This is a genomic window from Rhizobium sp. KNZ2-6A, assembly GCF_056755475.1.
The window spans coordinates 1-55,707 of record NZ_JBNDIC010000027.1; the positions used below are offsets into that span (position 1 = coordinate 1).

51 protein-coding genes and 1 tRNA gene (1 of these 52 only partly in view) are annotated in these 55,707 nt (G+C 61.2%); 31 read left to right on the forward strand and 21 right to left on the reverse strand.

Annotated features, from left to right (window positions below):
- Window positions 1-77 precede the first annotated feature (77 nt).
- Both ACPYOP_RS18795 and ACPYOP_RS18800 read right to left on the reverse strand, forming a co-directional pair.
- The gene (locus ACPYOP_RS18795) at window positions 78-3,224 is read right to left on the reverse strand and encodes an efflux RND transporter permease subunit (protein ID WP_481411862.1); all 3,147 of its coding nucleotides are present in this window, start codon (window positions 3,222-3,224) and stop codon (window positions 78-80) included.
- A gap of 9 nt (window positions 3,225-3,233) precedes the next feature.
- Window positions 3,234-4,457: an efflux RND transporter periplasmic adaptor subunit gene (locus tag ACPYOP_RS18800; RefSeq protein WP_481411863.1), complete on the reverse strand. Its 1,224-nt coding sequence runs from the start codon at window positions 4,455-4,457 to the stop codon at window positions 3,234-3,236.
- Window positions 4,458-4,498: 41 nt separating this feature from the next.
- Here ACPYOP_RS18800 and ACPYOP_RS18805 point away from each other — a divergent pair, with 41 nt between their 5' ends.
- Window positions 4,499-5,314 (forward strand): TetR/AcrR family transcriptional regulator, encoded by an 816-nt coding sequence (locus ACPYOP_RS18805; protein ID WP_481411864.1) that lies wholly within the window; start codon window positions 4,499-4,501, stop codon window positions 5,312-5,314.
- A 206-nt stretch (window positions 5,315-5,520) separates the two neighbouring features.
- Here ACPYOP_RS18805 and ACPYOP_RS18810 read toward each other — a convergent pair whose 3' ends face one another.
- The 3 genes from ACPYOP_RS18810 to ACPYOP_RS18820 form a co-directional block, all read right to left on the reverse strand.
- Window positions 5,521-5,760, reverse strand: coding sequence for a hypothetical protein (locus ACPYOP_RS18810; protein WP_481411933.1), 240 nt, complete (start codon window positions 5,758-5,760; stop codon window positions 5,521-5,523).
- A gap of 454 nt (window positions 5,761-6,214) precedes the next feature.
- Window positions 6,215-6,673, reverse strand: coding sequence for a helix-turn-helix domain-containing protein (locus ACPYOP_RS18815; RefSeq protein ID WP_481411865.1), 459 nt, complete (start codon window positions 6,671-6,673; stop codon window positions 6,215-6,217).
- 208 nt (window positions 6,674-6,881) lie between these two features.
- A complete protein-coding gene (locus ACPYOP_RS18820) occupies window positions 6,882-7,247 on the reverse strand; it encodes a hypothetical protein (RefSeq protein WP_481411866.1) in 366 nt (121 codons plus the stop codon).
- 302 nt (window positions 7,248-7,549) lie between these two features.
- On the opposite strand from ACPYOP_RS18820, the gene ACPYOP_RS18825 reads away from it, so the two are divergent.
- From ACPYOP_RS18825 to ACPYOP_RS18835, 3 genes are all read left to right on the forward strand, one after another.
- A complete protein-coding gene (locus ACPYOP_RS18825) occupies window positions 7,550-8,563 on the forward strand; it encodes an ABC transporter substrate-binding protein (protein WP_149636032.1) in 1,014 nt (337 codons plus the stop codon).
- Between the two features lie 120 nt (window positions 8,564-8,683).
- Window positions 8,684-9,502 carry an ABC transporter ATP-binding protein gene (locus ACPYOP_RS18830; protein ID WP_481411867.1) on the forward strand — a complete coding sequence of 273 codons (819 nt, stop codon included), beginning with the start codon at window positions 8,684-8,686 and terminating at the stop codon, window positions 9,500-9,502.
- Window positions 9,503-9,515: 13 nt separating this feature from the next.
- Window positions 9,516-10,397, forward strand: a complete 882-nt coding sequence (locus ACPYOP_RS18835; RefSeq protein ID WP_481411868.1) for an ABC transporter permease — start codon at window positions 9,516-9,518, stop codon at window positions 10,395-10,397.
- Between the two features lie 349 nt (window positions 10,398-10,746).
- Here ACPYOP_RS18835 and ACPYOP_RS18840 read toward each other — a convergent pair whose 3' ends face one another.
- The 4 genes from ACPYOP_RS18840 to ACPYOP_RS18855 all read right to left on the reverse strand — a co-directional run bounded on the left by ACPYOP_RS18840 (window position 10,747) and on the right by ACPYOP_RS18855 (window position 16,202).
- A complete protein-coding gene (locus tag ACPYOP_RS18840) occupies window positions 10,747-12,162 on the reverse strand; it encodes a sensor histidine kinase (RefSeq protein ID WP_481411869.1) in 1,416 nt (471 codons plus the stop codon).
- Window positions 12,152-12,820, reverse strand: coding sequence for a response regulator (locus ACPYOP_RS18845; RefSeq protein WP_112341471.1), 669 nt, complete (start codon window positions 12,818-12,820; stop codon window positions 12,152-12,154). Before ACPYOP_RS18845 ends, ACPYOP_RS18840 begins: the two co-directional genes overlap by 11 nt.
- Window positions 12,821-12,883: 63 nt before the next feature.
- Window positions 12,884-14,677 (reverse strand): alpha/beta fold hydrolase, encoded by a 1,794-nt coding sequence (locus tag ACPYOP_RS18850; RefSeq protein WP_481411870.1) that lies wholly within the window; start codon window positions 14,675-14,677, stop codon window positions 12,884-12,886.
- A gap of 10 nt (window positions 14,678-14,687) precedes the next feature.
- A complete protein-coding gene (locus ACPYOP_RS18855) occupies window positions 14,688-16,202 on the reverse strand; it encodes a lipopolysaccharide biosynthesis protein (protein WP_481411871.1) in 1,515 nt (504 codons plus the stop codon).
- A gap of 237 nt (window positions 16,203-16,439) precedes the next feature.
- Here ACPYOP_RS18855 and ACPYOP_RS18860 point away from each other — a divergent pair, with 237 nt between their 5' ends.
- Window positions 16,440-17,243: a glycosyltransferase family 2 protein gene (locus ACPYOP_RS18860; protein WP_481411934.1), complete on the forward strand. Its 804-nt coding sequence runs from the start codon at window positions 16,440-16,442 to the stop codon at window positions 17,241-17,243.
- Here the strand turns inward: ACPYOP_RS18860 and ACPYOP_RS18865 are convergent.
- Both ACPYOP_RS18865 and ACPYOP_RS18870 read right to left on the reverse strand, forming a co-directional pair.
- Window positions 17,210-18,412, reverse strand: coding sequence for a glycosyltransferase family 4 protein (locus tag ACPYOP_RS18865; protein WP_481411872.1), 1,203 nt, complete (start codon window positions 18,410-18,412; stop codon window positions 17,210-17,212). The two genes, ACPYOP_RS18860 and ACPYOP_RS18865, sit on opposite strands and share 34 nt — an antisense overlap.
- 438 nt (window positions 18,413-18,850) lie before the next feature.
- Window positions 18,851-19,087 (reverse strand): Lrp/AsnC ligand binding domain-containing protein, encoded by a 237-nt coding sequence (locus ACPYOP_RS18870; RefSeq protein ID WP_069614817.1) that lies wholly within the window; start codon window positions 19,085-19,087, stop codon window positions 18,851-18,853.
- 208 nt (window positions 19,088-19,295) lie between these two features.
- Between ACPYOP_RS18870 and ACPYOP_RS18875 the strand changes: the two genes are divergently transcribed.
- A complete protein-coding gene (locus ACPYOP_RS18875; protein WP_481411873.1) occupies window positions 19,296-20,579 on the forward strand; it encodes an NAD(P)/FAD-dependent oxidoreductase in 1,284 nt (427 codons plus the stop codon).
- A gap of 36 nt (window positions 20,580-20,615) precedes the next feature.
- The gene (amaB, locus tag ACPYOP_RS18880) at window positions 20,616-22,151 is read left to right on the forward strand and encodes an L-piperidine-6-carboxylate dehydrogenase (RefSeq protein WP_481411874.1); all 1,536 of its coding nucleotides are present in this window, start codon (window positions 20,616-20,618) and stop codon (window positions 22,149-22,151) included.
- Between the two features lie 265 nt (window positions 22,152-22,416).
- On the opposite strand, the gene ACPYOP_RS18885 is transcribed toward amaB, so the two are convergent.
- The 4 genes from ACPYOP_RS18885 to ACPYOP_RS18900 form a co-directional block, all read right to left on the reverse strand.
- Window positions 22,417-23,739, reverse strand: coding sequence for a glucoamylase family protein (locus ACPYOP_RS18885; protein WP_481411875.1), 1,323 nt, complete (start codon window positions 23,737-23,739; stop codon window positions 22,417-22,419).
- 254 nt (window positions 23,740-23,993) lie between these two features.
- Entirely contained in the window at window positions 23,994-24,557 is a 564-nt protein-coding gene (locus ACPYOP_RS18890) for a TetR/AcrR family transcriptional regulator (protein ID WP_481411935.1), read from the reverse strand.
- 5 nt (window positions 24,558-24,562) lie between these two features.
- Entirely contained in the window at window positions 24,563-25,027 is a 465-nt protein-coding gene (locus tag ACPYOP_RS18895; RefSeq protein ID WP_481411876.1) for a nuclear transport factor 2 family protein, read from the reverse strand.
- A 190-nt stretch (window positions 25,028-25,217) separates the two neighbouring features.
- The gene (locus tag ACPYOP_RS18900) at window positions 25,218-26,081 is read right to left on the reverse strand and encodes a DMT family transporter (protein WP_481411877.1); all 864 of its coding nucleotides are present in this window, start codon (window positions 26,079-26,081) and stop codon (window positions 25,218-25,220) included.
- A 108-nt stretch (window positions 26,082-26,189) separates the two neighbouring features.
- Here ACPYOP_RS18900 and ACPYOP_RS18905 point away from each other — a divergent pair, with 108 nt between their 5' ends.
- Window positions 26,190-27,641, forward strand: coding sequence for an aminotransferase-like domain-containing protein (locus tag ACPYOP_RS18905; protein ID WP_481411878.1), 1,452 nt, complete (start codon window positions 26,190-26,192; stop codon window positions 27,639-27,641).
- A 116-nt stretch (window positions 27,642-27,757) separates the two neighbouring features.
- Here the strand turns inward: ACPYOP_RS18905 and ACPYOP_RS18910 are convergent, their stop codons facing one another.
- On the reverse strand, window positions 27,758-28,186 hold the full coding sequence (locus ACPYOP_RS18910) for a VOC family protein (RefSeq protein ID WP_481411879.1): 429 nt from the start codon (window positions 28,184-28,186) through the stop codon (window positions 27,758-27,760).
- 106 nt (window positions 28,187-28,292) lie between these two features.
- Here ACPYOP_RS18910 and ACPYOP_RS18915 point away from each other — a divergent pair, with 106 nt between their 5' ends.
- From ACPYOP_RS18915 to ACPYOP_RS18970, 12 genes are all read left to right on the forward strand, one after another.
- Window positions 28,293-29,150: a LysR family transcriptional regulator gene (locus ACPYOP_RS18915; RefSeq protein ID WP_481411880.1), complete on the forward strand. Its 858-nt coding sequence runs from the start codon at window positions 28,293-28,295 to the stop codon at window positions 29,148-29,150.
- 172 nt (window positions 29,151-29,322) lie between these two features.
- On the forward strand, window positions 29,323-29,979 hold the full coding sequence (locus ACPYOP_RS18920; protein ID WP_112341725.1) for a response regulator transcription factor: 657 nt from the start codon (window positions 29,323-29,325) through the stop codon (window positions 29,977-29,979).
- Window positions 29,976-31,352, forward strand: a complete 1,377-nt coding sequence (locus ACPYOP_RS18925; RefSeq protein WP_481411881.1) for a sensor histidine kinase — start codon at window positions 29,976-29,978, stop codon at window positions 31,350-31,352. Before ACPYOP_RS18920 ends, ACPYOP_RS18925 begins: the two co-directional genes overlap by 4 nt.
- 103 nt (window positions 31,353-31,455) lie before the next feature.
- The gene (locus ACPYOP_RS18930) at window positions 31,456-32,139 is read left to right on the forward strand and encodes an MtnX-like HAD-IB family phosphatase (protein ID WP_481411882.1); all 684 of its coding nucleotides are present in this window, start codon (window positions 31,456-31,458) and stop codon (window positions 32,137-32,139) included.
- Window positions 32,140-32,159: 20 nt separating this feature from the next.
- Window positions 32,160-33,578 (forward strand): aspartate aminotransferase family protein, encoded by a 1,419-nt coding sequence (locus ACPYOP_RS18935; protein WP_481411883.1) that lies wholly within the window; start codon window positions 32,160-32,162, stop codon window positions 33,576-33,578.
- A gap of 4 nt (window positions 33,579-33,582) precedes the next feature.
- Window positions 33,583-34,536, forward strand: a complete 954-nt coding sequence (locus tag ACPYOP_RS18940) for an arginase family protein (protein WP_481411884.1) — start codon at window positions 33,583-33,585, stop codon at window positions 34,534-34,536.
- Window positions 34,533-34,886 carry a DMT family transporter gene (locus ACPYOP_RS18945; RefSeq protein ID WP_481411885.1) on the forward strand — a complete coding sequence of 118 codons (354 nt, stop codon included), beginning with the start codon at window positions 34,533-34,535 and terminating at the stop codon, window positions 34,884-34,886. The genes ACPYOP_RS18940 and ACPYOP_RS18945 overlap by 4 nt, the downstream gene beginning before the upstream one ends.
- Window positions 34,883-35,755, forward strand: coding sequence for a fatty acid desaturase family protein (locus ACPYOP_RS18950; protein ID WP_481411886.1), 873 nt, complete (start codon window positions 34,883-34,885; stop codon window positions 35,753-35,755). Before ACPYOP_RS18945 ends, ACPYOP_RS18950 begins: the two co-directional genes overlap by 4 nt.
- Entirely contained in the window at window positions 35,745-36,557 is an 813-nt protein-coding gene (locus ACPYOP_RS18955) for an alpha/beta hydrolase (protein WP_481411887.1), read from the forward strand. The genes ACPYOP_RS18950 and ACPYOP_RS18955 overlap by 11 nt, the downstream gene beginning before the upstream one ends.
- On the forward strand, window positions 36,538-37,686 hold the full coding sequence (locus tag ACPYOP_RS18960) for a GNAT family N-acetyltransferase (RefSeq protein ID WP_481411888.1): 1,149 nt from the start codon (window positions 36,538-36,540) through the stop codon (window positions 37,684-37,686). The genes ACPYOP_RS18955 and ACPYOP_RS18960 overlap by 20 nt, the downstream gene beginning before the upstream one ends.
- On the forward strand, window positions 37,686-38,111 hold the full coding sequence (locus ACPYOP_RS18965) for an EamA family transporter (protein ID WP_481411889.1): 426 nt from the start codon (window positions 37,686-37,688) through the stop codon (window positions 38,109-38,111). Before ACPYOP_RS18960 ends, ACPYOP_RS18965 begins: the two co-directional genes overlap by 1 nt.
- Window positions 38,111-39,445: a class I SAM-dependent methyltransferase gene (locus ACPYOP_RS18970; RefSeq protein WP_481411890.1), complete on the forward strand. Its 1,335-nt coding sequence runs from the start codon at window positions 38,111-38,113 to the stop codon at window positions 39,443-39,445. Before ACPYOP_RS18965 ends, ACPYOP_RS18970 begins: the two co-directional genes overlap by 1 nt.
- Here the strand turns inward: ACPYOP_RS18970 and ACPYOP_RS18975 are convergent.
- The gene (locus tag ACPYOP_RS18975) at window positions 39,386-40,234 is read right to left on the reverse strand and encodes a MipA/OmpV family protein (RefSeq protein ID WP_481411891.1); all 849 of its coding nucleotides are present in this window, start codon (window positions 40,232-40,234) and stop codon (window positions 39,386-39,388) included. The two genes, ACPYOP_RS18970 and ACPYOP_RS18975, sit on opposite strands and share 60 nt — an antisense overlap.
- Before the next feature lie 347 nt (window positions 40,235-40,581).
- Between ACPYOP_RS18975 and ACPYOP_RS18980 the strand changes: the two genes are divergently transcribed.
- A complete protein-coding gene (locus ACPYOP_RS18980; protein ID WP_481411892.1) occupies window positions 40,582-41,325 on the forward strand; it encodes a phosphatase PAP2 family protein in 744 nt (247 codons plus the stop codon).
- 137 nt (window positions 41,326-41,462) lie between these two features.
- On the opposite strand, the gene ACPYOP_RS18985 is transcribed toward ACPYOP_RS18980, so the two are convergent.
- Both ACPYOP_RS18985 and ACPYOP_RS18990 read right to left on the reverse strand, forming a co-directional pair.
- Window positions 41,463-42,104 carry a DUF1007 family protein gene (locus ACPYOP_RS18985; protein WP_481411936.1) on the reverse strand — a complete coding sequence of 214 codons (642 nt, stop codon included), beginning with the start codon at window positions 42,102-42,104 and terminating at the stop codon, window positions 41,463-41,465.
- Between the two features lie 196 nt (window positions 42,105-42,300).
- Window positions 42,301-42,375, reverse strand: a tRNA-Gly gene (locus ACPYOP_RS18990).
- A gap of 244 nt (window positions 42,376-42,619) precedes the next feature.
- Between ACPYOP_RS18990 and ACPYOP_RS18995 the strand changes: the two genes are divergently transcribed.
- The 4 genes from ACPYOP_RS18995 (at window position 42,620) to ACPYOP_RS19010 (ending at window position 45,482) form a co-directional block, all read left to right on the forward strand.
- On the forward strand, window positions 42,620-43,129 hold the full coding sequence (locus tag ACPYOP_RS18995; RefSeq protein ID WP_481411893.1) for a prolyl-tRNA synthetase associated domain-containing protein: 510 nt from the start codon (window positions 42,620-42,622) through the stop codon (window positions 43,127-43,129).
- 259 nt (window positions 43,130-43,388) lie between these two features.
- Complete coding sequence (gene trxA / locus ACPYOP_RS19000) at window positions 43,389-44,363, forward strand: thioredoxin (RefSeq protein ID WP_481411894.1); 975 nt, start codon at window positions 43,389-43,391, stop codon at window positions 44,361-44,363.
- Window positions 44,364-44,623: 260 nt separating this feature from the next.
- Window positions 44,624-45,283 carry an LON peptidase substrate-binding domain-containing protein gene (locus ACPYOP_RS19005; RefSeq protein WP_120665861.1) on the forward strand — a complete coding sequence of 220 codons (660 nt, stop codon included), beginning with the start codon at window positions 44,624-44,626 and terminating at the stop codon, window positions 45,281-45,283.
- 10 nt (window positions 45,284-45,293) lie between these two features.
- Window positions 45,294-45,482 (forward strand): Trm112 family protein, encoded by a 189-nt coding sequence (locus ACPYOP_RS19010; RefSeq protein WP_069614795.1) that lies wholly within the window; start codon window positions 45,294-45,296, stop codon window positions 45,480-45,482.
- A 50-nt stretch (window positions 45,483-45,532) separates the two neighbouring features.
- Here the strand turns inward: ACPYOP_RS19010 and ACPYOP_RS19015 are convergent, their stop codons facing one another.
- Entirely contained in the window at window positions 45,533-46,810 is a 1,278-nt protein-coding gene (locus tag ACPYOP_RS19015; RefSeq protein WP_481411895.1) for an MFS transporter, read from the reverse strand.
- Between the two features lie 235 nt (window positions 46,811-47,045).
- Here ACPYOP_RS19015 and ACPYOP_RS19020 point away from each other — a divergent pair, with 235 nt between their 5' ends.
- Complete coding sequence (locus tag ACPYOP_RS19020) at window positions 47,046-47,921, forward strand: LysR family transcriptional regulator (protein WP_481411896.1); 876 nt, start codon at window positions 47,046-47,048, stop codon at window positions 47,919-47,921.
- 19 nt (window positions 47,922-47,940) lie between these two features.
- On the opposite strand, the gene ACPYOP_RS19025 is transcribed toward ACPYOP_RS19020, so the two are convergent.
- A complete protein-coding gene (locus tag ACPYOP_RS19025; RefSeq protein WP_481411897.1) occupies window positions 47,941-49,155 on the reverse strand; it encodes a ubiquinone biosynthesis hydroxylase in 1,215 nt (404 codons plus the stop codon).
- Between the two features lie 84 nt (window positions 49,156-49,239).
- Between ACPYOP_RS19025 and tesB the strand changes: the two genes are divergently transcribed.
- The 5 genes from tesB to ACPYOP_RS19050 form a co-directional block, all read left to right on the forward strand.
- Window positions 49,240-50,124, forward strand: coding sequence for an acyl-CoA thioesterase II (gene tesB, locus ACPYOP_RS19030; RefSeq protein WP_481411898.1), 885 nt, complete (start codon window positions 49,240-49,242; stop codon window positions 50,122-50,124).
- Window positions 50,125-50,338: 214 nt separating this feature from the next.
- Complete coding sequence (locus ACPYOP_RS19035; protein WP_034509110.1) at window positions 50,339-50,689, forward strand: P-II family nitrogen regulator; 351 nt, start codon at window positions 50,339-50,341, stop codon at window positions 50,687-50,689.
- Window positions 50,690-50,717: 28 nt separating this feature from the next.
- A complete protein-coding gene (locus ACPYOP_RS19040; RefSeq protein ID WP_481411899.1) occupies window positions 50,718-52,085 on the forward strand; it encodes an ammonium transporter in 1,368 nt (455 codons plus the stop codon).
- Window positions 52,086-52,357: 272 nt separating this feature from the next.
- A complete protein-coding gene (locus ACPYOP_RS19045; RefSeq protein ID WP_481411900.1) occupies window positions 52,358-55,027 on the forward strand; it encodes an FtsK/SpoIIIE family DNA translocase in 2,670 nt (889 codons plus the stop codon).
- Between the two features lie 136 nt (window positions 55,028-55,163).
- A protein-coding gene (locus tag ACPYOP_RS19050) for an outer-membrane lipoprotein carrier protein LolA (protein ID WP_481411901.1) crosses the window boundary here: on the forward strand, window positions 55,164-55,707 show its 5' portion. 125 nt of this gene lie beyond the right edge of the window; 544 of the gene's 669 nt are visible here — the first part of the coding sequence; it begins with the start codon at window positions 55,164-55,166; the stop codon falls past the right edge of the window.

Sequence of the window (55,707 nt, forward strand, 5' to 3'; positions counted from 1 at the left end):
AGATGTGTATAAGAGACAGGGGCTCCCGCATTATCGCGGAAGCCCTTTGATCCAATCGAAAGCAGGTTAGTCGTTAATCAGTGCGTGGTCCCGGTATCGGTCGCCGGAGTGTCGGATGTCGTCGATGCGACCTTACCCTTGAAGATGCGGCGCACCGACACGAAGAGCAGCGGGATGAAGAAGATACCGAGCACGGTTGCCGAGATCATGCCGCCCATGACGCCGATGCCGATCGAGTTTTGGCTGCCTGAGCCGGCACCGTTGGCGATTGCCAGCGGCATGACGCCGAGGATGAAGGCGAGCGAGGTCATCAGGATCGGTCGCAGGCGCTGGCGGGATGCCACCAGCGTCGCGTCGATCAGGTTCTTGCCCTGATTCTGCTGCTCGATGGCGAATTCGACGATCAGGATGGCGTTCTTGGCGGCCAGACCGATTGTTGTCAGCAGACCGACCTTGAAATAGACGTCGTTCGACTGGCCGAACAGGGTTGCGGCCAACAGGGCACCGAAGATGCCGATCGGAACCGAGAGCATGACGGCAAGCGGGATCGACCAGCTCTCGTAGAGGGCGGCGAGCGCCAGGAAGACCACCAGGATGGAGATGGCATAGAGCTGGCTTGCCTGGTTGCCGGAGAGCTTTTCTTGAGCGGACAGGCTGGTCCATTCGTGGCTGAAGCCCGGCGGCAGGCTTGCCATGATCTTGTCGATCTCGTTCATGGCGTCGCCCGAGGAGACGCCCGGTGCAGCCGAGCCCTGGATTTCGACGGCGGACGAGCCGTTATAGCGTTCCAGGCGCGGCGAACCGTAGCTCCATTGGCCGTTCGAGAAGGCCGAGAATGGCACCATGTCGCCACCGGAGTTGCGCACGTACCAGCGGCCGAAATCCTCCGGCTGCATGCGGAAATTCCTATCCGCCTGTACGTAAACCTTCTTCACGCGACCACGATCGATGAAGTCGTTGACGTAGGTGCCGCCCCAGGCCGTCGACAAGGTCGTGTCGATGTCGGAAAGGCTGATATTCAGCGCACTCGCCTTTTCCTGATCGATGTTCAGGGAATATTGCGGCGTATCCTCCTGGCCGTTCGGACGGGTGCCGAACAGCTTCTGGTTCTTTGCCGCGGCGCCGAGCAACTGGTTGCGGGCCTGGATCAATGCGGCATGGCCGGCGCCGTTGATATCCTTGATGAAGAAGTCGAAGCCGCTCGAACTGCCGAAACCGGGGATTGCTGGAGGCGCCAGCGCGAAGACGCTGCCATCCTTGATCTTCGAGAAGGCACCCATGGCACGGCCGGCGATTGCCTGCGCCTTCGACTGCGGCGCCTTGCGCTGGTCGAAGTCCTTCAGCCTGACGAAGACGATACCGACATTCTGGCCCTGGCCGCTGAAGCCGAAACCGGCGACCGCGAACGCGCCTTCCACATAATCCTTCTCATCGTTGAGATAATAGTCCTTCACCCGGTTGAGTACGGTCCAGGTACGGGAGCTCGTGGCGCCCGGCGGAAGCTGGATCGCGGTCAACAGGATGCCCTGGTCCTCTTCCGGCAGGAAGGAGCTGGGAAGGCGGTTGAAGAGATAACCAACACCGACGCCGATCAGGACGAACACCAGCAGGAAGACCATGGTGAGGCGGATCATGCCGTGGACGCCGCGCTGGTAGCGATGCGTCGCACGTTCGAAGTTGCGGTTGAACCAGCCGAAGACACCTTTTTCCTTCGATCCGTGTTCGGGTCTTTTCAGAATGGTGGCGCAAAGGGCCGGCGTCAGGATCAAGGCGACGATGACCGAGAGGACCATCGCCGAGACGATCGTCACCGAGAACTGCCGGTAGATGACGCCGACCGAACCGGAGAAGAAGGCCATCGGGATGAACACGGCCGAAAGCACGGTGGCGATGCCGATCAGGGCGCCGGTGATTTCCTGCATCGACTTGATCGTCGCCTCGCGCGGCGACAATCCCTCTTCCTCCATCACGCGCTCGACGTTTTCGACGACGACGATGGCGTCGTCGACCAGAAGGCCGATGGCGAGCACCATGCCGAACATCGTCAATGTGTTGATGGAGTAGCCGAAGAGCGAGAGCACGCCGAAGGTACCGAGCAGGACGACTGGAACGGCGAGCGTCGGGATCAGCGTGGCGCGGATGTTCTGCAGGAAGACGAACATGACGATGAAGACGAGCACGATGGCTTCGAACAGCGTCTTGACCACGTCCTCGATCGACAGCTTCACGAACGGCGTCGTGTCGTAGGGATAGACCACTTCGACGTTCGGCGGCAGGGTCTGGCTCAGATTGTTGATGGTGGTCCGCACCGCCTCCGCCGTGTTGATGGCATTGGCGCCCGAGGCGAGGTTGACGGCGAGACCGGCCGAAGGATGGCCGTTGTAGGTGCTCGATGTCGTGTAGCTCTCTGCCCCGAGCTCGACGGTGGCGACATCGTTCAATCGGACCAGCGAGCCGTTGGACTGGCTCTTCAGGATGATGTTTTCGAATTGCTCGGGCGTCTGCAGGCGGCTCTTGGCCGTCACGGTCGCGTTGAGCTGCTGGCCCTTGCGCTGGGGCAGGGCGCCGAGCTGACCTGCGGAAACCTGCGAATTCTGCGACTGGATCGCGCTGGTGACATCGCTCACCATCAGTTGGTATTTGGCAAGCTTGTCCGGATCCACCCAGATGCGCATGGCATAGCCGGAGCCGAAGATCTGCGTATTACCGACGCCTTCGATACGCTTCAGCGTATCGTTGAGGGTGCTCGAAACATAGTCGGCAAGGTCGTTCGAGTTGAGCTTGCCATCCGTCGATACGAAGCCGACGACCATCAGGAAGTTCGACGTCGACTTGGAAACGACGATACCGCTGGTCTGGACGGTTGTCGGCAATTGCGCCGTGACGAGCTGCAGCTTGTTCTGCACCTGCATCTGCGCGACGTCGGGATCGGCCTTGTTGGTAAAGGTCAGCGAGATCGAAGCCTGACCGGTCGACGTCGAGGTCGAGGTCATGTAGTCGAGATTGTCGATACCCGTCATGCCCTGCTCGATGACCTTGGTCACCGAGTTTTCGACGGTTGCGGCATCAGCGCCCGAATAAGTGGCGGAAATGCTGACCGTGGTGGGGGCTATCTGCGGATATTGCGAGATCGATAGAGTGAAGATCGACAGCGCACCCGCCAGCATGATGACGATGGCGATAACCCAGGCAAAGATCGGCCGGTCAATAAAGAAACGAGACATTGAACCACCTCACTTCTGAGCGCCGGAGGCGGCTTTGGTATCTGTCTTTTCCAATTCGGCCTGCTCCGTGGACTTGCCATCGGCGGCAGCCTGCTTCACCTCGCCGGTGGCATCGTCGATCGTCACAGGAGAAACCGTGACTTCCTGCCCATCGCGGACGCGCTGGATGCCTTCGACGATGACGCGATCGCCATCCTTGACGCCTTCGGCGATGAGCCAGCTGTTGCCGATGCTGCGCTGAACTTTCAGCACCCGCTGCTGCACCTTGCCGTCGGCGGTCACGAACATGGCAACCGGTTCGCCCTTCGTGTTGCGCGCCACGGCGCGCTGCGGCACCAGGAAGCTGTTTTCGGCAATGCCTTCCTGAATAGTTGCGCGCACATACATGCCAGGCAGCAGAACACGATCGGGATTGGGGAAGACGGCGCGCACAGTGATGGTGCCGACGGTTTCGGCGACGGAGGATTCCGCAAATTCCAGCTTGCCGGTTTGCTTGTACTGGCTGCCGTCTTCGAGCATCAGATGCACGGAGACATTGTCGCCGCTGGTCTTCAGCCGGCCATCGGCAATGGCACGACGGAATTCGAGCAGGTTGGTGCTCGACTGCGTGACGTCGACATTGATCGGATCGAGCTGGCGAATGGTGGTCAGTGCCGTCGTTTGCTCGGCGGTGACGAGGGCGCCGACGGTGACTGCCGAAGCATCGACGCGGCCGCCGATCGGCGCGCGCATTTTGGTGTAGTCGAGATTGATGCGCGCTGTTTCAAGGGCCGCTCTTGCGGAGGCCACGTCTGCGTTCGCCTGAGCCAGGGTGGACAGTGCGTCGTCCAGATTTTGCTTGCTGACCGCGTCCTGGGCCGTGAGGCTCTTATAGCGATCTACTTTCGACTGTGCGCTTGGAACGGCCCCTTCCGCCTTCTGTAGGGCGGCGGTGGCGCTGTCATAGGATGCCTGGTAAGAGGCAGGATCGATTTCATAGAGCACATCGCCCGCTTTGACCTCACTGCCTTCCTTGAAGTTGCGGCTGCGAATGATGCCGCCGACTTGCGGCCGCACTTCGGCAACGAGGTAGGCGCTGGTGCGGCCGGGCAGCTCGGCGGTGATTGCGACGGATTGCGGATGCAACGACATCGCGCTGACTTCGGTCTTGACGGCCGGCGCATTGTTCTGGGCTGTATTCTGCTGGTTGCAGCCGGCCAGCAACATCGCCAGGGCAATCCCCGCGACGGTCATCGAGGCGCGGCCGGCCGAAAGGCGGTTGGATACTATCGTATATGTGGGCGCAGAAGTGGGGTTGGCGGGCTTTCGCACGTTGCTATTTCCTGTTGCCTTATTTACAGTACCAAGTCGTACGGAAAATATGTATAATGCTTCAAATGTCAATCGCATTCGGCTGTTGGGGTCAAGCGGAAGTGCTGACAAAAGAACGAGCAGGCAAGGCCGATCAGGCCGCCAAGCGACGGCCGCGCGGCCGCCCGAAAACCGCGAATGACGACACGCGCCGCGCGGAGATCGTCAGAGTGGCGCGCACTACTTTCTATGAGCTTGGTTACGGCCGTACGACGATCGACCTCATTGCCGCCAGATGCAGGATTTCGAAACAAACCCTCTACAAGTTGTTTCCGAGCAAGGCTGACTTGTTCACGGCGATCATTGCCGAACACCGGGCATCCATGCTGGCACTCCCGCGCGATCCCGACGAGAATCTACCCCTTGTAGAAGCGCTTGAGCAGATCTTCATGATCGATATGGCTGAAGCTCAGGAGCGGGAACGCGAGGTTTTCATCCATCTTGCCATCAGCGAAGCGCAGCAATCCCCGGAGATTGCGATGCTGTTGCACACTTATGGCGCCAAGCAATCGCAGCAGATGCTTGCCGATTGGCTCAGCCAGCAGCAAAGACGTGGCCTGATCGAGATTGCCGATGTGGCCAGTGGCGCGCGCATGCTGATGAACATGATCTTCGGTGCCATGATTTCCAAACCGGGCCATCCGAGCGACTGGCCGGACCGGGAAACGCGGCTGCACCATCTGCGCCAATGCATTTCGATTTTTGTCGCAGGCGTGCAGCCGCGCAAGGGCGACGGGTAGCCTGTCATTCGGCAATCTTCCTGCACAAAATAACAATGCCGATATGGCCCGTTGAACCATATCGGCATCGTTCGAGATCCCGGCGGAAGCCGGAATGGATTAGAGCGGTTCAGCTTTTCACCGAATCTCCGAACCGCTCTATCTCTTTGTTTCCTCGCAATTCCGGACGGAAAACCGCTGCGCACTTTTCCTGGAATTGCTCTAGCTCAGTGTGCCACCACGTTTGCTATGTCCGTACCCTCGTCGAAGGAGGGATTCGGCAAGCCATTTGCATACATTTCCTGCAACACGGCCCCCAGCGCCAGATCCAGGCACCAGACCGGGAATTCCGCATTCAGGTTCTTGGCGCTCTGCCGCGCATAGGTGATAAGCCGAGCGATTGATGCCAGTTCCTTGAGCGAGTCTGGATCCTGGTGTGCTGCTCCGATTGGAAGTACTGCTGTCATTTCATGCCCTCTAATTGCCCCCGTTCCCGGCAGACGAATCGTGTCTGGCCCGGGAACATGAGCAAACCGTAACGGATGTTTTGCAGCTTGGCGCGTGACATGCAGCGTGACACGAGGCCTGATTGCGGCAAAATCTTGTCTTTGCAATTTCAGGGCGTGAAACGGTTTAAAATGCGATCGGCGGACGGAAGGGCAAGCAATATCACGGCGCCGGATGCCTAGAGCTTTTTCGCTTTTCTTCGAATCGCGAAAACGCCCTATCTTCTTATTTCTCAACGCATTCCGGACGGAAAACGCACTCTTCCTGGAAATGCTCTAGCCCGACATGGCCTCGGCCCCGTGCCGCCGCCCACAGGACGGTTCGGCACCGGGCCAGGATGTCAGGCCTCATGGCGTGTTTCGGACTGGCGCAGGCACGATGCCTGCAGCCCGTTTGCCGGAGGGAGGCCAGAGGTCAGTTGCGAAGGCTTGCCGACATGGTCGCCGTTTGCGGTACATGGTCCGTCAGGGAATCGGACGCATTCGCCAGCGACTTGATCAACGTCAGCACGGACTGGCGAACGCTGGGATCGTTGATCTTCATAAACGCCTTGTTGAGGTTCAGGCCCTCTTTCGAGGTCAGGAAATCCGACAGATCCTCGAGACCGTTGATTGCGCCGAGGCCGTCCGTGTTCAGCGGTTGCGTATTGTCCTGCTGGAAGAAGAAGGCAACCGGTACGGCCAGCACGCCGGCTATCGCCTGCAGCCGGCTGGCACCGATGCGATTGGTGCCTTTTTCGTATTTCTGTACCTGTTGAAAGGTGACGCCAATCTGTTCAGCGAGCCGCTCCTGACTCATGCCGAGCATAAGTCGACGCGTGCGCACGCGAGAGCCAACATAGGCATCGATCGGGTTAGGTACTTTTGCACTCACTGCGCAATCTCCTTATCAAATAGGGGACGTAGCGGATATGACCTCGCTCCAGAGACTCGGGAGTAAGATTCGGGTGCTCTATCTGCCCGCAGAATGTGCGTTAAATATGGGTAGAATTCAACCAAGAGTCATTTTCTGTAATATTTTGTAATCCCACCTCACATAACCACAGAAAAATCCGGTTCGCGTCGATGCGTATCGACGCGCGCTAATGCGGATTGAAAATGGAAGACGATTTGCAGTTACGGACCGGGCAGAGCGGATTGTCTTTCGTCGGGATGTAGGCGCGCGCGGCATAATCGCCCAAGCCACATTGGCCGTCATCGGCGACGTACCGGTCATACAGCACGATACGGCCGTCTCGCGAAGGATAGCGAAATATTGCGGCGCGCTCGCTGACGATCAGCTGCTGCACGGACGCGCAAGTTTTGCTCGACGACTCGTAGCGCGAGATGGCTGATGCCGGCCCGGCTGTCGCGATGGTCGTCAGAATCAGGATTGCGGCTGCGGCTTTCATGGATCGCACCTCCATGCGATAATCAATCATAAGTAGTTGCTCGAAGAGAATCGCCAAGATCAGGCGAATATTTTCGGCGGATATCGGCAACGGTGTGTTTCAGCAAGGCACGCCAGGTTGCCGGTGACATTCAAAGCAGGCCTGTTTCCCCTTCACATCCATCCTGGCTGCATAAGCGGGCAACGGCCACCCGATTTGCCTTGCCGGCGGCCCTGAAACAAAATTCGAGCCTCGTATCGGAAGATTCCGGACTGAAAGCTGGCTGAAAGGTTGCCCACGCTAGATTTGCTGAGCTTCGTGGAGGAAGCGCCTTTCTAAAGCGTCATGTGGCGCAGGAATTAAAACAGGAGGAGACATTGATGCGTCCATCGCGCGCGTTTTTTCATACCGTAGCCCTTTCCCTCGTCATGACAGCTGCTTCCCTTGCAGCCACGGCAGCCAATGCCGCTGACAAGATTTCCATCATGGTGGGCGGCTACGAAAAGCAGATCTATCTGCCGGCCAAGCTCGCCGAATCCCTCGGCTACTTCAAGGACGAAGGCCTCGACGTCGAGCTTCTCAACGAATCCGCTGGCGTGGACGCCGAAAACCAGCTGCTGGCGGGTGCCGTTCAAGGTGTCGTCGGCTTCTATGACCACTGCGTCGACCTGCAGGCCAAGGGCAAGTTCATCAAATCCGTCGTGCAGTTCAGCCAGGCGCCCGGTGAAGTCGAGCTGGTTTCGGCCAAGTATCCGGACATCAAGTCCTTCGCCGACCTCAAAGGCAAGCGCGCCGGCGTCACCGGCCTCGGCTCGTCCACCAACTTCCTGACGCTCTACATGGCGTCGAAGGCCGGCCTGTCGCCGGCTGATGTCACACCGGTTCCGGTCGGCGCGGGCCAGACCTTCATCGCCGCCATGCAGCAGGACGCCATCCAGGTGGGCATGACCACCGAACCGACGATCTCGCGCCTGCTGAAGACGGGCGAAGCGAAGATCCTCGTCGATCTGCGTACGCTGAAGGGCACCGAGGAAGCGCTCGGCGGTACCTATCCGGCCGCTTCGCTCTACATGGATGCCGCATGGGTCGACGCCCATAAGGAAGAAGTGCAGAAGCTTGCTAACGCCTTCGTCAAGACGCTGCGCTTCATCAATACCCATTCCGGCGCCGAGATCGCCGATAAGATGCCGAAGGATTTCTACGTCGGCGACAAGGACGGCTACATCAAGGCTCTCGATGCCGGCAAGGAAATGTTCACGGCCGATGGCGTGATGCCGGAAGATGGCCCGAAGACGGTTCTCGCCGTGCTCTCGCAGTTCTCCAAGAACGTCAAGGGCAAGACGATCGACCTGTCGAAGACCTACACGACCGAGTTCGTCAAGAACGTCAAGTAAGCAGTCTAACGCCGCTTCCGGCCAGTTTTCAGACAGGTTCCGGAAGCGGCAGTTCAAGGGACTTTACAGTTCACTGGGTTTTGCGTGCACGCCCCGAAGGCACGCGTCAGGATCAGCACCATGCAACAGGATGAACGCCGCACCCCGGCGATCGAGCTCATCAATGTCAGCCGCCGTTTCGTATCGCCGACGGGCAAGTCGCTGACCGCACTTCGCGATTTCAACATGACGGTCGAGCGCGGCGAATTCGTCGCCGTTGTGGGACCAACGGGCTGTGGCAAGTCCACGACGCTCAATCTCGTCACCGGCCTTGCCAAGCCCAGCGCCGGCGAAGTCCGCCTGATGGGCGGCCCGGTCAACGGTATCGATCCGCGCGTCGGCTTCGCCTTCCAGACGGATGCGCTCTTCCCCTGGAAGAACGTCATCGAAAACGTGATGTCCGGCCCGCTGTTCCGCGGCAAGTCGAAGGCCGAGGCGGAAAAGATGGCCAAGGACTGGCTTGCCCGCGTCGGCCTTTCGAAATTCCTGCATCACTATCCGCATCAGCTCTCGGGCGGCATGCGCAAGCGCGTTTCGCTGGCGCAGACCTTCATCAACGAGCCGGAAATCCTGCTGATGGACGAGCCTTTCTCGGCGCTCGACGTGCAGACCCGCACGGTCATGCATGAGGAGCTCCTGAAGCTCTGGGCCGAGCGCCAGGCGTCCGTCGTCTTCGTGACGCACGATCTCGAAGAGGCCGTGGCGCTGGCCGACAAGGTCTATGTGCTGACGGCCGGCCCGGCGACGGTCAAATCGGTCTACACGATCGACCTGCCGCGCCCGCGAGTCGTCTCGGAAATCCGCTACGAGCAGAACTTCATCGATTATTGCAAGACGATCTGGGACGATCTTCGCGAAGAGGTCGAAACCAGCTATCGCCGTGCCGCGGAAGCGGCATAAGGGAGGATTGATCATGGCAAACACAGCTCTCGAAGCAGGCAATGCACCGATCTTCCGCGCCGGCACCTCGGACGCGGAAATCGAAGCCGCAGCGCTGAAGGCGCTCAGCCGCCGCAAGTACCTCGTCGTGGCCTGGCAGGTCGGCATTCTGCTCGGCATCCTCGGCCTCTGGCAGCTCGCCTCCGATCTGCACTGGATCGATCCGTTCTTCTATTCGAGCCCCTACGGCATTGCGCTGCGCCTGTGGGACTGGATCACCGAGGGCACCGAGAGCGGCTCGCTCTGGTATCATCTCGGCGTCACGATGGAAGAAGCGCTGATCGGCTTCATCATCGGTTCGGTGACCGGCGTTCTCGTCGGCGTCGCCCTTGGCCGCAACAAGCTCGCCTCCGACATCCTGTCGATCTACATCAAGGCGATCAACTCGATCCCGCGCGTCGTTCTCGCGCCGATCTTCGTGATGATCATGGGTCTCGGCCTTGCCTCCAAGGTGGCGCTCGCCTTCATCATGGTGTTCTTCGTCGTATTCGCCAACGCTTTCCAGGGCGTTCGTGAAGCCGACCGTAACATGATCGCCAATGCCCGCATTCTCGGCGCTTCGAACTGGCAGGTGACCCGCAACGTCATCCTGCCGTCGGCGATGAGCTGGATTTTTGCAAGCCTGCACATCTCCTTCTCCTTCGCCATCATCGGCGCCATCGTCGGCGAGTTCGTTGGATCGCTGGCCGGCATCGGCTACCTGATCTCGATCGCCAAGGGCACCTATGACGCAGCCGGCCTCTACGCCGCGATCATCCTGGTGATGGTCGTCACGCTCGGCGCCGAATATGTGATGACGCTCATCGAAAACCGCATCACCCGCTGGCGTCCGCAGCAGAACCTCGATACGCATTAAGCGTTGATTTTCTGGTACCTCCCAAGGCCAGGGGCCGGGCATCTTGCCCGGCCTTTTTTGTTTTGCCGGACAAGAAGCTCCCTCTCCTCGCAGGCGGCAGGGCAATCGCATATGAAATGAGGACGTTGCCGCACCCCCTTCTCCCCAGCGGGGAGAAGGTGCCGTCAGGCGGATGAGGGGGTGCCTGCCAAGAGCACGAGGAACCATGATTTCAATTCGGCAAGCCCCCTCATCCGACCCTTCGGGCCACCTTCTCCCCGCTGGGGAGAAGGTGCTTCCAGTACGGATCCGCACCATATGCGATTGCCCTGCCGCTTGCGGGAGAGGGGGCTATCGCACCTCACCATCTTCAAACAGCCGGCAGCCTAACACTAACCAGCAGCCCGCCGCCCTCCGCCTCGCCAAGCGTGACCGATCCACCGGCGCCGTCGACGACTTCGCGGACGATGGCGAGCCCGAGGCCGCTGCCCTCCGGTTCGGTGCCCATGATGCGATAGAAGCGTTCGAAGACCTGGGCGCGTTCCGCTTCGGGAATGCCGGGGCCGTCGTCCTCGACCCATAGCACAGCGGTATCGCCGTCGCGGCCGACGCCGACCGTCACGCGGCCGCCCGCCTGCGTATAGCGCAGCGCATTGTCGACGAGGTTGACCAGCATCTCGCGCAGCATGGTGCCGTCGCCTTCGATATGCACCGGCGTCTCGTCCGCTTCCAGACCGAGGTCGATATTGCGACGCAGGGCTTCCTCGGCCAGCGTTTCCAGCACCCGCCGGGCGGTTTCCGCGAGATCGATCGTGTCGTTGCGCGGCCGGCGGCTGCCGGGTTCGGCGCGCGAAAGCGTCAGGAGCTGGCTCGCAAGGCGGGTCACCTGCCGCGTGCTCGAGCGCAATGCCGTCAGCGCCTCGTCGCGCCTGCCGTTGTCGACCTCGCGCGCCGCCACGCTCGCCTGCGTCGAAATCAGCGCAAGCGGCGTGCGCAGTTGGTGGGCGGCATTCGAGACGAAGCGGCGCTGCGCCGCCATCTGGTTCTGCACACGCTCCATGTGATCGTTGAGCGCATGGACGAGCGGGCGAAGCTCGTTCTGCACCATGTGGGGATCGAGCGGATCCAGGCGTTGGCGGCCGCGCTCGCGCACGGCATCGCGCAACCTCAGGACGGGTGCAAGGCCACGCTGCAACCCGATAATGGTCACCACACCAGCAAGAAGGACGAGGGCGAGCTGCTTGGTGAAGTCCGACAGCCACAGCCTGCGGCGCATCGCGTATTGGCTGTTGTGCGTGACGGCGACCGCCACGGAAATCGTGCTCTCCTGATCAAGGCCGACCACGGGATGGCTCAGCATGAGCACGCGGACGCCGTCGCTGCGAAACGTCCTGTCTTCGCCGACCAGATCCCGCTTCGGCCGCGGCAGATCCGGGAAACCGGCAACGAGATTTCCCCATGCGGTCACGGCCTGGTAGAAGACGCGGTCGCCATAGCCGGTATCGAACATTTCCAAGGCCGCAGGCGGAATGTCGATCTGCACCGTGCCGCTGGCATCGACATGCACGGCCTCCGCGATCACGCGTGCCGAGGCGAGCAGCGTGCGATCGGTGACGAGATCGGCCGTCGCATTGGCCGAACGGAAGCTGAGATAAAGGTTGATGCAAATCGCGCCGATCAGCGTCAGCACCACCCAGGCGAACAATTGCGCCCGAAGGCTGGTTGTCAGCGCGCCGGCGACGCGGCCAAGGAGCCCTTGGGGTGGGGAAACTTCATCACTGCGCATGGCGAAGGAGGTAACCCAGGCCGCGCAGCGTGGCGATCTGTACGGTGCTGCCCTCGAGTTTCTTGCGCACGCGATGCACATAGATCTCGATGGCGCTGGTATCGGCGAGATCGTCGAAACCGAAGACGCTTTCCGACAGCGTGGTCTTGGTGACGGTCGTGCCGGCCTTCATGATGAGATGTTCGAGCACGGCGTGTTCGCGTGGCGTCAGTGCCAGGGATTCTCCGGCCAGATAGAACTGCCGCGTTCCGCCGTCGAACAGCAGGTCGCCGACGGCGATTTCGGGGGCGGCACGGTCATGGCCGCGGCGCACGGCGGCCCGGATGCGTGCTTCGAGCTCCGCGATTTCGAAAGGCTTGGCCAGATAGTCGTCAGCGCCGCTGTCGAGCCCGGCGACCCGCCCGTCGAGGCTGGCATTGGCCGTCAAAATGATGACTGGCACCTTGTTGCCGCTCTGGCGCAGGCGTTTCAGCAGCGTCAAACCATCCATCTTCGGCAGCGACAAATCCAGAATGACGACGGCATAGCCCGCAACCTTTAGCATATGTTCGGCATCCTCGCCGTCATAGGCGATGTCGACGGCATATTGCGCCTGACGCAGCGCCTTGCCGAGCCAGGACGCCAGTTCGCGGTTGTCTTCGACGATCAGGAGCCTCATGAAGCAACTATACAGCAAGTGTCGGATATGGCGAACATTTCCGGTGGTTTTCCGGTCAGCGCTTCATCGGTTGCCGAGCCGCAAACCCATCTCCCTGACCTCCCTCAGATAGACCTTGCGCGCATAGGGTGGGGTCAGATTGTGGTCCGCTTCGGGAATGATGGTGAGGCGTATGTCCGGAAAGTGCTTCAAGCCGACGCCGTTCTCGCCGAACTGATCATGCAGATGATCGAGGCCGATATCGTGGGCGCTGTAGATCAGCGACATGTCGACACCGCGCCTGGCGAGTGCGCGGAAACCGCCGAGCACGGGTCCTTGCGCGGCGGCGAAGAAGGGAAGGGTGCCGAGCAGATGACGGCCTGTTCGCGCTGCGCGCCGGCCGATGCCCATCGCCAGGTTGAGGATCGCGCTTTTCGCATCGATCTGGCCGCCGAGGAGCCGCTTCAGCGTCTCCATCTGCAGAAGCTTTCGGCCATAGGTTTCCAGCGACCGGGGCGCGAAGCGCAGGGCTTCATCGACCGATCGGCTCTCATCCCAATGGAAGCTGTAGGGGTTGACGGTGATCAGGCCCCGGCACCGCGCATCACGCAGCGCCGCCTGGAAGGCGAGGTAGCCGCCGCTGCAGCGTCCCACCACATAGGCCGGCAGCAGATTTCGCTGCTCGAGAAGGGCCAATGCCTCCTCGACATCCTCGTGCTGCTCGCGGGAATAGAGCACCTGCTCGGGAGCGCCTGTCAGTGGTGGGCTGTCGCCGACATTGGCCGTATCGAAACGCAGCGACGCGATGCCGTCGCGAGCGAGCGCACGCGCCATGGTGACCGACATCCGACCCCAGCCGGCGTGCCTGTCGTAGGCTGTCGTCAGCAGCAGCGCGGTCGCGCCGGTGCGGGAACCTTCGGGTTCGCAGAGAATGCCGAACAAGCGGTTTCCAACGCCGAAACGCAGCGGCGTCTCGCGAAAGCCGTCGGCGGCAAGGGACTCCGCAACAGGCGGAGCGAGATCAGCTGATACAGCTGCGCCAGGCTGAGTAGCGATCGACTGCACCCAGGCGACGATTTTTCGGCCGGCTTCGATCGGCATGGTGGCGATGGTTGGGTTCGAGACGAGATCGTCATAGCCGTCATAGGCGGACTGTTCGACATCAGGGCCGAGTGTTTCGAGATGACGCGCGAAGTCCGCATCTCCCGGACGGCCGGGGCGCGTCAGCACAAGGCAGTTCGGCGTGACGAGCCGATCGAGCGTCATCAGGTTCAGTTTCTTGACCGCATCGGCGGCGCTGTCGGGCATGCGCAGGCTGGCGACGGTGACGCCTTCGGTCTGACGCTGCGCTTCGGCAAGCCCCATGCCTTCATCGATCATCTTCGACCAGACGGTCAGTTCGCGCAGATAGGCCCGGCCGGAGATGACGGGCGCAAGAAAGGCGATGCCGTCGATCTCGGGCAGGTGTTCGGCGAGTGCGGCGGCGATGGTGCCGCCAAGGCCCTGGCTGACGAGGATCAGGCGCTCGCAGCCGGAAAGCGCTTTCAGTTTCGCGGCAGCGGCAATCGCGGTTTCCTGCCACGGTGTCAGGCCATCGCCTTCATCCGCGACATCAAGCGCATCGCCGGTGCCGGCATAGTCGAAACGGAGGCTTGATATGCCGATATCGGCAAGATCCTCGGCCAGAATCCGCCAGAATTTGCGGACGCACATTTCCTCGAAACCCCAGGGGCTGAGAAACAGCACGGCAGTATTGCGCGAGGACGCAACGGCCGATGTAAACAGGCCGACCGTGCCGGCGAAGGTTACGGGCGCCGCCGCCGATCTTATCTGCTTACCTTCATTCCGTTCTTCTTCGGCGGCTCCCCAACCAGCCATGATAGTCTCCTCACATTCGGCGCGGCGCCAATAGAGCCAGAGCCTGCGTGGCAATCGGATTGATACGGGCAGGCAGCCGCGCCGCAATCGTCTGCAATACCCCGATATCCTCGGCTGGAACGGCTTTCAGCAATCTGAGCGCGACACCATAGGCCAGGGCGCCGGCAATGATGGCGCTTACGAGGCCCGCGATGCCGGTCAGCGCCTGAACGAAACCATAGGCTGCAATTGCACAGAGAATGGCAGCAACCGTAACTTTTGCAAGATTGATGAGCATGCCGCGCGTCGAGCCCTCGAATTCCATGCGCCGCACCATCAGAAGGCACATGGCCGTAAAAGCCAGGAAACGCACCAGCGCCGCACCTTCGCCGCCGTAAAAGGGCACCGCGACTAGGCAGCCGATGACCATGATAAAGCTGGCGATGACGCCGACGACGGTGCGCTCGCGCACGCGATCGAGCGAATAGAGATATTGCGTGCAGATCTGCATGACGACGTAGGGCGCTGCCGTCAGCGATAGCAGCGCCACCATGCCGCCGCTCGGAGCGAAGGGCTGGCCGAAGATCGTCACGACAAGCTCGGGTGCAATCGCCGCAAGGCCGAAGCTCATCGGCAGCGTGATATAGGCTATGCTGCGCGCCACGCCGGCGAAGACTTCGACGGGCAGCTTGTCCGATGCGCGCGCATGCATCTGTTCGGAATAATAGGGCAGGAGGCTGCCGCTCAATTGGACGGGCAGCTGGAGCGCCAGATTGGCGAGCGATAGGCCGACGGCATAGAAGCCGACCGCTTCGATGCCCCAATAGCGCTGCAGGAACAAAAGCTCGATGCGATTGAGGAAGATCGAGCTGTTGATGAGTTCGATCGAGAGAATGAGCGATGAGCTGATGAGCGCGGAAAGACCGACGCCGCAGCTGTTCTTGCGCGCGATCGCGATCCTGAGCGTCGCGATGAACATCGGCAGTTGGCCGATCGCATAGCCGGCAAGCGCGCCGCTGACGCCGAAGAAAATGGCGCCGGCGAGGACGGTCGCAAGCTGCAGCACCGAACTTGCCACGGTGATGCGCAGGAAGGCACCGACCTGCTGTTCGCCGATCAGATAGTTCTTGCTGTAGGCGCCGAGCGACTGAAGAACGAAGAATATGCCCGTTATGGCAATGACTTCAGACGCGTCGCCGGCCCAATGCAGCCGCTCCGTATCCCAATAATAGGCGGCATAGCCCGCAAGCAGGATGACGGTTGCGAGGATCGTCGGCTGCAGGAGGTAGGCGGCAAAACCCAGTCGCTCTTCGGCCGAATAGCCGTTCCCCTTCAATTGCGGCAGGATGCGCAGCAGCGTGACGCCGGCGCCAAGCTCGGCGATCAGCGCGCCCGTCGTCGTCAGCCATAGCGAGAAGGCGATGATGCCGTTGGCTTCCGGGCCAAGCAGGCGGGCAGCGATAATCGAACAGGCAAAGCCGGTCGCGAGCAGGGTCAATCCCGCCGCCGCGTTCAACACCGAATTCGCCATTATGCCCTTGGTCATGAAGATAGACCGTTCCTCAAATTGCCGGAACTTACCGCACATATCCGGCTCTTCGTGGGGATACCGTCAGCTCTATTTCATATGCCTTAATATTTAGGGTTTAATGCTGCCCTAAGTTCATTTTTTACTTCGGCTAATATTCATTCCTTCTGATGTTGGCCGTCTGGGGCTTGTCCGGAGGGTTCATTGTTCAGCCTCATCGTCTGCACGGTCGATCGCTTTGATCAGCTCGAACGTTTGTTCCGGTCGCTCGCCGAACAGCGTCACCGGGATTTCGAGGTTGTTGTCGTCGATCAGAATGCGGATGACCGGCTGAGCATGCTCATCGACCGCTTTTCTTCTTCCTTCCCGATTCGTCATATTCGTTCACCGAAAGGGCTTTCGCGGGCACGCAACAACGGCATGGCGGTTGCCGGGGGCGATTATGTCTGCTTTCCCGATGACGATTGCTGGTATGAAGCCGATACGCTTTCGACGGCTGGGGCGCTGTTTTCAGCCCATCCCGAACTGGCGATCGTCACCGGGCGCACGCTGGATGCCGAGGGTATCGCCTCGGTCAGCCCGACCGGCGAGAGGCGGCTTGCGCTGACGCGCTGGAACTATCTGAAATGCGGCAACTCCAACGGCATTTTCGTGCGCCGCGCGGCACTTTCCGATATCGGCGGCTTCGACGAGAATTTCGGCGTCGGTTCGGAATCACCGTTCCAGAGCGGCGAGGAGGCGGATTTTCTGCTGCGCGCGCTTGCTGCCGGAAAGCTGGCGATGTTCTTTCCAGAGCTCATCGTCCATCATGATCAGGTCACCAGCGAATATGGCCCGCGGCAGGTGGAGCGCGCGCGCAAATATGGGCGCGGCTTCGGCGCGCTGATGCGCAAGCAGGCCTTTCCCTTGTATTATGTCTGTTATCGTCTGCTGCGGCCGGTTGCCGGCTGGCTGGCGGCATTGGCGCGCTTCAATGGCGATGCCGCCCGCTACAAGCGGGCCTGGCTTATGGGCATTCTGGAAGGTTATGCCACCTGGCCGCGCTGGCGCAGGAACTGAGGCGACTTGCCTTTCGGCGTCAGGGTTTCAGCATAGACATCCATGTAGCGCTGGGCGACTTCGTCCCACGCGTAAGCGCGGGCGTCGCGCAGCAGCTCCTGCCGCAAGGTCAGGTCGTCGGCCTCGAGACGCTCGAACGCCGAGGTCAGTGCATTGGCGGCGGCTTCCGGATCGGCAAAATCCGCGAGCATGAGAGCCGGATGGGTCTCCGCCATCGCCTTATAGGCCTCGTTGGCGTTCAACACCGGCAACAGGCCGGCGCTCATGGCTTCGATCGCCACCAGGCCGAAGCCTTCATATTCGGAGGCCGAGGCGAAGAGCGAGGCGCGGGCGATGACGTTGCGGATCGAACCGTCGTCGATCGAGACATGCAGTGTGACATTGGGTTCGAGCTCGCGGGCGGCGATTTCCCGTTCCAGCGTGACGCGGTCGAGATCCGACTCCGCACCGATGATATCGAGATGCCACTCGGCATCGCGGGCGGCCAGCACCGTCATGACATCGAGCAGGTGATCGAGCCGCTTGTTGACCGAGAAGCGGCCGATGCTGACGATGCGGCGGCGGGCTTCCAGCGCGGCGCAATTGGAAAACTTGCCGACATCGGCGCCGTTTTCGATCAGGCGCACGCGGCTGTCGGCGATCTGGGAAAAGAGCCGCGCGTCGGACTGGCTGCAACAGATGAGAGAGGCGTAGCCGAGCGCCGAAAGCCGCGTTGCCGTGTTGAACCAAACCTTCTTGATGGCGGCATATTTCTGCGTGTGGAAGAAGCCGCCGTGCGTGGTGGCGACCATGGGGCGCCCATGCATGAGCTTGCCCCAGGCCAGCGCATCGAAGAAGAAATCGACCGCATGGACATGCACGAGATCGGCATCGGCCAGATGACGGAAGACCTTCGGCGCCAGCGGATAGCGGCTGGAGCCGGACCAGGGTATGCGCACGATCTCGATGCCGTCGATGGTCTCGCTTGCTGCGAGTTCGCGGCCGGGATCGGAAAACAGGCTGTTGCAGGTGACGACGCGCACGCGATAGCCGCGGGTGACCAGTTGGCGGCAAAGATTGGCGACGACGTCTTCCAGGCCGCCCTTGTTCGGTAGGAACTGACGCACGACATGCACGATCAGCGGCCCGGCCTGCTTGTTTGCCTGAATATCCGCAACAGCCGATGTCATCGATCCACCCTCGACCCCTATGCCGCGCCACGCACCGGCAATCCGGCGCTCCAGCGCGCCGCCCGTTGATCAGTCGGCAAAGCAGATCATCGGGACGGTTAAAAAGGGTTTAATCGCGGGTGGAAAGCCGCGCGGTTTTGGGGAAGAGGGTTAATAGCGGAGGGAGATGCGACGGAGGTTTGAGCTTGTCAGGTGAGTGTGGTGATGCTGGGCCATCGTGCCCGGCCCTTTGTTTTTGTGCCAGGCCCCTCACCCTAGCCCTCTCCCCGCTCGCGGGGAGAGGGGACTCATTCAGTGTCTGCCGCGCACTTTTTGCCCTGCCCACGAAACTCAGTGAACTCCCTCTCCCCGTCAGAACGGGGAGAGGGTTGGGGTGAGGGGCAATCCCACGAATACAGCTTCAACGGCGGTGTCCATCGACCCGAAAGTCCAGAATTCTCAGAACGCTCGGAAGGTCAGCGTCGTCAGCGAGCGGATGATGCCGGGGATGTTGGCGATGTGGTCGTTGATGAACTTGCCGATGTCCTGCTCTTCGGCGATGTAGACCTTCATCAGCAGGTCGTAATCGCCGCTGGTGGAATACAGCTCCGAAACCAGCTCCGTCTGGTAGATGGCGTCGGCGACCTCGTAGGTCTTGCCGGGGGCACATTGGAGCTGAACGAAAATAGGCTTCATGAGAGTGTCCTGCTTTTGCCTGCGACCGCGATGGCGATCGGCTTTTTCTCTATCATGGTCGAAAGCGCCGCCGCCATGCAAGTTTTTCTCCAGAGCCGATGATTTTTTGGCATCATGCCATGTCCATCGGATGTCGCTCTTGCCGCTTCCGCAATTTCGAGCATGGCGCTAGATTGGTGCCATTAGCTCTCTCGATTGGACCGATTTCATGCTGAATGACCCGCGCTCCCACGGCCTTTGGGAAAAGACCGCTCCCCCACCGCCGGCGACGAAGCCGCTTTCCGGCGAGGTCTCCGCCGATGTCGCGGTGGTCGGCGGCGGCTATACCGGTCTTTCGACGGCGCTGCATCTGGCAGAGGCCGGCACGAGTGTCGTGCTGCTGGAAGCCAATGAAATCGGTTTTGGCGGCGCGGGGCGCAATGTCGGCCTCATCAATGCCGGCATGTGGGTGATGCCGGACGATTTGCCGGGCGAACTCGGCGCCGTTCACGGCGAGCGGCTGCTCGATCTGCTTGGCAATGGGCCGAAGCTGGTCATGGAGCTGATCGACAAGCACGGCATTGCCTGTGAGCTTGAGCGCAACGGCACGCTGCATTGTGCCGTCGGCCCCGAAGGGTTGAAGGAGATCGAGGAGCGCGCGCGGCAATGGGGAAAGCGCGGCGCGCCGGTGACGGTGCTCGATGCGCGGGAAACGGAGCGTCGCGTCGGCAGTTCGGCTTATGCAGGCGCGCTGCTCGACATGCGCGCCGGCACGCTGCAACCGCTTGCCTATGCGCGCGGACTTGCCCATGCCGTGGTGAAGGCAGGCGTTACGGTTCATACCGGCAGCCGCGTGACGTCGACCGAAAGAAGTGGTGCGAAATGGGTGGTTTCGACCGATGGCGGCAAGGTCAGCGCTGATTGGATCGTCGTCGCGACGGATGCCTATAGCACCGGCCCCTGGGAGGCAGTCCGGAACGAGCAGGTGCATCTGCCCTATTTCAATTTCGCCACCGTGCCGCTCGGCGACAACTTACGCAAGTCCGTTCTGCCCGGTCGCGAAGGGGCTTGGGATACCAAGGAAGTGCTCTCGTCCTTCCGCATGGACCAGGCGGGCCGGCTCGTCTTCGGCAGCGTCGGCGCGCTGCGCAATACCGGCCTTGCCATCCACAAGAACTGGGCGCGGCGGTCGATCAGGAAGCTTTTTCCGCAGCTCGGCGACATTCCCTTCGAATGCGAATGGTATGGCAAGATCGGCATGACCGACAATGCGTTGCCACGCTTCCACAAGTTGGACCAGAATGTCGTAGGCTTCTCCGGCTATAATGGCCGCGGCATCGCGCCGGGCACCGTATTCGGCAAGGTGCTTGCCGGCCATATTCTCGGGCAGATTTCCGAGGCCGATCTGCCGCTGCCGGTGACCGACATTGTCGAGCCTAGCTTCAGGGCGGCAAAGGAAATGTGGTACGAGGCCGGCGCCCAGGCCGCCCATTTCGTCGGCGCTCGAGTCTAAAAACAACGAACCAGCATCACGGGAAGAGGAAACAAGATGACCGCGACATCAGATCTTGCTGCCGAAACCAAGGCAATATTGACCGAGCTTGGCGTATCGGCCGATCGCTATACCGGCGGAACGCTTGTGGTCACCTCGCCGGTCACCGGCGCCGAAATCGGCCGACTGAAGGAGCATTCGGCCGGTGAGGCGAAGGCTGCGATCGCGGCGGCGCATGAGGCGTTTCTCGCATGGCGCAATGTGCCGGCGCCGAAGCGCGGCGAGCTGATCCGCCTGCTGGGCGAGGAGCTGCGCGCCGGCAAGGCCGCTCTCGGCCGTCTTGTCTCCATCGAAGTGGGCAAGATCACCTCCGAGGGCCTCGGTGAAGTGCAGGAGATGATCGATATCTGCGACTTCGCCGTCGGTCTTTCCCGCCAGCTCTATGGCCTCACCATCGCCACCGAGCGCTCCGAGCACCGGATGATGGAAAGCTGGCATCCGCTGGGCGCGATCGGCATCATCTCGGCCTTCAATTTTCCCGTTGCCGTCTGGTCTTGGAACGCAGCACTTGCCATCGTCTGCGGCAATTCCACCATCTGGAAGCCGTCGGAAAAGACGCCGTTGACGGCGCTTGCCGTGCAGGCCTTGTTCGAAAAGGCGCTGAAGCGTTATGTCGTCGAGGGCGGCGAGGCGCCGGCCAATCTTTCGACGCTGTTGATCGGCGGCCGCGATCTCGGCGAGCTGCTGGTCGATCATCCGCAGGTGCCGCTGGTCTCGGCGACCGGATCGACGGCCATGGGCCGCGCGGTCGGCCCGCGTCTTGCCGGCCGTTTCGCCCGCGCCATCCTCGAGCTCGGCGGCAACAATGCCGCGATCGTCTGCCCGACCGCCGATCTCGACCTGACCCTCCGCGGCGTCGCCTTTTCCGCGATGGGCACGGCCGGCCAGCGCTGCACGACGCTGCGGCGCCTCTTCGTTCACGAAAGTGTCTATGATCAGCTCGTTCCGCGTCTGCGGAAGGCCTATGGTTCGGTGACAATCGGCAATCCGCTCGAAGCCGGAACCCTCGTCGGCCCGCTGATCGACCGGCAGGCCTTCGACCGCATGCAAGCGGCTCTTGCCGCTGCGAAGGCGGCCGGCGGTACGGTCACCGGCGGCGAGCGTGTCGAAAATGGTTCTGCCGATGCCTTCTACGTCCGCCCGGCGCTGGTCGAAATGCCCGAGCAGACTGGCCCGGTCGAGCAGGAAACCTTCGCTCCGATCCTCTATGTGATGAAATACAGCGATTTCGACAAAGCACTCGCGCTGCACAATGCCGTGCCGCAGGGCCTGTCCTCCTCGATCTTCACCAATGACATGCGGGAAGCCGAGACGTTCGTCTCCGCGCGCGGTTCGGATTGCGGCATCGCCAACGTCAATCTCGGTCCCTCCGGCGCCGAGATCGGCGGTGCTTTCGGCGGCGAAAAGGAAACGGGCGGCGGCCGCGAATCCGGTTCCGATGCCTGGAAAGCCTACATGCGCCGGGCGACCAACACGATCAACTACGGACGCACGCTGCCATTGGCCCAGGGCGTCAAGTTCGACGTGGCGTAACGCCGAGATGAGCAAGGAGCTTTGAGGCGCTGCAGATGATGGCCGGGTAAGTGTGTTTTTGCCGCGCTTTCACACACGGCCCCTCACCCCAACCCTCTCCCCGCCTGCGGGGAGAGGGAGTTCTCGTGCAAAACACGGCGCTGCGCGGGTGAGAGGCTAGTTGGTTGGCTCTATTGTCCCCTCTCCCCGCATTGCGGTGTGAGGGGCCAGGCACATGGTCGCTATGTTGACGAGGACGACTGACGACCACCCCGCGATTAACAGATCAGGCGATAGCCGGCTTCTCGTCCAGCCAGCCGCCGCTGAAGCCGGCGCGTTCCAGGCCGTTGCGAAGAATCGGCGACTTCCGCATCAGGTCCCAGATCATGCCCGTGCGGGCGTTTTCGATCATCATGACCAGCAGGCCCTGGTCGATGGCGACCGAACGGTCGTCCACCCAGCCTTCCGGGCCGGAGCCGGATCCCATGACGCTCGGATTGAAGCCGCCGGGGAAACGGCCGTCGAGCAGCAGGTTGGGATAGGTTGACAGCAGTGCCCGCGTGCCGTCGAGCGCGGCCTGACGGTCGAAAGCCAGGCAGGAGAGTGGTCCCCAGGGGGCGATGGTGCCGTCATCGGGACCGAGCGGGGCGCCGCGGGCGGCATAGCCGAAGACCTTCGGGGCATAGCGCAGGCTATGCTTGGTGCCGCTTGGGTTCGGACCATCGCAGGCGGAAAGACCCCAAATATCCTTCGTATAGCCGGTGAAATGGCCGGGATTGCGTTCCGTGTAATCGCGCTGCACAGCGATCGCCGTCTGCGTGTTGCGGAAGTAATCGGTATCCTTGTCGGCCACATGCTTGTCGCGGATGCCGCGGAAGTCGATCCAGGCATGCGAGAAAAGATGGATGAAGAGTGGTCCCGCATAGAGGAAGGGCGTTTCCTTGACCATCATCCAGGTATAGGTCGAGGCGAAGGCATCGTAGCTCGAGGACGGGATCGCATGCGTGGGCGAGGCGAGCGCCAGCACATAGAGGAAGATCGCCTCGTCATAGCCCTGATATCGCCAGCGCAGGAAGCCGCTCGTCGGCTTCCAGCCCATGCTGATGGTCTGGCCCTTGTTCAGCGCCCAATGCCAGTCGCAGCGCTCGTAGAGGAATTTCGCCTGCTTGCGGATATCGCGCTCGGCCTGGCTGGCGCCATTGAAATAGGCGGCAGCCGTCAGGACGCCGAGCAGCAGCAGGCCGGTATCGATGGTCGAAAGCTCGCTGTTCCAGGCGCGGTTGCCCGTCTCCATATAGAGGAAGTGATAGTAGAAGCCGCGATGGCCGGTGGCGCCACGCTCTGTGCCCTGGTCGCTGTTGGCGAAGAAATCGAGAGCGGTCAGCACCCGTTTGGCGGCATCGGCCCGGCTGATCCATCCGCGCTCGACGGCGACCGGGTAGCTCGACAGCGCAAAGCCGACCGCGGCAATGCTGCAATGGCTCGTCTTGATGGAGGTGTCCGCCACCAGTCCGTTTTCCGGATTGGTGTAGAGCATGAAATAGTCGAACGCCGAACGTTGCAGTTGATCGATCAGCGCATCGTCAATGTCGTGTACCTGTTGCAGCATTTTCTATCCGTCTCCTCGGCGCTCCCGTTCCCTGATGAGCACAGGAGCCTGGATAGTTGCAAATCAAACATGGTTAATATTGCCATGCATTTATGGAGGATTGTTTAAGATCAAGGCCTTATCATGCCGTCGTGCACATTCCCGCCGCCCTGAATAGCGGTTTCGGCGGTTTTCCGTCGTTGAGGCGAGCGAATCGCCCATCCCCCGGTCGGTGCCATCGAGCAGTCGCCAGCGATTCGCACCGGCCGAATGGGCTAATCGGTTGCGGTTTCCAGCCTTTGCTTCAGTCGCGCAAGGGATCTGCCGAAAATCGTCTCATCGCCAAGCGCCCTGGCAAGCGTCAATGCGCCTTGAATGCCGATGACGGCTTCTTCCGCGAGCGTTTTTGCCTCCGCGTCTGACAGCCCCGCCTTGAGCAAAGCGCTGGCGAGCGCCTCGATCCAGCGATGGAAATAGCCGCGGATGGCGGCGGAGAAGCGATCGCGCGTTTCGTCCAGCGCAAAGGCGCCGATCAGGCAGACGCGGCGGCCGGAGCGGAAATAGCGATCCGTCGTCTCCCACATGCGGGCGATCGCCGCGCGCGGTTCCTCCCCCTTGAGCGGCTCGAACATTTCCGTGACGAACCAGGCATCGATATGGGCCATGATCTCCGCCGCCATCTGCTCCTTGCCGCCGGGGAAGAAGTGATAGAGGCTGCCTTTCGACAGTTTCGTGCGGGCGGTGATCTCGCTCATCGACGCACCCTCGTAGCCGAGTTCGCGAAAAACTTCGGCGACAAGGGCAATGGCATCGGGTTTTTCGAAGACGGTGCGCACCATCTCACTCAAAGGCCAAGTTCGGAGAGGCCCGGATGGTCGTCCGGCCGGCGGCCGAGCGGCCAATGGAATTTCCGGTCTTCCGCCTTGATCGGCATGTCGTTGATGGAGGCGAAACGGCGCTGCATCAAGCCTTCGGCATCGAACTCCCAGTTCTCGTTGCCGTAGGAGCGGAACCAGTGGCCGCTATCGTCACGCCATTCATAGGCAAAGCGCACGGCGATGCGGTTGCCCTCGAAAGCCCAGAGTTCCTTGATCAGCCGATAGTCCAGTTCTTTCGCCCATTTGCGCGTCAGGAATTCGACGATTTCCTTGCGGCCGCGCGGGAATTCGGCGCGGTTCCGCCACTGGCTGTCCTCCGTATAGACCTTGGAGACACGCTCCGGATCGCGGCTGTTCCAGCCATCCTCGGCCATGCGGACCTTGGCGATGGCGGTTTCGCGGGTGAAAGGCGGGACGAGAGGGGTCGGCATGATGATCTCCTTCTAAACTGATAGGTTTCATATAGACCGATCGGTTTAGAAAGTCAAGCGGCAAGGCCCTCGCTCGGCTCGATGGCTTCGAGCATTTCCAGGAAAAGTGCGTAGCGGTTTTCCGTCCGGAATGCGTAAGCAAACAAAAAAGATAGAGCTTTTTCGCGATTCGAAGAAAAGCGGAAATGCTCTAGCGCGCGAATTTTCGGGCGCCGGCGACACAGCCGACGACAGCGATCGTGACGATGAGCATCGACCAGCTGACGCTTTCCTTAAGCAGTGCCGCGGCAAGCGCGAAGCCGAAGAAGGGTTGCAGGAATTGCAGCTGGCCGACGGCGGCGATGCCGCCCTGCGCCAGCCCCCGATACCAGAAGACGAAGCCGATCAGCATGCTGAACAGCGAGACATAGGTGAGGCCGAGCCAGGCCGGGCGGCCGATGCCGTCGATGCTGTGCGGCATTGTCATGACGCAGAGCGCGATGGTAACGGGCAGGGACAGGACCAGCGCCCAGCAGATGACCTGCCAGCCGCCGAGCCGGCGTGACAGCACCGCGCCTTCGGCATAGCCGAGGCCGCAGACGAGAACGGCTGCGAGCATCAGGAGATCGCCGACCGGCGAAGCCGATACGCCCTGCGCCAGAGCATAGCCGCTGACGAGCGCGCTGCCGAGAGCGGAGAATATCCAGAAAGCGGGCCGTGGCCGCTCGCCGCCGCGCAGCACGCCGAAGATGGCGGTTGCCAGCGGCAGCAGGCCGATGAAGACGATCGAATGCGCCGAGGTGACGTGCTTCAGCGCCAATGCGGTCAGCAGAGGAAAGCCGACCACGCAGCCGAGGGCAACGATGGCGAGCGCGGTGATATCGCCGCGAGCCGGGCGCTTCTCACGAAAGGCAAGCAGGAGGCAGAGACCCAGCAGGCCGGCGATCACGGCGCGGGCGACGGTCAGGAACAGCGGATCGAAATCCATGACGGCCACTCGCGTCGCCGGCAGCGAGCCGCTGAAGATCACCACGCCCGTCAAACCGTAGATCCATCCCGTCGTCGTCTTATCCATGCGTATGCTCCTTCTTGATGTTCGCGGGTATCGGCGTATTTGTCTGGTCAAGCCAGAGACGGTACAGTACAATTTGCGCGAACTGTTATGGTTGAAGGTACGGTACGGATGGACAATATCTCGACGGCCGGCATCGGCGGGACGACGCGGATCGAAGGGGTGATGGCGGCGATTTCCGACCGGATCGCCAGCCGCAGCCTGGCGCCGGGTGCGCGGCTCCCCTCCGTGCGTGGTTTCGCCAAGACGATGCAGGTTTCGGTTTCCACCGTGGTCGAGGCCTATGAGCGGCTCGCCGCCGAGGGCACGATCCGTTCGCGCCCGGGCTCGGGGTTTTACGTCTGCGGATCATTGCCGCCGTTGTCGCTCACCGAGACCGGAGTAAGGTCGGATCGGAATGTCGATCCGCTGTGGATCTCGCGGCAATCGCTGGAGGTTGGCGATGATGCTTTAAAGCCGGGCTGCGGCTGGCTTCCGCCGTCCTGGCTGCCGCAGGCGGCTTTGCGCCGCGCGATGCGGACGCTGGCGCGCGGCGATATCGGGGCGCTCGCCAATTACGGAACGCCGCTCGGCCTGCCGCCGCTGCGGCAGCTGCTTGCCAGGCGTCTCGGCGAGCATGGCATCAATGCGCCTCCGGACCAGATCATGCTGACCGAGTCCGGCACGCAGGCGATCGATCTCCTCTGCCGCTTTCTGCTCGAACCCGGCGATACCGTTCTGGTGGACGACCCCTGCTACTTCAATTTCCATGCGCTGCTGCGGGCCCATCGCGCCAATGTCGTCTCGGTGCCCTTCACGCCAACCGGGCCGGATATCGAGCTGTTCGGCCAGGCCCTCGAACGGCATAGGCCCCGGCTCTATATCACCAATTCTGCCATTCATAACCCGACCGGCGCCGCGCTTTCGCCCGTGACGGCGCATCGGCTGCTGAAGCTCGCGGATGCTTCCGGGCTGATCATCATCGAGGACGATATCTTCGCCGATTTCGAGACTGTGCCTGCGCCGCGTCTCGCCGCCTATGACGGGCTCGACCGGGTGATCCATATCGGCAGTTTTTCGAAGACGCTCTCGGCCTCCGTGCGCTGCGGCTTCATCGCCACCAAGCCGGACTGGATCGACGGTCTCGTCGATCTCAAGGTCGCCAGCAGTTTCAGTTGCGGGCAATTGTCGGCCGAGCTCGTTTATCTGGCATTGAAGGATGGCGGTTATCGCAAGCATGTCGAAGCGCTGCGTGTCCGGCTTGCCAAGACCATGGCCGAGGTGGCAGCACGTCTTGAGGCCATCGGCATTATTCCCTGGCTCAAGCCGCAGGCCGGCATGTTTCTATGGTGCCGATTGCCCGAAGGGCTGGATGCTGCCGACGTCGCACGCGCCTGCCTTGCCGAGGGCATCATCCTTGCGCCGGGCAATGCCTTCGGCGTTTCCGACACGGCGGGCCGTTTCATGCGCTTCAATGTGGCGCAGGCGACCGATGCACGGATCTTCGCCGTGCTGGAGGCGGCCATGGGCAAGCTGAGGATGCGTGATCCGGCCGTCGATGCCATTGGTTCGACCGCACTCTAGGCTCTTGTTTTTACGCATTCCAGACGGAAAACCACTGCGCACTTTTCCTGGAAATGCTCTAACGAGGGATATGAGCATCGCGGCCGGCCGATGCTCATATCGCAAGCGCCGTGCGTTTATTTGGCAAACAAGCTGTTGATGTCGGCGAAAGCCTTCATCTCGATCGCGTTGCCGCTGGGATCCTTGAAGAACATGGTCGCCTGCTCGCCGGGCTCGCCGCGGAAGCGGATATAGGGCTTGATGACGAAATTGATGTTGGCCTTCGTCAGCTTCTCGGCCGCCGCCTCCCATTCCTCCATCGATAGAACCACGCCGAAATGGCGGACGGGGACGCCATGGCCGTCGACGGCATTGGCAGCCACATCGCCAGTTTCGCCCGGCGCCAGATGGGCGACGATCTGATGACCGTAGAAATTGAAATCGATCCAGTCCGGCGAGCTTCGGCCTTCGGGGCAGCCGAGAAGGCCGCCGTAGAAGGTGCGCGCCGCGGCAAGATCGTTGACGGGGAATGCGAGATGAAACGGATGGAGGGGTGCTGCGCTCATGGTCAGTCTCCTGAGGTGCGAACTGGATGCAGTCATGAATAAGATACATTTTTTCCTATGAAAAACTGTATATTGTGAGGCTGAGGCATAGGAAAAATTATGAATCATGATTCCGGAACTTAAAACCTTGGTCGCCGTCGCCCGCTTTGGGACATTTGCCGCCGCGGGAGAGCGGATCGGGCTCACTCAGGCGGCGGTCAGCGGCCAGATGAAGCGGCTTGAGCAAAGGCTCGGCATGACGCTGTTCGAGCGGACGGGCCGTTCCGCAACGTTGAACGCTGCCGGCTTGAGAACGCTCGAACGTGCCAAGACCATCATCGCGATGTTCGACCATATCGCCGATCCCGCCGATGACGCATCGGGCGGCCAACTCCGCATCGGTGCCATCGCCTCGGTTCAGTCTGCGATCCTGGCGCGCGCGCTTGCGCCGTTCCGGCAACGGTTTGCGAATACCCGCGTTCGCATCGTTCCCGGCGTTTCCCTTCATCTGCTCGATCTGATCGATGCCGGCGAGCTGGATCTGGCTGTTCTCATCGAGCCTCCTTTTGGCCTGCCGAAGAATCTCGCATGGCAGCCTCTGCTGCGTGAGCCCTATGTATTGGCGGTTCCCGAATGGCTGGAGGGCGACGATTGGCGGACATTGTTGAGAGAGCAGCCTTTCATCCGCTATGACCGCGGCTCCTTCGGAGGGCGGCAAGTCGACCGGTTTCTGCAGGCACACTCAATCGATCCCAACGAGGCGATCGAGATCGACGACATAGCGGGGATCTCGGCCCTGGTCGCATGCGGGTTGGGCGTGGCGCTGGTGCCGATCGTCGACGGCAGCCCGCCTCCTGCTGCGCCGGTGCGCATGGTGTCGCTCGCCGAGGAAACCTTCTATCGCGAGATCGGGATATTGCAGTCGCCCGATCGAAATCCAGCCAAAATGCACCTCGCCGAATGCTTGATCGATGCACGGCTTTGACCTTGCGGGCCGGGTTGTTTCGTCCTTCCGGCTTGGCAGTGCGTTGCCTGACGAGCCGGCGGGCTTTTCTCGCGGCACTTGCCAGGTGGAAATGATCCGTCATAGCTTTGCCACATGGCCGCTTCAATTGCGGCTCACATCGGCTATGAAATTCGGCTAAGTGAGGTTGGTCGTGCGGGTTCTGCTTGTTGAAGACGACAATATCCTCGGATCATCCCTGAAGAAGGCCCTGGAAAAGCACGCCTATGGCGTCGACTGGATGCGCGATGGTGAATCCGGCCTGGAGGCGGCGGAGAATTCGCATTTCGCGGCGATCGTCCTCGATATCAATCTGCCGCAGCTGAGCGGCATGGAAGTGCTGCGGCGCATCCGGCAGCGGGGGAATTCCGTGCCCGTGCTGCTGCTGACGGCGATGGATTCCGTGCGTCAGAAGGTCGAAGGTCTCGACGAGGGCGCCGACGACTATCTGGTCAAACCCTTCGATCTCGATGAGCTGCTGGCGCGCCTGCGCGCGCTCATCCGCCGGCGCGACGGGCGGACCGAAAGCGTCATCCGTTGCGGCGAAGTGGAGGTCGATCCGTCGGCCATGGTTGCCCGCAAGGGCAGCGTTCAGGTGCACACCACGGCGAAGGAATTCCATCTGCTGAAGCTTCTGATGGAGCGCAGCGGCCGCTACGTGACGAAGAACGATATCGAATACGCGCTTTACGACGCCGAAAATACCGTCGAGAGCAACACGATCGAAGTGACGATCTACAATCTGCGCAAGAAGCTCGGCACCGATTTCATCAAGTCGATCCGCGGCGTCGGCTACATGATCGAGCGATGAACAATTCCACGCTTACCCGCAAACTGTTTCTGCGCATCGCGCCTGTCGTCGTGGTGACGATCGTCGTGATCGCCGCCTTCGCCTTCAACAGCGCGACGCGGGAAATCAACAATATCTACGACGCCCAGCTGATCGACGATGCCAATGTGATCTGGAGCCTGCTGCGCCGCCCCCTGGAAAAGAATCCGGGCCATGCGGCAAAGCAGATCGACGACATCGATTTCAACATGGACAATCAACTGGCGTTCAACGAGGACGCCGACGATTATGCCGATGCGCACATGTTTCGCGCCTGGGTCGACGGCAGCATCCGCTTCTACAGCAGCACGGCTTTCCTCTCCGACGTTCCGCAGCAGAAGGTGGGATTCACGACCCTGACCTATGGCGGCGATGAGTGGCGCGTCTATTCGCTGCCGATCCCGAACACCACCATCGTGATCGAGCTCGGCGAGAAAATCGCGCTTCGCGAAACGCTCGTCTCCAACATACTCCTCAATCTCTTCTTTCCGCTGCTGATGCTGGTGCCCGTTATCGGCTTTCTCATCTGGCTCGGCATCAACAGCGGCCTGCGCACGATCCACGGCGTGGTGCGGCAGATCCGCACGCGCTCGCCGGACGATCTCTCGGCCATTCCCGTAGAGGGACTGCCGCGCGATCTCCTGCCGCTCGGCCGGTCGATCAACCAGCTATTGGAAAAGCTCGGCCAGTCGCTGACACTGGAGCGCCGCTTCTCCGATCTTGCCGCGCACCAGCTGCGCACGCCGCAGGCAAGCGTGAAGCTCCTGCTGCGCATGCTCGAAAACAGCGACAGCGACCATGAGCGGCAGGCGATCGTTTCGGATCTCGTCGCCAGCAACAACCGCACCATCCACCTGATCGAGCAATTGCTGCGGCTTGCCAGGGTCAGCCATCACCCCCTTAATCTGACATCCGTGACGCTTTACCATTGGGTCGCGTCACTGATCGCCGAATTCGGCAATATCATCACCGATCGCGATCTCGACGTGCTGTTGGAAGGTGACGAAAAGATCCAGGTCAAGACCGATGAATCGCTGATGCGCATGATGGTGACGAACCTGCTTGATAACGCCATCAAGTACACGCCGGTCGGCGGCGAGATCAGAGTTTCGATTTCATCGGAGGAGGCCTTCGGCCGTATCTCGATCGGCGACAGCGGACCTGGGATTCCGCCGCATGAGAGGGAGGCGGTGTTCCAGCGCTTCTACCGCCTCAACACCCTTCATACCGAAGGGGCGGGACTCGGCCTCGCCATCGTCGCGGATACGGCCGATCGCCTTGCGGCCGCGGTGGAGCTTTCCACGCCGCGTTGGGGAAATGGCCTTCAAGTCGATCTAAGATTGCCCTTAAGCTAAAAGCCAACACAACTCCGGTTTTCATTTCCGCATCATTTTCCCCTCATGCACGGCTCATCTGAGGTTGTTAGACGCAACTTAGGATAAGGCGAAAGGGTATTTCATGCAGGTGTTTTGCGATTTTGATGGAACCATATCCATCGAAGACGCGACGGATATGGTGTTGTCCCGTTTCGCCGGCTCCGAGTGGGAAGACATCGAGCGACTGTGGAAGCAGGGGCTGATCGGTTCCGGCGAATGCATGCGCCGCCAGATCGCCCTTATCGAAGCCACCAGACACGAGCTCGACCAGTTTCTCGACACGCTTGCGATCGATCCGGGTTTCGAAGGCTTCCTGTCCTTTTGCCGCCGCGGCGATCTGCCCGTCACCATCGTCAGCGACGGCGTCGATTACTTCATCCGACGCATTCTAGCACGCCACGGCATCGAGAGCCTGCCGATCGTCGCCAATGTGCTGACCTGCAGCGTTTCCCAGGGCCGCGAATCTTATTCGCTGTTTCCGCCGTTTACGGCAACCGGCTGCGTATCCGGTGCCGGTGTCTGCAAATGCCGCGTTGTCGATAGCGTAGACCTGCAGGTCTACGTCGGCGACGGGCGCAGCGACTTCTGCGTTTCCGACAAGGTCGACCTCGTTTTCGCCAAGGCCAAGCTTGTCGATTACTGCGAGGAAAACGGCATTCCCTATGTCGGTTTCGACGATTTTTCCGACCTGCTTCCAAAGATGGAAGCCGTTCTCCCGAGCGTCGAGCGACGCTCCCGTGCACTGCCGCATTTCAAGACGGCGTGAAACAGACCGAGAGGCATTGAATGAAAACGAATGTAGCCGAAGCCTTCAGCGGCGAGACCGAGTCCGTCCGCTCGGAAGAGGAATTGCGCGCCCTCGAAGAGCTTTATTGTTCCCATGGCGACACGGTTCACTACACGGACAAGCCCAAGTTCTTCGAGGAATGCGAAGGCTCCTACGTCTACGACCGGACGGGCACGCCGTTCCTCGATCTGCAGATGTGGTATTCCGCCGTCAATTTCGGCTATCGCAACGAGCGCCTGAACGAGGCCGCGCATCGCCAGCTCGACCGTCTGCCGCAGGTTGCCTCGCAGTATCTGCATCGTGAAAAGGTGGAGCTTGCCGCGATGATCGCCCAGGACGCCGAGCGCAAGTTCGGCCACAAGGGCCGTGTGCACTTCAACGTCGGCGGCTCGCAGGCCGTCGAGGATTCGCTGAAGCTCGTGCGCAATTACACCGGCGGCAAGAGCCTGATGTTCGCCTTCGAGGGCGGCTATCACGGCCGCACCCTCGGCGCTTCGGCGATCACCTCGAGCTATCGCTATCGCCGCCGCTACGGCCACTTCGGCGACCGCGCGCAGTTCGTCGAGTTTCCTTATTACTTCCGCGGCCCGAAGGGCATGTCGAAGGAAGAATACGGGCACTATTGCGTCCAGAAGTTCGCCCGCCTGTTCGAAAGCGAATATAACGGCGTCTGGGACCCGAAGGCCGGCAAGTCCGAATATGCCGCCTTCTATATCGAGCCGATCCAAGGCACCGGCGGCTATGTCATTCCGCCGATGAACTTCTTCGTCGAACTCAAGAAGGTTCTCGACGACCACGGCATCCTGCTCATCGTCGACGAGATCCAGATGGGCGTCTACCGGACCGGCAAGCTCTGGTCGATCGAGCATTTCGGCGTTTCGCCGGATGCGCTGATCTTCGGCAAGGCGATCACCAACGGCCTCAACCCGCTTTCCGGCGTATGGGCCCGCGAAGAGATGATCAATCCGGAGATCTTCCCGCCCGGCTCCACGCATTCGACCTTCGCCAGCAACCCGATGGGGACCGCCGTCGCGCTCGAAGCGATGAAGATGCTGGAGGAGCAGGATTTCGGTGCTGCGATCATGGAGAAGGGCGCGCATTTCCTCGACGGGCTGAAGCAGCTGCAGAAGCGCCATGCCATCGTCGGCGAAGTCGATGGTCTCGGCCTGGCGCTGCGCATGGAGATCTGCAAGGACGACAGCTACACGCCCGATAAGGCGACGATGGACTGGATGTGCGACGAGGGCATGAAGGGCGACATGCAGGTCGGCTCCAAGACCTACGGGCTCGTGCTCGACGTCGGCGGCTATCACAAGAACGTCATCACCTTCGCGCCCAACCTGCTCATTACCCGCGAGGAGATCGATTTGGCGCTTGCCCTGCTTGATCAGCTCCTGACGCGCGCTGCCCGGAGATAAGACGGTGCAGCTCCTGCTTCTCCATCTCGACGATGCATTGGAGTTGCAGCCAGACTTCGTGCGTGCCTGCAAATTTGCGGGCGCGCACCAGTATTTCGGCAAGGATGCGGGGCAGCTGGTTCGGTTGTGGGGCAAGCAGAGTGCCCTTGACGACCTCAGCCGAGAGCTCGTCAAAAATAGACCGACGAGAGGCAAGGATCCGCAGCTGTGCTTCATGGGATCCGGTGATTTCCATCACATCACGGCACTGCTGGTCGAAGGCGCGCTGGAGCGGCATCCCGGTCCGGCCACGCTCATCCATTTCGACAATCATCCGGATTGGGTGAAATTCGACGGCGGCATGCATTGCGGCTCCTGGGTCAACCGGGCGCTTGCCAACCCGAATATTCAGAAGGTCATCACGATCGGCGTCTGTAGCCATGATCTGCGCAGCCCCGAGCGCAAGGGTGCCAATCTGCACTGGCTCGGCGAAGGCAAGCTGGAACTCTACCCTTACGAACATCCGCCGAGCCGCGTGCTGGCCGATTATGGCAATGGCGCCAGCTATCGGCAGGAAAAGGGCGAGCTGCACTGGAAATCGATCGCCGAGATCGGCGAGGAAAATTTCATCGACCGCATGCTCAGCCGCATTCGCACCGAGGCCGTCTACGTTACCATCGACAAGGATGTGCTGGCGGCCGACGATGCCGTGACCAATTGGGATCAGGGCCGCATGCGGCTGCCCTATCTGCTCGCCCTGCTCAGCGAAATCGGCAGCCGCCACCGCATCATCGGCGCCGATGTCATCGGGGACTATTCGACCCCGAGCTATGCTGGCAGCCTGCGGACCCAGTTCATGAAGCGCGCGGAGATCTTCATCGATCAGCCGCGCATGCGGCAGGGCGCGGAAATGACGAGGAACATCAACAGCGCCGCCAATCATGCGCTGCTGGAAGTTCTGGCGGAGTATATGGAATGACCGGCAGCCTGACACTTCCCATGCTTGGGCTCATCCTGTTCTGCGTGCTCGCGGAGACCGCCCGCGAGGTCTGCTTCAAGCAATCGGCCAGCGAGAGCGCCCTGCTTTCGGCGCTGGCCAAGCCGATCACCTGGCTCGGCATTCTGTTCTGGGCCGTGGAGCTTTTCGCCTGGACGGCTGTTCTGGAGCGCGTCCCCCTAACCATCGCCTTCCCGCTGATGGCGCTGAGCTATGTCGTCATCGTCTTCGCTGGCGCCGTCATCTTCAAGGAAAACATCAACCTGCGCCATGCGACCGGCGTCTTTCTCGTCACGGCCGGCGTGGCTTGTGTGGGAGTTACGGGATTATGAAAATCTTTGCGCACACGCGATGGGATCTCGCGCCGGTTCTGGCAGCCGTCGCTCATCTCGCCTTCGACGTCTATCTGATCGTCGGCTTCGAAAGCCGTCCGCTTTGGCTCTCGGCGGTTCTCGGCTGCCTTTATGCCGTTTCGATCTCCTGGAACATCAACAGCATATCGCACAATTTCATCCACACGCCCTATTTCAAGCCGCGCTGGATGAACTATGCCTTCAGCCTCTTGGAATCGGTCGCGATCGGCTTCTCGCAGACCTATTATCATTGGGTGCATATGCGCCACCACTCCGGCAACAGCGACCGCCCCAACGAAAAGGGCGAGACCGTCGATCTCTTGTCGATCTATCGCTACGGCCGCGACGGCGAGCCGGAAAACGTCTGGTCCTACACGTTCCTGAGCTTCTTCCGCGACAGCCTAGGCGACATTCACAAGGCCATTGCCCGCAACCGTCCGTTCGATGCGGCCTGGGGGCGGTTCGAGCTCTACTTTTTCCTCGGCCTTTCGGCGCTCGCGCTGCTTTACGACTGGAAGGCGGTGCTGTTCTTCGTGCCGTTCTATTATATCGGCAACTGCCTGTCGTCGCTGAACGGCTATTACGAGCATCTGAACGGCGACCCCGACGAGCCGATTGCCTGGGGCGTCTCCAGCCACCAGCCTTTCTACAACTGGCTCTGGTTCGGCAACGGCTATCACGCCGAACACCACTATCGCCCGCGCACGCACTGGACGAAACTGCCCACGCTGCATGAGCAGATCAAGGAAGAGCAGGAGAAGAACGGTACGCATGTGATCAGCACCTGCCATGCGCTTGGCTTCATGGCCAAGGAAAACCGGCAATCGGAGCTCTCTCATGAAGGCTGAGGAATTGAGCTTCTTCATGGAAGGCTCAAACGGCAAAGGCGTCCTGTTGGTCCATGGGCTGACGGGCGCGCCCGCCGAAATGAAGCTGGTTGCCCGCGACCTCAACCGCAGGGGCTACAGCATCTATGCGCCGTTGCTCGCCGGCCATGGCGTCGATGCGAGGACGCTGCGCGGAACACGCTGGGAAGACTGGCTGGACTCCGTCGTCAGCGCGTCGGAGCTTCTTGCGTCGAGAACGCAGGAGGTCTTCGCGGCCGGCATCTGCGTCGGCGGCAAGCTGGCGATGCTGGCCGCCGAACGGAAGCGGGCGATCAATGCCGTGGCGATCTATTCTCCCTGCTTCAGCTATGACGGCTGGGACGTTCCCTTCTACTATCCGTTGCTGGCGTCACAGATCGGCTGGCTGTCGCGCATTCCCTTCCTCGATCGGCTGAGCTTCAGCGAGACGACGTCGCTCGGGATCAAGGACGAGCGGATGCGCCGGCTTATCGAGGGTATGGCGGGCGAGGGCATTCTGGAAAAATTCCCCGGCAAGGGTCTGGTCGAGATGCACCGGCTGGGCCACACCCTTCGCGGCATGCTGCCGAAAATGCAGACGCCGACGCTGATCCTGCATGCGGAGGAGGACGATCTCGCCAGTCCGAAACATGCCCGTTACATTTCCGAGCATATCGGCGCTCCGCACGAGTTGAAGTGGATCACGGACAGCTATCACATGATCCATGTCGACCGGCAGCATCGCCAGGTGGCCGATTTCACGGCAGATTTCTTCGAGGCGCGTCATGTCGCAGCCGCTGCTTAAAGCGTTGCCGCGTCCGGCCGGCAAGCCGGTGGCCGAGGTTCATTTCAGCATCCGCGCCATCGGCCGCGATGCATGGAACGCCTGCTTCCAGGGCCAAGTCGAGGATTATGATTGCCTGCTCGCCATCGAGGAGGCTGGCCTCGACGGCTTCGAATGGCGCTACATCACCATCGTCGAGGATGGGCGGGTCAGCGCCGCCATGCCAGCCTTTCTCTGCCTCTATGCGCTCGATACGACGCTGGAGGAGGGCTTCCTGCGTCGGTCCGTGCGCAAGGTCCAGCGCTATTTCCCGAAGTTCCTGAAGTTGCGCCTCGCCTGCCTCGGGTCGCCCTGCACGGAAACCGGCGCGATCGGCTTTCATCCCGATGTCGAAGGCGAGCGCCGCAGTGCCTTGCTGGCGGAAATGCTGCCCTTTTTCGAGCAGGTCGCCGCGACGGAGCATTGCGGGCTGATCGGCCTCAAGGACATTCCCGAGCCGACCTCCGCCGAATTCGGAGAGCTGTTTGCCGCCCGCGGCTATGCTTCGATCGGCGGTCTCCCAACGGCCTGGCTCGACATCGATTTCAAGACGATCGACGAATATCTCGCCAGGCTTTCATCCGGCACCCGCAAGGACATGCGCCGCAAGATGAAATCCTTCGAGCAGGTGAGAGTGGAGATCCGCACGGATTTCGGCGAGTTCCTGCCTGAGGTCATGGCGCTTTACCACGACACGCGCAATCGCAGCGAATGGCAGTTCGAAGAGCTGACGCCGGACTATTTCCAGGGCATTCTCAGCGGCATGGGCGGCCGCTCCTTCTGCGCTTTCTACTTCGTCGACGACAGACTGATGGCCGCCAACCTGATCGTTCATGACGAGCGCGTCGCGATCGACAAGTTCTTCTGCATGGATGGCGAAAAGGGCCGGCCCTATAATCTCTATTTCCTCAGCTGGTTCACCAATCTGCGCTATTGCCTGGACAATGGCTTGAGCCGTTACCAGAGCGGCCAGGCCTATTATGAGAACAAGGTGCGCCTCGGCAGCAAGCTGACCGCCAATGCGATGTATTTCCGTCATCGCAATCCCTTCCTCCAGACATTGCTGCGGCTGGTATCGCCGATGTTCTCTTCAGACGAGGCGGATGCGTGATGCCGATGCGCTTTTCCTGGCTTGCGGTGCCGGTGCTGAATACCCTGTTCCAATTCTTCATCAAGCTCGGGGCGGAGCAGTTGGGCGGCGGCAGCATCGAGGGTTGGCTCTGGCAGGCGCTCTCGTCCTACTGGATTCTGGCGGCCATCGCCGTCGAGATTGTGACCTTCTTCATCTGGATGAACGTGCTTGCCGAGCTCGACCTCAGCCGCGCCTTTCCGCTTTCCGGCGTCAGCTATGTGCTGATCATCGCGACGGGCTGGTTTGTTTTCGGCGAGCGGATCGTCGCCCTGCAGGTGATCGGCAGCGGCTTGATCCTCCTGGGGGTCTGGTTGATTGCAGGCGCCAATGTGGCGCCGGGAGAGCAGGATGATTGGCACGCCAAGCACGATGGTCTGCGCAGTGGTGTCGGCAAGGATGGATGATGCCCGGTTCTCACGCTGAAAATCGCCCCAGGGGCAATGCCGTTTTCTCCGGCCTGGCGGACTGGTGCGTGAAGCGCGCGCTGTCGTCGATCGTCACGCGAGGTGCTCTGACCGTTACGACGGCGAGCGGCCGGGTTTTGACATTCGGTGATGGTACCGGCGAGCCCGTTCATGTCCGCTTCGCCGACGACCGCGCGCAATGGGCGTTGCTCATCGATGCCGACATGCGGCTCGGTGAACTCTATATGGATGAGCGCTTCATCGTCGAGCGGGGCACGCTCTATGATTTCGTGGCGATGATGCTGCGCGAGGCGCAGAACAGCACCCACCCGCTGATCGCCCGCATCATCGATCATGCGCGAACGAAGCTGCGGATTTTCCGCCACCGCAATCTGCCGGGGCGTTCGAAGGCCAATGTCGCCCATCACTACGATCTCGATGGCCGGCTCTACGAACTCTTCCTCGATCCGGACCGGCAATATTCCTGCGCCTATTTCGAGCATGCCGGCCAATCGCTCGATGACGCGCAGATTGCCAAGAAACGCCATCTCGCCGCCAAGCTCCTGATCGAACCGAACAACAGCATTCTCGATATCGGCTGCGGCTGGGGCGGACTGGCCCTGCATATGGCCGAGCGGGCGCCGGGCGGCTATGTGCTTGGCGTCACCCTCTCCGAGGAGCAGCACGCCTATGCCACGAAGCGTTTGGCCGACAAGATCGGGGGAACGCCGGCGGAGGTTCAGTTCGCGCTGAGGGATTATCGCAGTCTCACCGGCCTTTTCGACAGGATCGTCTCCGTCGGCATGTTCGAGCATGTCGGGCTGGCGTCCTATCGTGCCTTCTTCCGCAAATGCGCTGAATTGCTCGAGGATGACGGCATCATGGTGCTGCATACGATCGGCTGCTCGGCAACGCCCGGCTTCACGACACCGTGGCTCGACAAATATATCTTCCCCGGCGGTTATATTCCGGCGCTGTCCGAAATCGTGCCCGAGATCGAGGCGGCGGGGCTCGCCATCACCGATGTCGAGGTGCTCAGACTGCATTACGCAATGACGCTGGAGAGCTGGCGGGCCCGCTTCATGACGCGCTGGGACGATGCCGCCAAGCTTTACGACGAGCGCTTCTGCCGGATGTGGGAATATTATCTTTCGACGGCCGAAGCCGCCTTCCGCTACGAGGATCTCGTCGTCTTCCAGATCCAGATGACCAAGCGAAACCACATCATTCCGCTGACGCGCAACTATATCGCCGAGAATGAAGCGCGCAGCGCCTCAGAAGTTGACGTTGAAGCTTCGGTTCAGCGTGAAGCCGATGATGTTCTGGTTGGGTGAGCCGAAGCGCGAGGTGATCGGACTGTCGGCGGCGGCGCCGACCAGGCGGTTATATTTCTCGTAAACCTGCACGCTCCAGGCGGGGGAAATGGTGTAGGTCGCCGCCACGGTGAAGCCGAGCGACTTCACGCCCGCGCCGGCATCGAAGGCGCTGATGTGGCCATGTCTCGCAGCCTCGCTTTCCGAGATGCCGAAGTTGGCGCGCATATAGACGTCGTTTGCCATCGACAGCCGAGGTCCGGCCGACAGGAGCCATTTGTCGCCGACCGGCTGAAACCAGTCGAGCGCGAGATCACCGACCAGACCATCTCCACCCCAAAGCGACTGGCGCAGTTCCGTGCGGAACCGCAGCTTGTTTTCCATCAGCCAATATTGGGCAAAGCCACCCGCATCGAAATTCCAGCGCACCTTGCGCTGGCTCTGCAGGTGCAGATCGTTGAGGTCGAAGCGGTCATCGCGCAGGCCGACGACGGGACCGATTTCGAGGCCGCCGAGATCGAAGAGCTGATAGTCGAAATTGTCATCCGGGGCGCTGTATTCCTGGGCTTCCCCGAGGCGGTGGAAATCGAAGGACGGCAGGGCGCCGAAGGAATAGCGTTTCGATCCCTCGTAATTGGGGCCGTATTCCACCGTCGCCCCGAGGGTGACGACCCATGTATCGGATGAGGATTTCGCGGCGTCTTGCGCCTTCGATGAGGCGGGAATTGCGCCGACCACGGACGCGGCCAGCAACCCTATTCCGGCCAGCATCGACAAGCGGGCGGAGAAAGATGTCCCAACACTTAACACTCTGACAACACCCGATCTCTGATCGCCCCGCCGCATTACTAGCACAGCTCAAGCTTCCGAAAACAGCAGAAAATTAGCAAGCAATTGTCGCGCCTAGCTCATGGCCCGAGGGCTTTTTCAAGCATGACGCTGCATTCCTTCGATCCGCTGCCGCGTGAGCGAGAAATACGCACTGGGATAGATGAAAAACATTTCATGAACCTGAAGCGCTTGCCGTGCCGAACGCACGACGCTCGTCTTCACCATGGTTGGAAGCGACGAATTTTATTCCTAGATAGGCCTTGTCCCTTTTTGGACTTCGACCCGTAAGGAGGCGATGTGAAAGCACGAAAGGCAGGTTTCAGCGCATGAAGAATCGGCCATTTGATACCTCGGGAATACCTGGATGGTTGAACCGTTACGAGCCTTTTCTGCTTTTAATGTTCGCAGCCCTTTCGGGCGGAATTCTTCTGTTCATCTATCTGACAAGCGAGGTTCTCGAAGGAAGCACGAGGGGGTTCGACGAGGCGATATTGCTGGCGCTTCGCCAGCCTGCGAACCTTTCCGTGCCGATCGGGCCGGGATGGTTCACCCATGCCGTCAAGGACATTACCAGCCTCGGCGGCACGACCGTGCTGGCGCTGATGACGGCTTTGGTGACGATCTATCTGCTGCTGGACCGCCAGCGGGCGATCGCCATCTTCATCCTCGCTTCGGTGCTTGGCGGATGGGCGCTGAGCGCGCTATTGAAGATCGGTGTCGCGCGGCCTCGGCCCGATATCGTGCCGCATCTCGTCGAGGTGCAGGACCTCAGCTTTCCGAGCGGCCATGCAATGGTGTCGGCGGTGACCTATCTGACCCTTGCCGCGCTGATCTCAAGCACGCGAACCTATCGCTCGACGCGCATCTTCACTGTCGCCGCCGGCATCCTGCTGACATTGATGATCGGCGCGAGCCGGGTTTATCTCGGCGTGCACTACCCCTCGGACGTTCTCGGCGGCTGGTGCGCCGGCGCGACCTGGGCGCTCGGCTGCTGGATCATCGCCCGCCACTCCATATCGCCCTCGCGAAACGGTGAGGGCGCGCGAAACGACGCTCCGCCGCCGGAATGAGGAAAGGCGCCGGTTCGGGCGCGACCCTGGAGCACTTCCGCTTTTCTTCGAATCGCGAAAAGGCTCTATCCTTTTGTTTTTTCACAATTCCGGACGGAAAACCGCTATGCACTTTTCCTGGAATTGCTCTAACGGAATCAGCAGTCGACTTCCAGCCGCGTCGCCACGAGCAGCGAATAATCCGTGCCCTTCGGGTCGCTGAAGAACATGCTGGTGAGAGCGGCCTGGTTCTCCGCCATGACTTCCTTGGGATTGGGCCTGATCACCTTGCGCTTGCAGCGGCCGAGAGCCGATCCCGATGTGGTCATGTCGTTGTCGGTGGCGAAATCGACAGCCGTATAGAGCGTCTTGTCGTAGATTCCGAAGGTCGTCGTTCCCTTGAGGAAGGTCTTCTGCTCCGGCTTCAGCGAAAAGGTGAGGATCAGCGAGCCGTTCTTGTAGTCGGCCTCAACCGCCTCCGGCTTGGCCATCGGCACGGCTTTGCCGTTGCTGGTGACGTTCGTATAGTAGCCGTATTGCGCGAGTGAATCTCGGACCGTCTTGCCCACAGCCTTGAGTTCGCTTGGCGTGAGCGTCTGGTTGCCGCCCTTGTCGTAATCCAGAAGCACGGAGGAGGAGAACACCTCGTCGAAGTTCCAGACGTTGCGCAGCTCGCTGATCGAGCCGTCGGGCGCGGCGACGACCTCGAACTTGGCGTCAATGAAAATATGCGGATGGGCAAGCACGGGCGCCGGCAGAAGGGACAGCATCGCAATCAGCGGGGAGGTCTTTATTTTCATGCGCGCAATACCACGTTCCATCAGCCTATCCGACGCGCACACCTGAACGCCAAATGAGACTGATTTGAGACCCTTGGCGCGTTGGGAAAGGCATGGATGCCGGGGGGAGGATACAGGAGTATGGAAACCCGTCTTTTCGAAAAGGCAGCCTTCGGTCTGGACCGTGGCTTCTTCTTTTCAGAAGAAATTTGGAAATTGGAGCGGGCGAAGGGATTCGAACCCTCGACCCCAACCTTGGCAAGGTTGTGCTCTACCCCTGAGCTACACCCGCTCATTCCCGTCGCGATCCGGGGTAGTGTGTTGGACCGCTGGGCGTCGTCTTGCGGCGACGGGCGCTATATGGCCTAACCGTTTTTCAAATGCAACAGGGAAATGACGAGTTCGCGAAGAAAAATTTCGGCACCCTTGCCCCGATTAGCGGAAAGCCCGGAAACGCCGGGCTTTGTCGTCTGAAAGATTGCAATGAAATTGTGGGCGACGTATCAGGGGCGAACCATTTTCGATTGCGAGACGTCATGACCGAGACCAGCCCGAAAACCCGCGACGATCTTTTCCGATTCCTGGATGGGCTCGGCATTGCCCATGCGACCAAGGACCATGCTCCCGTCTTTACCGTCGCCGAATCGGTATCGCTGCGCGATGAGATCCCCGGCGGCCACACGAAGAACCTGTTCGTGAAGGACAAGAAGGACAATTTCTTCCTGCTGACCGTCGAGGAAAACGCGGCGGTCGATCTGAAGACCGTGCACACGCTGATCGGTGCCGCGAGCAAGGTATCCTTCGGCAAGCCGGAAAAACTGATGGAATATCTCGGCGTCATTCCGGGCTCGGTCACGGCCTTCGGCGCGATCAACGATACGGCCAGTAACGTCACCTTCGTCCTCGATGCCGATTTGATGGCGCATGACATCGTCAATTGCCATCCTCTTTCGAACGATGCGACGACGTCGATTGCCAGCGCCGATCTGCTTCGCTTCATGGAGGCCACGGGTCATGCGCCGCTAGTCTTGAAAGTCACGAGCTAAGGTACGATTTTAGCGCTAGAGCAGTTCCAGGAAAAGTGCGGAGCGGTTTTCCGTCCGGAATTGCGGGAAAACAAAGAGATAGAGCGGTTCGGAGATTCGGTGAAAAAACTGAACCGCTCTAATAAGGCGGGCGGCTTCTCTTCGGATTGTCCGATTGCCTTGACCATTCCATCGGGCGTGCTGCCGGACGGACCTTGCGGGACCGTTTGGGAAGCATGTTTTTCATAAGACCAAGGATGCCGGCAGGCGGGAGACACTCATGAGCGGTCCGAACAACCCCTATAACGCTTCCTTCGGCGGACAGATGTCAGCCACGGCATCCTACGGCGGCGCGCCTGCCGCAGGCGGCGCTTCGCCGATCAAGGACACCACGACGGCGACCTTCGCCAAGGACGTTATCGAAGAGTCGCGCAAGCAGCCGGTGCTCGTCGATTTCTGGGCGCCCTGGTGCGGTCCGTGCAAGCAGCTGACGCCGGTTCTCGAAAAGGTCGTCACCGAAGCCCAGGGCCGCGTCAAGCTGGTCAAGATGAACATCGACGACCATCCGTCGATCGCCGGCCAGCTGGGCATCCAGTCGATCCCGGCTGTTATCGCCTTCGTCGACGGTCGCCCGGCTGACGGCTTCATGGGTGCGGTTCCCGAAAGCCAGGTCCGCCAGTTCATCGATCGTCTCGGCGGCCCTGCCGGCGGTGCCGACGACCAGGCGGCCGAGATCGCCGCCGTTCTCGAAGAGGCAAGCGGCCTGCTCGCCGCCGGCGACGTCAATGGCGCTGCCGAACTCTTCGGCGCCGTGCTGCAGGCAGACCCCGAAAATGCCAAGGCGCTTGCCGGCATGGCGGAATGCATGATCGCCGCCGGCCAGAACCAGCGCGCCCGCGAAGCGCTTGCCGATCTGCCGGAGACACTCGCCAACGATGCCGGCATTCAGGCCGTGGTCAAGAAGCTTGACCAGATCGACGAGGCCCGCAAGCTTGGCGATCCCGTGGCGATCGAGCAGGAACTGGCCGCCAATCCCGACAATCACGAGCAGCGCGTCAAGCTTGCCAAGATCCGTAACGTCGAAGGCAAGCGCGAGGAGGCGGCAGATCACCTTCTGACCATTATGCGCAGGGATCGCGGCTTTGATGACGACGGCGCGCGCCGCCAGCTCCTGGAGTTCTTCGATGTGTGGGGTCCGAAGGATCCGGCCACGATCGCGGCTCGTCGCAAGCTGTCTTCGATCCTATTTTCCTAATAGGCATTTTTGCCTGACGAGCCTGTTTTCTCGATGGACATGCCAATCGTGCGAAACCTTCCGCGCGATCGGCTGTTAGACAATAGCCGCGAATGGCCGGAAGCACGAGGCATCGGCACTTGGCCATAATGTTCTTGTGTTTTCGGCAGATGAGCCCACATTGTCTGATAACGCGGCGCGGGATAGGCGCGGCCGCGAGTGTGTCGTTCCTGTGCGGCCCACTGCGGCCGGCAGCGCGGTGATCTAGCGGGATGGAAGAGATGCAAGTCGGTAATGCCAGATATTTGAAGCCGGGCGATCTGCCCGAATCGGTGGTTGTCTTTCCCCTGTCCGGCGCGCTGCTGCTGCCCGGCGCGCAGCTTCCCCTCAATATCTTCGAGCCGCGCTATCTTGCCATGTTCGATGCCGCCATCGCCGGCAACAGGTTGATCGGCATCGTGCAGCCCGCTCTTTCGGAACCGGCCGAATCCTCCAATCTCTCGCATGTCGGCTGCCTCGGGCGCATCACATCCATCGCCGAAACCGGGGACGGGCGCTATATCGCCGCGCTGACCGGCATATGCCGCTTCCGGCTGATGGATGAAATCACCGGACATCTGCCCTATCGCACATTCCGCATCACGCCCTTCATCTCCGACCTCAAATCCCATCACGAGGAAGATACGGTGGATCGCACGGCGCTGCTTTCGGCTTTCCGGGCCTATCTGGAAGCGAACAAGCTCGAGGCGGATTGGGAAAGCGTCGAGCGGGCCGACAATATGATGTTGGTCAATTCGCTGTCGATCATGGCGCCCTTCGATCCGGCTGAAAAGCAGGCTCTCCTCGAGGCGCCGGACCTGAAGACCCGCGCCGAAACTTTCATCGCCATCGTCAAGATCGTGCTGGCCGGCGCCGGCGACACCGATTCCATGATGCAATAGGAGCTTGGCGATGGATGTCACGGTCAGCAAGGTGGATCCGAAACTGCTCGATCTGCTCGTCTGCCCGCTCACCAAGGGGCGGCTGAGCTACGATCGGGAAAAGAACGAGCTGATCTCGGAAAAGGGGCGGCTCGCCTACCCGATCCGTGACGGCATTCCGATCATGCTGATTTCGGAAGCGCGGCGAATCGAGGATTGAAGGCCAGCTTCTTGCGGAATTCGAAGCAAGGTCGTCCACCTTCTCGGAAATCAACTCTGTCGTGATATGTGATGCATGCGGCGTTGCCGCAGCAGAAGGCCGAGAAGCGCGCAGAAGGCGAAGATCGAGATCGCAAAGGCCAGCCATAGGGCGGCACGGGGACCCGCAGACGTCATGATGACGCTGAATACCGGCGGCGCGGCGGCAAAAGAGAGATTGAGGGGTACGGCCAGCTGCGCCGATGCGCGGGCATAGGTGCCGGCGGGGAAAATCTGCAGCGGCAGGGTCGCGCGGATAACGGCGGTGATGCCGCTGGCAATGCCGTAGAGCACAGCGAAAAGCATGGCGCCGACGAAGCTGCTCGTCTGCAGAAGGACGATGAAGCTCAGCGGAAACAGGGCCGAGGCGGCAAGGCCGGTGGCGAAGCCGGACCAGCGCCGACCGCCGAGGAAATCGGCCATGCGCCCCGCCCATTGAGCAATCCCGATGAAGGCCGCGGCTGTCAGCGCACTGGCGTGATCGAGACCTGCAGCCTCAAACAGAATGATGATCGTCAGGGCAAATCCCCAGGTTACGAAGCCATTGGCGGCGAAGCTCGCGGCCAGCAGGGCGAAACTCGGCCTGTCGATGGGGGCAGGCTCGGCGAGGGCAGGTTCGACCGCCGCCCCGGCAGTGGATTTTTTCTCCGGTCTTTCCTGGGGTCGGCGGCCAAGCGCCGTCCAATGCAATGGCATGCAGACAAGCAGCATGAGGGCGGCATAGGCCAGCGTCGTCATGCGCCAGCCCCATTGCGCCTGCAAAAACCCCGTCAGCGGCCAGACGATGGTTGATGTCAGCCCACCGGCCAGGATCAGCACACCAAGTGCCTGGCGAGCCTTCTCGCCGGCGACCTCGCTCACCGCGATCTGTGCCGGTGTCGTCAACATGCAGGCACCGGCGAGGCCAAGAATGATCCACGAAAGGGCATAGGAGCCTGGACCGTGGGCCAGACCCATGATCAGCAGGCCGGCTGCGCCCAGAACGGACCCCGAGGCCATGATCGGTCGCGTGCCGTGGCGCTCGAACATGCCGCTCAGCGGCCAGGACACCATGGCCATGACGACAAGCATGACTGTCGGTCCCGCCATGACCAACGGCAGCGGCATGCCCAGCTCGCCGGCCATGGCTGGTCCGGTCACCGCAGGCAGATAGAAGGTTGCACCCCAGCCGATGAGCTGGGTCAAGGACAGCGCGACGACGGCACGGACCGTAGGCGAGCGGAACGACATTCCGGCATTCAGCGCGGAAAGCACGATCAAGTCACGGCAGCGATGGGAAAGGGAAGGCATCAAACACCTTGGACACGAGCAGTTTTTATTTCTGAGAGGAAGGGCGGCACTTCCGTCAGCGGCTAAGAATAAAGAAATTAATGCTGGCCCCAGCGGCCACCCTTGCTATGGCTCCGGTGCCGGTGTGATATTGGCTAAGCGCGTCGTGCATCCTTGCAGGGATTTCGCGTCCGTTTGTGCTCGATTTTCATGTGATGCTCAAACGAGGAATTTGAGGGGAGCCAGAGAAAAATTCATGCAGGAAAGGCATCGTGTCTCTCTCAATGCCATCAGGGTATTCGCGATCGTCGCACGCACCGGAAGCCTGACGGCCGCCGGCGCCGAACTTGGCGTGACCTCCGGCGCGGTGAGCCATCAGCTCAAAAAGCTGGAAGACGAGCTTGGGGTGAGTTTCTTCCGCCGGGGAAACAACACCGTTTCACTGACCGAGGTGGGACGGCGGTTCTATCAGGAGGTCGCGCCGGCGATCGGGCTCATCGAGCGTTCCGCCGATGCCCTCTATCGCGACGAAAACGAAATCAGTGTCCATGCCACGACATCGCTTGCGCTACGCTGGCTCATCCCGTCGCTAGATCGTTTTCGCGCTCTTTGCCCGCAGGTGCGCGTTCGGGTGGAAACGAGTTCGGCGCGAGGCTTTCCAGCCGTCCCCGACTCCGATGTCAGTATCCGTCATTTCCGGATAGGAGAGGTGGCCGAGGGATGGGAATTTCTCACCCGCGATCTGCGCCGTCCGGTCGTTTCTCCTGGCCTGCGGGCAAGAGATGCCGATAGCGAGATCGCCGTTCGGGATGCGCCGGCGCTTCAATGCTGCGTGGGCAACTGGGACTGGAAGCTCTGGTGCGAGACGTTTGATATTTCGCCGGCGGATCTTTCCCTCGCCCATGCGTTCGACACAGACGACGCTGCTCTCCATGCCTGCGTTGCCGGTCTCGGCATGGTGCTCGCGCCGACGATTCTCACGGGCAGGGAAATGAAATCGGGCGCGCTGGTGACCCTGTCCGGATATGAGCCGGTCGAGACCGGAACCTATCGGTACCAGCGCCGCTCGGAATCGAGGGCAGTCCGGCAATTCTGTAGCTGGATGGATACGGAAATGCGGAACCTGGAATGATGCCGATTTCGGTCTCGCTTTAGATTGCCTCGCCAGCCAGCAGCCGCGGATTATCCTTAGCGGTCGTCCCCGCAGCCTGGCCGATGAAGAAGGATTTGAGGTTCGGGAGGCGGTCGACGATCCCTAGGCCGAAATCGCGGGCGATGCGGAGCGGCGTGTTGTCGTTGGAGAAGAGCCGGTTCAGCACGTCGGTCGTCACCCCCATGCGGAAGGTATCGAAGCGGCGCCAGGTCTGGTAGCGCTCGAGGATATTGATCGAGCCGATGTCGAGGCCGAGGCGGTCGGCTTCGACGATGGTTTCGGCGAGCGCCGCCACATCCTTGAAGCCGAGATTGAGGCCCTGGCCGGAGATCGGGTGGATGCCGTGGGCGGCGTCGCCCGCCAGCGCGAAGCGCGGCGCGACGAAGGCGCGGGCAAGCGTCAGGCCGAGCGGAAAGGCGCGGCGCTCGCCGATGGTGGTGAGCCTGCCGAGCTTGTGGCCGAAGCGGCGTTCCAGTTCCTCCTCGAAGAGGAGATCGTCGGAGGCGACCAGCCGTTCGGCATCGGAGGTGCGCTCCGTCCAGACGAGGGAGGAGCGGTTGTTCTTCAGCGGCAGGATGGCGAAGGGGCCGGAGGGCAGGAAATGCTCCTCGGCGCAGCCGCCATGCGGCCGCTCATGTTCCACGGTGACGACGATGCCTGACTGGCCGTATTCCCAATTGACCGTCTTGATGCCGGCCAAGTCGCGCAGCTTGGAACGCACGCCGTCGCAGGCGACCAGAAGCCGCGTTTCCAGCGTGCCGCCATCCGAGAGGGTGAGGGTGGTCTTGGCGTCGTCGGTGACGAAGTCGGTGGCGCTCAGCCCGTGCTTGATCGTGATGCCGAGACGCTCGCAGGCGCCGCGTAGCGCCCCGACCATGGTCAAGTTCGGCACCATATGGGCGAAGGGCTCACCTTCGGCCACTTCGCCGTCGAAGGTGAGGAAGACCGGGCGGACGGGATCGCTGGTGCGCGAATCGGTGACGATCATGCGGGTGATCGGCTCGGCCTCCGGCGCGATCTCGTCCCAGACGCCGAGAACATCCAGCATCTTCGAGGCGGCCGCGATGACGGCCGAAGCCCGCATGTCCTTCTTCCAGGCGGTTTCGGGGGACGCCTCGACGATCATGACGTCGAGGTGGGGGGCTGCCTGCTTGACTGCGACCGCTGCGGCAAGACCCACATATCCGCCACCCACTACCAGCATGTCCAACATAACGCTCACCCCGTGTCTTACTGTCGCTTCCTGCTCTATATAGAGCATCCTATTCGTGGTTCCTACCATTGGAGTTCAAGCAAAATGTCGCGAGAGACCGAGAAGCTCACCCCGATGGAAACCGTGCTTGCGACGCTGGATCTCGAAACGATCGAGATGAACCTGTTTCGCGGCAATAGCCCGCAGGTCGGCTGGCAGCGCGTCTTCGGCGGCCAAGTCATCGGCCAGGCGCTGATGGCGGCGCAAAGAACTGTTGACGGCGGTCGCTTTGCGCATTCGCTGCATGCCTATTTCATGCTGCCGGGCGACCCTTCGGTGCCTATCCTCTATCAGGTCGACCGTCTGCGCGACGGCTCCAGCTTCAATACGCGGCGCGTGCTCGCAGTCCAGCACGGCAAGGCGATCTTTGCATTGACTGCGTCCTTCCAGCTCGATGAACCGGGCTTCGATCATCAGGGCGACATGCCTGATGTGCCGATGCCTGAGGAGCTGATGGACGAGGAGCAGGTGAAGCAGCGTTATCTCGCCCATGCGCCGGAGAATGTGCGCCGCTACTGGGAGCGCAAGCGGGCGATCGAAATCAGGCCCGTTTCGATCGAGAGCTATTTCTCCCGTTCGCAGCCGAGCCAGCGGCAGAACATCTGGATCCGCCCGACTGGGCCGGTGCCGGACGACAGGCTCTACCAGAATGCGGTGCTTGCCTATCTCTCCGACATGACGCTGCTCGATGTTGCCCTCAATGCGCACGGCACATCGGTTCTCGACCCCAGCGTCCAGGTGGCGAGCCTCGACCACGCCATGTGGTTCCATCGGCCGTTCAAGCTCGACGACTGGCTGCTCTATAGCCAGGAAAGCCCCAGCGCATCCGGCGCGCGCGGCTTTACCCGCGGCAGCCTGTTTGCGCGATCCGGTGTTCTGATTGCGTCCGTGGCGCAGGAAGGCCTGATTCGTAAAAAGGCAAATGATTAAATAAAGTGCAATTTTATAAAATTGCACTTTATTTGTGCCGATGGCGCGGCGCAAATTGCCGCTTTATTGTGTTTACGCAATAAAATCATTAGATTTCAATATGTTATAAATGTGTCGCGAATCTGGCACGTCCTTTGAATGTGTATGCCCAGTCGCTGCAGAAACACTCGTCGGCGGCAAGGAGAGTCGGCTCCGTGCCGAGGGTAAACAAAGGATGGGAAACCAGATGAAAATTGTGATGGCCATTATCAAGCCGTTCAAGCTCGATGAGGTCCGTGAGGCCCTCACGGCTGTCGGCATCCAGGGCCTGACTGTGACCGAAGTGAAGGGCTACGGGCGCCAGAAGGGGCACACTGAAATCTATCGCGGCACCGAATATGCCGTCAGCTTCCTGCCGAAGCTGAAGATCGAAGTCGCAGTCGCATCCGAAATCGTCGACAAGGCCGTCGAGGCCATCGCATCTGCCGCCAAGACCGGCCAGATCGGCGACGGCAAGATCTTCGTCTATTCCATTGACCATGCCGTGCGCATCCGTACGGGCGAAACCGATTCAGAAGCGCTGTAAGAACACGGCCGATCAGGGAGTTATTTGCATGTCATCTTCCAAGCTTTCCTCCACCTTCGCACGGGTGGGCGCGCTTTCTGCGGCGCTGCTCGCGCCGGCGATCGCCTTTGCGCAGGAGGCCGCTCCGGCTGCTGCCGCCGCGACCGCTGCCGCTCCGGTTCCGGACAAGGGCGACACCGCCTTCATGTTCATCTCCACCATCCTCGTGCTCTTCATGCTCGTGCCGGGTCTTGCGCTGTTCTACGGCGGTCTCGTCCGCGCCAAGAACATGCTGTCGGTCCTGATGCAGTGCACGATGATCGGCGCGGTCGTGATGCTCCTCTGGGTTCTCTACGGCTATTCCTTCGCCTTCGGCGGCGGCTCCAGCCCCTATTGGGGTGGCACGGCCAAGATGTTCCTTTCGGGCGTTTCGACCTCGACGACGGCTGCAACCTTCTCCAAGGGCGTGGTCATCCCTGAATTCATCTTCATGCTGTTCCAGATGACCTTTGCCGCCATCACGCCGGCTCTGATCATCGGCGCCTTCGCCGAGCGCATCAAGTTCGGCGCGGCCGTGCTCTTCTGCGCTCTTTGGGCGACCTTCGTCTACTTCCCGATCGCGCACATGGTCTGGGATTCCAACGGCATGCTCTTCAAGATGGGCGCTCTCGACTTCGCCGGCGGCACCGTCGTTCACATCAATGCCGGTGTCGCAGGCATCGTCGGCGCCATTCTCGTCGGCAAGCGCGTCGGCTTCGGCAAGGACATGATGGCTCCGCATTCCATGACGCTGACCATGGTCGGCGCATCCATGCTCTGGGTCGGCTGGTTCGGCTTCAACGCCGGCTCGAACCTTGAAGCCTCCGGCGGCGCAATGCTTGCGACCGTCAATACCTTCATCGCGACCGCTGCCGCCATCATCTCCTGGTCGCTGGTTGAAACCTTCACCCGCGGCAAGGCCTCCATGCTCGGCGGCGCTTCGGGCATGGTTGCCGGTCTCGTCGCCATCACGCCTGCAGCCGGCATCGCCGGCCCGATGGGCGCGATCGTCATGGGCCTCATCGTCTCGCCGCTGTGCTACTTCTTCGTCTCGGTCGTGAAGAACAAGTTCGGCTACGACGATACGGCCGACGTTTTCGGCGTACACTGCATCGGCGGTATCTTCGGCGCCATCGCAACCGGCATCTTCGCCAGCGCCTCGCTCGGCGGTGTCGGCTATGTCGAAGGTGTCACCATGAGCAGCCAGGTCATGGTCCAGCTGACGGCCGTCGTCACCACCATCCTGTGGTGCGGCATCGGCTCCGCGATCCTCTACAAGATCGTCGATGTCATCATCGGCCTGCGGGTTGCTCCGGAAGCCGAGCGCGAAGGCCTCGACCTCGCCTCGCACGGCGAAGCCGCCTACCACAATTCCTGATCGGAGCTTGCAATGCCGGGGCAAAACCCCGGCATTGCTAAACGTCCCGTCGCGACCTGTTTCATTGCAAATAGGCCGCTTTTGGCCCGAACCCCGGTTCGGGCCCTTTTTGTTTTTAGAGCTCGGTGCGCCGTAAAAATCGGCGATCCGTCGAGCGGGAGTGCATGGTTAACATGCCATTAACCCTCCTCTGATTAGGTAGGGCTAACCTGCCGGCGAGTGGGCATAGACCGATTCGCTTGCGCTATCGACAAGGAACGGGGCTGGATATCATGGGCAGAAGCAATTCGGCGGCGTTGAGCGGTCGGCCAGACCGTTTATCGCTATCGAGTGTCGTTTGGCGTCAGGTCAAGGGCCTGACGGGCTTCGCATTGCTGTTCCTATTGGCGCTCGCCGTGGCGGCGCTGGCGACCTGGAACGTCATGGATCCCAGCTATTCCTACGCAACCGCCAATGCGCCGACCAATCTTCTCGGTTTTCCCGGTGCTGCCTTTGCTGACGTCATGATGCAGTCGCTCGGCCTTGCCTCGGTGCTGGCGATGCTGCCGATCGTTGCCTGGGCCTTCGCGCTGATTTCCAATCGCAAGCTTAATCGCGTGCCCTCGCGGCTCGGCGCCTGGTTCGGCGGCTGCATCGTCGCGGCCGGCTCGATCGCCTGTTTCCCGGCACCGCCGACCTGGCCGATCCCGAACGGCATCGGCGGCGTGGTCGGCGATCTCCTCCTGCGCTTTCCCGCCTTGTTCATCGGCACCTATCCGAGCGGCGTCGTGGCCACTATCATCGGCTCGCTTCTTGCTATTCCGGCCATCTGGCTCATGCTTTTCGCCTCCGGCGTGATCGGCGAAAGCCTGGTCGAGGATGAAGAGGGCGAGGAGGATTACGAGGAAACGCGCAGCCGCGCCCGCCGGGTGGGCGATGAAGACGAGGATGACGACCGCGGTAGCTTCCTTGGTAATTTCCTCGCCTTCGGTGCCGTCATGCATGCCTGGTACAATGCCCAGGCCCGCCTTCGCCGCCTGTTCGGCATGGGTCCGCGCAAGCGCCGCGACCATGCCTTCGACGCGCCCTATGATTTCAACGACGACGAATTCGGGACGCTGAACGAGCCCGTGCGCGCCAAGGCGCCGGTTGCTCGCGGCGATCGTCTCGATCCGTCCATGGATGGTCCCGCGGCGCGCCGCGTGGTGTCCGCGCCGTCGATCAGCCTCGGCGATGACGAGGATGAAGACGAGGATTCGATCTATGATCGTGATCCGCCGCGTCCGGCCGGCATCCTGCCTGACGACGAGGACGATGCCTGGCCGCTGACCACGGCCTCACCGAGGGGATCCGAGGGTCATCGCGTCATTCCGGCCGCACCGCGCCCGAAGCCCGGCGCGCGGGCCGAGCGCGAGGCACAGACCTCATTCATCCGTCCCTACGGCTTCCAGCTTCCGGCCGTCCACCTGCTGGCAGAGCCGAAGGCCGTCGCCCGCGATGCGACGCTCTCGGCCGATGCGCTGGAGCAGAATGCCCGCATGCTCGAAGGCGTGCTGGAGGATTTCGGCGTCAAGGGCGAGATCATCCATGTCCGTCCCGGTCCGGTCGTGACGCTTTACGAGCTGGAGCCGGCGCCCGGCATCAAATCCTCGCGGGTCATTGGCCTTGCCGACGATATCGCCCGCTCGATGAGCGCGATCGCCGCCCGCGTCGCCGTCGTTCCCGGCCGCAATGCCATCGGCATCGAGCTGCCGAACTCGACGCGCGAAACGGTCTATCTGCGCGAGCTCATCGCCAGCCGCGATTTCGAGACCTCCAAGGCGAAGCTGGCGATGGCGCTCGGCAAGACGATCGGCGGCGAACCCGTCATTGCTGATCTCGCCAAGATGCCGCATCTGCTCGTGGCCGGCACCACCGGCTCGGGCAAGTCGGTCGCCATCAACACCATGATCCTGTCGCTGCTCTATCGCATGACGCCAGAGCAATGCCGCCTGATCATGATCGATCCGAAGATGCTGGAACTCTCCGTCTATGACGGCATTCCGCACCTGTTGTCGCCTGTCGTCACCGATCCGAAGAAGGCTGTCGTCGCGCTGAAATGGACCGTCCGCGAGATGGAAGAGCGCTACAAGAAGATGTCGAAGATCGGCGTGCGCAACATCGACGGCTTCAATTCCCGCGTCGAGCAGGCCGTCGCCAAGGGCGAGGCGATCAGCCGCACGGTGCAGACCGGCTTCGACCGCCAGACTGGCGAGGCGATCTACGAGACCGAAGAATTCGACCTGAAGCCGATGCCCTATATCGTCGTCATCATCGACGAGATGGCCGACCTGATGATGGTCGCCGGCAAGGATATCGAAGGCGCGGTACAGCGTCTGGCGCAGATGGCGCGTGCCGCCGGCATCCATGTCATCATGGCGACGCAGCGCCCGTCTGTCGACGTCATCACCGGCACGATCAAGGCGAACTTCCCGACCCGCATCTCCTTCCAGGTGACGTCGAAGATCGACAGCCGCACCATTCTCGGCGAACAGGGGGCTGAACAACTCCTCGGCATGGGCGACATGCTTTATATGGCCGGCGGCGGCCGCATCCAGCGCGTTCACGGCCCCTTCGTCGCGGATGGCGAAGTGGAAGATATCGTCGCCTATCTGAAGACGCAGGGCGCGCCGCAATATCTCGATGCGATCACCGCCGATGACGACGAGGACGATGATGGCCATGGTCCCGCAGGCACCTCGAATCTCGCTGATTCGGAAGACCCTTACGATCAGGCGGTTGCGATCGTTCTCAACGATGGCAAGGCTTCAACCTCCTATATCCAGCGCCGTCTCGGCATCGGTTACAATCGTGCGGCGTCGCTGATCGAGCGTATGGAAGAGGAAGGCGTGATTGGCCCGGCCAACCATGCCGGCAAGCGCGAAATTCTCGTTCCAACCAAAGCGGATATCCTGGATCGCTGAGGCAACGCGCCTTTCCGTGTGGCATATCCCGTCTATGTTCAGAGAAATTTGATCGCCGCCCCTTACCGGCCTTGGGCAGTTGCGCCATGAAGACGCCGATTTTGCGCGCCATGGACGAAGCATGAAGGAGAATTCGATGACAAAGTTTGATGCGCAGCCGTCCAGCCGACTTTCCCTGACCCGCCGGCATTTCCTCGGCGCTGCGGTTGCTGTCGGCGCGGCAGGCGCTCTGCCGATTTCGGCCCTTGCGCAGGCCCAGGCACAGGCACAGGCAGCGACGGCCGCACTCAATCCCGGTATTGCCCAGGCCATTGCCGATCACTTCTCGTCCATTAAGACGATGAAGGGCGGCTTCCTGCAGATCGGCCCGCGCGGCGATCAGATGAGCGGCACCTTCTTCATCCAGCGGCCCGGCAAGATGCGTTTCAACTACGATCCGCCATCCCGCATGCGCGTCATCTGCGACGGCAGCAACGTGCAGGTCATCAACGACCAGACGCAGACTAGGAACATGTATCAGCTGTCGAAGACGCCGCTGAGCCTGCTGCTGGCCAACAAGATCGATCTTTCCGCCGACATGGTGCGTGATGTCGATTCGAAGCCGGATCTCACCAAGATCACGCTCGGCAACCGCACAGTCTTCGGCGATTCCACCATCACGATGATTTTCGATTCGAAGA

What these genes read in the sequence shown, in the direction of transcription:
- ACPYOP_RS18795 (WP_481411862.1), bottom strand. Translation starts at nt 3,224, where the DNA reads ATGTCTCGTTTCTTTATTGACCGGCCGATCTTTGCCTGGGTTATCGCC.
- ACPYOP_RS18800 (WP_481411863.1), bottom strand. Translation starts at nt 4,457, where the DNA reads ATGACCGTCGCGGGGATTGCCCTGGCGATGTTGCTGGCCGGCTGCAAC.
- ACPYOP_RS18805 (WP_481411864.1), top strand. Translation starts at nt 4,499, where the DNA reads ATGTGGGCGCAGAAGTGGGGTTGGCGGGCTTTCGCACGTTGCTATTTC.
- ACPYOP_RS18810 (WP_481411933.1), bottom strand. Translation starts at nt 5,760, where the DNA reads ATGACAGCAGTACTTCCAATCGGAGCAGCACACCAGGATCCAGACTCG.
- ACPYOP_RS18825 (WP_149636032.1), top strand. Translation starts at nt 7,550, where the DNA reads ATGCGTCCATCGCGCGCGTTTTTTCATACCGTAGCCCTTTCCCTCGTC.
- ACPYOP_RS18830 (WP_481411867.1), top strand. Translation starts at nt 8,684, where the DNA reads ATGCAACAGGATGAACGCCGCACCCCGGCGATCGAGCTCATCAATGTC.
- ACPYOP_RS18835 (WP_481411868.1), top strand. Translation starts at nt 9,516, where the DNA reads ATGGCAAACACAGCTCTCGAAGCAGGCAATGCACCGATCTTCCGCGCC.
- ACPYOP_RS18840 (WP_481411869.1), bottom strand. Translation starts at nt 12,162, where the DNA reads ATGCGCAGTGATGAAGTTTCCCCACCCCAAGGGCTCCTTGGCCGCGTC.
- ACPYOP_RS18845 (WP_112341471.1), bottom strand. Translation starts at nt 12,820, where the DNA reads ATGAGGCTCCTGATCGTCGAAGACAACCGCGAACTGGCGTCCTGGCTC.
- ACPYOP_RS18850 (WP_481411870.1), bottom strand. Translation starts at nt 14,677, where the DNA reads ATGGCTGGTTGGGGAGCCGCCGAAGAAGAACGGAATGAAGGTAAGCAG.
- ACPYOP_RS18855 (WP_481411871.1), bottom strand. Translation starts at nt 16,202, where the DNA reads ATGACCAAGGGCATAATGGCGAATTCGGTGTTGAACGCGGCGGCGGGA.
- ACPYOP_RS18865 (WP_481411872.1), bottom strand. Translation starts at nt 18,412, where the DNA reads ATGACATCGGCTGTTGCGGATATTCAGGCAAACAAGCAGGCCGGGCCG.
- ACPYOP_RS18870 (WP_069614817.1), bottom strand. Translation starts at nt 19,087, where the DNA reads ATGAAGCCTATTTTCGTTCAGCTCCAATGTGCCCCCGGCAAGACCTAC.
- ACPYOP_RS18875 (WP_481411873.1), top strand. Translation starts at nt 19,296, where the DNA reads ATGCTGAATGACCCGCGCTCCCACGGCCTTTGGGAAAAGACCGCTCCC.
- amaB (WP_481411874.1), top strand. Translation starts at nt 20,616, where the DNA reads ATGACCGCGACATCAGATCTTGCTGCCGAAACCAAGGCAATATTGACC.
- ACPYOP_RS18885 (WP_481411875.1), bottom strand. Translation starts at nt 23,739, where the DNA reads ATGCTGCAACAGGTACACGACATTGACGATGCGCTGATCGATCAACTG.
- ACPYOP_RS18890 (WP_481411935.1), bottom strand. Translation starts at nt 24,557, where the DNA reads ATGGTGCGCACCGTCTTCGAAAAACCCGATGCCATTGCCCTTGTCGCC.
- ACPYOP_RS18895 (WP_481411876.1), bottom strand. Translation starts at nt 25,027, where the DNA reads ATGCCGACCCCTCTCGTCCCGCCTTTCACCCGCGAAACCGCCATCGCC.
- ACPYOP_RS18900 (WP_481411877.1), bottom strand. Translation starts at nt 26,081, where the DNA reads ATGGATAAGACGACGACGGGATGGATCTACGGTTTGACGGGCGTGGTG.
- ACPYOP_RS18905 (WP_481411878.1), top strand. Translation starts at nt 26,190, where the DNA reads ATGGACAATATCTCGACGGCCGGCATCGGCGGGACGACGCGGATCGAA.
- ACPYOP_RS18910 (WP_481411879.1), bottom strand. Translation starts at nt 28,186, where the DNA reads ATGAGCGCAGCACCCCTCCATCCGTTTCATCTCGCATTCCCCGTCAAC.
- ACPYOP_RS18915 (WP_481411880.1), top strand. Translation starts at nt 28,293, where the DNA reads ATGATTCCGGAACTTAAAACCTTGGTCGCCGTCGCCCGCTTTGGGACA.
- ACPYOP_RS18925 (WP_481411881.1), top strand. Translation starts at nt 29,976, where the DNA reads ATGAACAATTCCACGCTTACCCGCAAACTGTTTCTGCGCATCGCGCCT.
- ACPYOP_RS18930 (WP_481411882.1), top strand. Translation starts at nt 31,456, where the DNA reads ATGCAGGTGTTTTGCGATTTTGATGGAACCATATCCATCGAAGACGCG.
- ACPYOP_RS18935 (WP_481411883.1), top strand. Translation starts at nt 32,160, where the DNA reads ATGAAAACGAATGTAGCCGAAGCCTTCAGCGGCGAGACCGAGTCCGTC.
- ACPYOP_RS18945 (WP_481411885.1), top strand. Translation starts at nt 34,533, where the DNA reads ATGACCGGCAGCCTGACACTTCCCATGCTTGGGCTCATCCTGTTCTGC.
- ACPYOP_RS18950 (WP_481411886.1), top strand. Translation starts at nt 34,883, where the DNA reads ATGAAAATCTTTGCGCACACGCGATGGGATCTCGCGCCGGTTCTGGCA.
- ACPYOP_RS18955 (WP_481411887.1), top strand. Translation starts at nt 35,745, where the DNA reads ATGAAGGCTGAGGAATTGAGCTTCTTCATGGAAGGCTCAAACGGCAAA.
- ACPYOP_RS18960 (WP_481411888.1), top strand. Translation starts at nt 36,538, where the DNA reads ATGTCGCAGCCGCTGCTTAAAGCGTTGCCGCGTCCGGCCGGCAAGCCG.
- ACPYOP_RS18965 (WP_481411889.1), top strand. Translation starts at nt 37,686, where the DNA reads ATGCCGATGCGCTTTTCCTGGCTTGCGGTGCCGGTGCTGAATACCCTG.
- ACPYOP_RS18970 (WP_481411890.1), top strand. Translation starts at nt 38,111, where the DNA reads ATGCCCGGTTCTCACGCTGAAAATCGCCCCAGGGGCAATGCCGTTTTC.
- ACPYOP_RS18980 (WP_481411892.1), top strand. Translation starts at nt 40,582, where the DNA reads ATGAAGAATCGGCCATTTGATACCTCGGGAATACCTGGATGGTTGAAC.
- ACPYOP_RS18985 (WP_481411936.1), bottom strand. Translation starts at nt 42,104, where the DNA reads ATGAAAATAAAGACCTCCCCGCTGATTGCGATGCTGTCCCTTCTGCCG.
- ACPYOP_RS18995 (WP_481411893.1), top strand. Translation starts at nt 42,620, where the DNA reads ATGACCGAGACCAGCCCGAAAACCCGCGACGATCTTTTCCGATTCCTG.
- trxA (WP_481411894.1), top strand. Translation starts at nt 43,389, where the DNA reads ATGAGCGGTCCGAACAACCCCTATAACGCTTCCTTCGGCGGACAGATG.
- ACPYOP_RS19005 (WP_120665861.1), top strand. Translation starts at nt 44,624, where the DNA reads ATGCAAGTCGGTAATGCCAGATATTTGAAGCCGGGCGATCTGCCCGAA.
- ACPYOP_RS19010 (WP_069614795.1), top strand. Translation starts at nt 45,294, where the DNA reads ATGGATGTCACGGTCAGCAAGGTGGATCCGAAACTGCTCGATCTGCTC.
- ACPYOP_RS19015 (WP_481411895.1), bottom strand. Translation starts at nt 46,810, where the DNA reads ATGCCTTCCCTTTCCCATCGCTGCCGTGACTTGATCGTGCTTTCCGCG.
- ACPYOP_RS19020 (WP_481411896.1), top strand. Translation starts at nt 47,046, where the DNA reads ATGCAGGAAAGGCATCGTGTCTCTCTCAATGCCATCAGGGTATTCGCG.
- ACPYOP_RS19025 (WP_481411897.1), bottom strand. Translation starts at nt 49,155, where the DNA reads ATGTTGGACATGCTGGTAGTGGGTGGCGGATATGTGGGTCTTGCCGCA.
- tesB (WP_481411898.1), top strand. Translation starts at nt 49,240, where the DNA reads ATGTCGCGAGAGACCGAGAAGCTCACCCCGATGGAAACCGTGCTTGCG.
- ACPYOP_RS19035 (WP_034509110.1), top strand. Translation starts at nt 50,339, where the DNA reads ATGGGAAACCAGATGAAAATTGTGATGGCCATTATCAAGCCGTTCAAG.
- ACPYOP_RS19040 (WP_481411899.1), top strand. Translation starts at nt 50,718, where the DNA reads ATGTCATCTTCCAAGCTTTCCTCCACCTTCGCACGGGTGGGCGCGCTT.
- ACPYOP_RS19045 (WP_481411900.1), top strand. Translation starts at nt 52,358, where the DNA reads ATGGGCAGAAGCAATTCGGCGGCGTTGAGCGGTCGGCCAGACCGTTTA.